Origin of the sequence: Luteimonas soli (genome assembly GCF_042648865.1) — a bacterium.
GTDB classification, from domain to species: domain Bacteria; phylum Pseudomonadota; class Gammaproteobacteria; order Xanthomonadales; family Xanthomonadaceae; genus Luteimonas; species Luteimonas soli.
Map to the genome: position 1 here is coordinate 1084138 of NZ_JBHRYA010000007.1, position 54198 is coordinate 1138335.

59 protein-coding genes (2 of these 59 cut by a window edge) are annotated in these 54198 nt (G+C 69.4%); 14 read left to right on the forward strand and 45 right to left on the reverse strand.

Features of this window, described 5'->3' with window-relative positions:
• The 10 genes from rapZ to ACFONC_RS12400 form a co-directional block, all read right to left on the reverse strand.
• Positions 1 to 190 carry the 5' portion of an RNase adapter RapZ gene (gene rapZ / locus ACFONC_RS12355; protein WP_386744462.1) on the reverse strand. Its footprint begins 698 nt before the window's first position, so 190 of the gene's 888 nt are visible here — the first part of the coding sequence; the start codon lies at positions 188 to 190; the stop codon falls past the left edge of the window.
• Positions 187 to 1146, reverse strand: coding sequence for an HPr(Ser) kinase/phosphatase (gene hprK, locus ACFONC_RS12360; protein WP_386744464.1), 960 nt, complete (start codon positions 1144 to 1146; stop codon positions 187 to 189). The genes rapZ and hprK overlap by 4 nt, the downstream gene beginning before the upstream one ends.
• Positions 1146 to 1619, reverse strand: coding sequence for a PTS sugar transporter subunit IIA (locus ACFONC_RS12365; protein WP_386744466.1), 474 nt, complete (start codon positions 1617 to 1619; stop codon positions 1146 to 1148). Before ACFONC_RS12365 ends, hprK begins: the two co-directional genes overlap by 1 nt.
• 22 nt (positions 1620 to 1641) lie before the next feature.
• Entirely contained in the window at positions 1642 to 1971 is a 330-nt protein-coding gene (gene hpf / locus ACFONC_RS12370; RefSeq protein WP_386744468.1) for a ribosome hibernation-promoting factor, HPF/YfiA family, read from the reverse strand.
• Between the two features lie 132 nt (positions 1972 to 2103).
• Positions 2104 to 3519, reverse strand: a complete 1416-nt coding sequence (locus ACFONC_RS12375) for an RNA polymerase factor sigma-54 (protein ID WP_386744470.1) — start codon at positions 3517 to 3519, stop codon at positions 2104 to 2106.
• Between the two features lie 47 nt (positions 3520 to 3566).
• The gene (gene lptB / locus ACFONC_RS12380; protein ID WP_386744472.1) at positions 3567 to 4286 is read right to left on the reverse strand and encodes an LPS export ABC transporter ATP-binding protein; all 720 of its coding nucleotides are present in this window, start codon (positions 4284 to 4286) and stop codon (positions 3567 to 3569) included.
• Positions 4286 to 4849: a lipopolysaccharide transport periplasmic protein LptA gene (lptA, locus tag ACFONC_RS12385; RefSeq protein WP_386744474.1), complete on the reverse strand. Its 564-nt coding sequence runs from the start codon at positions 4847 to 4849 to the stop codon at positions 4286 to 4288. The genes lptB and lptA overlap by 1 nt, the downstream gene beginning before the upstream one ends.
• Entirely contained in the window at positions 4830 to 5390 is a 561-nt protein-coding gene (gene lptC, locus ACFONC_RS12390) for an LPS export ABC transporter periplasmic protein LptC (protein WP_386744475.1), read from the reverse strand. Before lptC ends, lptA begins: the two co-directional genes overlap by 20 nt.
• Positions 5387 to 5929, reverse strand: coding sequence for a KdsC family phosphatase (locus tag ACFONC_RS12395; protein ID WP_386744477.1), 543 nt, complete (start codon positions 5927 to 5929; stop codon positions 5387 to 5389). The genes lptC and ACFONC_RS12395 overlap by 4 nt, the downstream gene beginning before the upstream one ends.
• A 101-nt stretch (positions 5930 to 6030) precedes the next feature.
• Entirely contained in the window at positions 6031 to 7029 is a 999-nt protein-coding gene (locus tag ACFONC_RS12400; RefSeq protein WP_386744478.1) for a KpsF/GutQ family sugar-phosphate isomerase, read from the reverse strand.
• Positions 7030 to 7152: 123 nt separating this feature from the next.
• Between ACFONC_RS12400 and ACFONC_RS12405 the strand changes: the two genes are divergently transcribed.
• Genes ACFONC_RS12405 through ACFONC_RS12415 form a run of 3 tightly spaced genes read left to right on the forward strand, consistent with a single transcriptional unit; the run spans position 7153 to position 8980 of the window.
• On the forward strand, positions 7153 to 7407 hold the full coding sequence (locus ACFONC_RS12405; RefSeq protein WP_386744480.1) for a BolA family protein: 255 nt from the start codon (positions 7153 to 7155) through the stop codon (positions 7405 to 7407).
• The gene (gene murA / locus ACFONC_RS12410; protein WP_386744482.1) at positions 7407 to 8663 is read left to right on the forward strand and encodes a UDP-N-acetylglucosamine 1-carboxyvinyltransferase; all 1257 of its coding nucleotides are present in this window, start codon (positions 7407 to 7409) and stop codon (positions 8661 to 8663) included. The genes ACFONC_RS12405 and murA overlap by 1 nt, the downstream gene beginning before the upstream one ends.
• Positions 8663 to 8980, forward strand: coding sequence for an EF-hand domain-containing protein (locus ACFONC_RS12415; protein WP_386744484.1), 318 nt, complete (start codon positions 8663 to 8665; stop codon positions 8978 to 8980). The genes murA and ACFONC_RS12415 overlap by 1 nt, the downstream gene beginning before the upstream one ends.
• Positions 8981 to 9177: 197 nt before the next feature.
• Here ACFONC_RS12415 and ACFONC_RS12420 read toward each other — a convergent pair whose 3' ends face one another.
• Genes ACFONC_RS12420 through purM form a run of 4 tightly spaced genes read right to left on the reverse strand, consistent with a single transcriptional unit; the run spans position 9178 to position 12415 of the window.
• Positions 9178 to 9849 carry a DUF3108 domain-containing protein gene (locus ACFONC_RS12420; protein WP_386744486.1) on the reverse strand — a complete coding sequence of 224 codons (672 nt, stop codon included), beginning with the start codon at positions 9847 to 9849 and terminating at the stop codon, positions 9178 to 9180.
• 14 nt (positions 9850 to 9863) lie between these two features.
• A complete protein-coding gene (locus ACFONC_RS12425; protein ID WP_386744488.1) occupies positions 9864 to 10652 on the reverse strand; it encodes a DUF3108 domain-containing protein in 789 nt (262 codons plus the stop codon).
• 10 nt (positions 10653 to 10662) lie between these two features.
• Entirely contained in the window at positions 10663 to 11304 is a 642-nt protein-coding gene (gene purN / locus ACFONC_RS12430) for a phosphoribosylglycinamide formyltransferase (protein ID WP_386744671.1), read from the reverse strand.
• A gap of 52 nt (positions 11305 to 11356) precedes the next feature.
• Positions 11357 to 12415: a phosphoribosylformylglycinamidine cyclo-ligase gene (gene purM, locus ACFONC_RS12435; RefSeq protein WP_386744490.1), complete on the reverse strand. Its 1059-nt coding sequence runs from the start codon at positions 12413 to 12415 to the stop codon at positions 11357 to 11359.
• Between the two features lie 158 nt (positions 12416 to 12573).
• Here purM and ACFONC_RS12440 point away from each other — a divergent pair, with 158 nt between their 5' ends.
• From ACFONC_RS12440 to hda, 3 genes are read left to right on the forward strand one after another with little or no spacing between them, the layout of a single operon-like run.
• The gene (locus tag ACFONC_RS12440; protein ID WP_386744492.1) at positions 12574 to 13689 is read left to right on the forward strand and encodes a DUF2066 domain-containing protein; all 1116 of its coding nucleotides are present in this window, start codon (positions 12574 to 12576) and stop codon (positions 13687 to 13689) included.
• A gap of 11 nt (positions 13690 to 13700) precedes the next feature.
• Positions 13701 to 14876, forward strand: coding sequence for an AI-2E family transporter (locus ACFONC_RS12445; RefSeq protein WP_386744494.1), 1176 nt, complete (start codon positions 13701 to 13703; stop codon positions 14874 to 14876).
• Positions 14873 to 15604, forward strand: a complete 732-nt coding sequence (gene hda, locus ACFONC_RS12450; protein WP_386744496.1) for a DnaA regulatory inactivator Hda — start codon at positions 14873 to 14875, stop codon at positions 15602 to 15604. The genes ACFONC_RS12445 and hda overlap by 4 nt, the downstream gene beginning before the upstream one ends.
• An 81-nt stretch (positions 15605 to 15685) precedes the next feature.
• On the opposite strand, the gene ACFONC_RS12455 is transcribed toward hda, so the two are convergent.
• From ACFONC_RS12455 to ACFONC_RS12490, 8 genes are all read right to left on the reverse strand, one after another.
• Positions 15686 to 16558: a sel1 repeat family protein gene (locus ACFONC_RS12455; RefSeq protein WP_386744497.1), complete on the reverse strand. Its 873-nt coding sequence runs from the start codon at positions 16556 to 16558 to the stop codon at positions 15686 to 15688.
• Positions 16548 to 17309, reverse strand: a complete 762-nt coding sequence (locus ACFONC_RS12460) for a hypothetical protein (protein WP_386744498.1) — start codon at positions 17307 to 17309, stop codon at positions 16548 to 16550. Before ACFONC_RS12460 ends, ACFONC_RS12455 begins: the two co-directional genes overlap by 11 nt.
• Before the next feature lie 67 nt (positions 17310 to 17376).
• Complete coding sequence (locus ACFONC_RS12465) at positions 17377 to 18207, reverse strand: hypothetical protein (RefSeq protein WP_386744499.1); 831 nt, start codon at positions 18205 to 18207, stop codon at positions 17377 to 17379.
• Between the two features lie 45 nt (positions 18208 to 18252).
• Positions 18253 to 19137 (reverse strand): PDZ domain-containing protein, encoded by an 885-nt coding sequence (locus tag ACFONC_RS12470; protein WP_386744501.1) that lies wholly within the window; start codon positions 19135 to 19137, stop codon positions 18253 to 18255.
• 15 nt (positions 19138 to 19152) lie between these two features.
• Positions 19153 to 19569 (reverse strand): hypothetical protein, encoded by a 417-nt coding sequence (locus ACFONC_RS12475; protein ID WP_386744503.1) that lies wholly within the window; start codon positions 19567 to 19569, stop codon positions 19153 to 19155.
• Entirely contained in the window at positions 19556 to 20113 is a 558-nt protein-coding gene (locus ACFONC_RS12480) for an RNA polymerase sigma factor (protein ID WP_386744504.1), read from the reverse strand. The genes ACFONC_RS12475 and ACFONC_RS12480 overlap by 14 nt, the downstream gene beginning before the upstream one ends.
• Before the next feature lie 67 nt (positions 20114 to 20180).
• Positions 20181 to 20891 (reverse strand): N-acetylmuramate alpha-1-phosphate uridylyltransferase MurU, encoded by a 711-nt coding sequence (gene murU / locus ACFONC_RS12485; protein ID WP_386744506.1) that lies wholly within the window; start codon positions 20889 to 20891, stop codon positions 20181 to 20183.
• Positions 20888 to 21898: an aminoglycoside phosphotransferase family protein gene (locus ACFONC_RS12490; protein ID WP_386744508.1), complete on the reverse strand. Its 1011-nt coding sequence runs from the start codon at positions 21896 to 21898 to the stop codon at positions 20888 to 20890. The genes murU and ACFONC_RS12490 overlap by 4 nt, the downstream gene beginning before the upstream one ends.
• A 73-nt stretch (positions 21899 to 21971) precedes the next feature.
• On the opposite strand from ACFONC_RS12490, the gene ACFONC_RS12495 reads away from it, so the two are divergent.
• A complete protein-coding gene (locus ACFONC_RS12495; RefSeq protein ID WP_386744509.1) occupies positions 21972 to 23405 on the forward strand; it encodes a mannose-1-phosphate guanylyltransferase/mannose-6-phosphate isomerase in 1434 nt (477 codons plus the stop codon).
• A gap of 288 nt (positions 23406 to 23693) precedes the next feature.
• Here the strand turns inward: ACFONC_RS12495 and ACFONC_RS12500 are convergent, their stop codons facing one another.
• Both ACFONC_RS12500 and ACFONC_RS12505 read right to left on the reverse strand, forming a co-directional pair.
• Positions 23694 to 23981, reverse strand: coding sequence for a GlsB/YeaQ/YmgE family stress response membrane protein (locus ACFONC_RS12500; protein WP_386744511.1), 288 nt, complete (start codon positions 23979 to 23981; stop codon positions 23694 to 23696).
• 71 nt (positions 23982 to 24052) lie between these two features.
• Positions 24053 to 25546 carry a M20 family metallopeptidase gene (locus ACFONC_RS12505; protein WP_386744513.1) on the reverse strand — a complete coding sequence of 498 codons (1494 nt, stop codon included), beginning with the start codon at positions 25544 to 25546 and terminating at the stop codon, positions 24053 to 24055.
• A gap of 212 nt (positions 25547 to 25758) precedes the next feature.
• Here ACFONC_RS12505 and ACFONC_RS12510 point away from each other — a divergent pair, with 212 nt between their 5' ends.
• Complete coding sequence (locus ACFONC_RS12510; protein WP_386744515.1) at positions 25759 to 26094, forward strand: ComEA family DNA-binding protein; 336 nt, start codon at positions 25759 to 25761, stop codon at positions 26092 to 26094.
• Positions 26095 to 26790: 696 nt separating this feature from the next.
• Positions 26791 to 27375, forward strand: coding sequence for a HutD/Ves family protein (locus ACFONC_RS12515; protein ID WP_386744517.1), 585 nt, complete (start codon positions 26791 to 26793; stop codon positions 27373 to 27375).
• 30 nt (positions 27376 to 27405) lie between these two features.
• Here the strand turns inward: ACFONC_RS12515 and ACFONC_RS12520 are convergent, their stop codons facing one another.
• The 15 genes from ACFONC_RS12520 to ACFONC_RS12590 all read right to left on the reverse strand — a co-directional run bounded on the left by ACFONC_RS12520 (position 27406) and on the right by ACFONC_RS12590 (position 43277).
• Complete coding sequence (locus tag ACFONC_RS12520; RefSeq protein WP_386744519.1) at positions 27406 to 29040, reverse strand: sulfite reductase subunit alpha; 1635 nt, start codon at positions 29038 to 29040, stop codon at positions 27406 to 27408.
• Positions 29037 to 29951, reverse strand: coding sequence for an FAD:protein FMN transferase (locus ACFONC_RS12525; RefSeq protein WP_386744672.1), 915 nt, complete (start codon positions 29949 to 29951; stop codon positions 29037 to 29039). Before ACFONC_RS12525 ends, ACFONC_RS12520 begins: the two co-directional genes overlap by 4 nt.
• 115 nt (positions 29952 to 30066) lie before the next feature.
• The gene (locus ACFONC_RS12530) at positions 30067 to 30882 is read right to left on the reverse strand and encodes a DUF4198 domain-containing protein (protein WP_386744520.1); all 816 of its coding nucleotides are present in this window, start codon (positions 30880 to 30882) and stop codon (positions 30067 to 30069) included.
• A 52-nt stretch (positions 30883 to 30934) separates the two neighbouring features.
• On the reverse strand, positions 30935 to 31450 hold the full coding sequence (locus ACFONC_RS12535; RefSeq protein WP_386744522.1) for a DUF2271 domain-containing protein: 516 nt from the start codon (positions 31448 to 31450) through the stop codon (positions 30935 to 30937).
• A gap of 30 nt (positions 31451 to 31480) precedes the next feature.
• Positions 31481 to 32125: a PepSY-associated TM helix domain-containing protein gene (locus ACFONC_RS12540; protein ID WP_386744524.1), complete on the reverse strand. Its 645-nt coding sequence runs from the start codon at positions 32123 to 32125 to the stop codon at positions 31481 to 31483.
• Between the two features lie 182 nt (positions 32126 to 32307).
• Positions 32308 to 32997, reverse strand: a complete 690-nt coding sequence (locus tag ACFONC_RS12545) for a Fe2+-dependent dioxygenase (protein WP_386744526.1) — start codon at positions 32995 to 32997, stop codon at positions 32308 to 32310.
• A gap of 64 nt (positions 32998 to 33061) precedes the next feature.
• Positions 33062 to 35395: a catecholate siderophore receptor Fiu gene (locus tag ACFONC_RS12550; protein WP_386744528.1), complete on the reverse strand. Its 2334-nt coding sequence runs from the start codon at positions 35393 to 35395 to the stop codon at positions 33062 to 33064.
• A gap of 358 nt (positions 35396 to 35753) precedes the next feature.
• On the reverse strand, positions 35754 to 36074 hold the full coding sequence (locus tag ACFONC_RS12555) for a non-heme iron oxygenase ferredoxin subunit (RefSeq protein WP_386744530.1): 321 nt from the start codon (positions 36072 to 36074) through the stop codon (positions 35754 to 35756).
• 114 nt (positions 36075 to 36188) lie between these two features.
• A complete protein-coding gene (locus ACFONC_RS12560) occupies positions 36189 to 36713 on the reverse strand; it encodes a GNAT family N-acetyltransferase (protein ID WP_386744532.1) in 525 nt (174 codons plus the stop codon).
• A 154-nt stretch (positions 36714 to 36867) separates the two neighbouring features.
• On the reverse strand, positions 36868 to 38127 hold the full coding sequence (locus ACFONC_RS12565; RefSeq protein WP_386744534.1) for a cysteine desulfurase: 1260 nt from the start codon (positions 38125 to 38127) through the stop codon (positions 36868 to 36870).
• Positions 38124 to 39377 (reverse strand): Fe-S cluster assembly protein SufD, encoded by a 1254-nt coding sequence (gene sufD / locus ACFONC_RS12570; protein WP_386744536.1) that lies wholly within the window; start codon positions 39375 to 39377, stop codon positions 38124 to 38126. Before sufD ends, ACFONC_RS12565 begins: the two co-directional genes overlap by 4 nt.
• Positions 39377 to 40141 (reverse strand): Fe-S cluster assembly ATPase SufC, encoded by a 765-nt coding sequence (gene sufC / locus ACFONC_RS12575; RefSeq protein ID WP_386744538.1) that lies wholly within the window; start codon positions 40139 to 40141, stop codon positions 39377 to 39379. The genes sufD and sufC overlap by 1 nt, the downstream gene beginning before the upstream one ends.
• A gap of 9 nt (positions 40142 to 40150) precedes the next feature.
• Entirely contained in the window at positions 40151 to 41359 is a 1209-nt protein-coding gene (locus ACFONC_RS12580; RefSeq protein WP_386744540.1) for a Kelch repeat-containing protein, read from the reverse strand.
• Entirely contained in the window at positions 41356 to 42798 is a 1443-nt protein-coding gene (gene sufB, locus ACFONC_RS12585) for a Fe-S cluster assembly protein SufB (RefSeq protein ID WP_386744542.1), read from the reverse strand. Before sufB ends, ACFONC_RS12580 begins: the two co-directional genes overlap by 4 nt.
• A gap of 11 nt (positions 42799 to 42809) precedes the next feature.
• On the reverse strand, positions 42810 to 43277 hold the full coding sequence (locus ACFONC_RS12590) for an SUF system Fe-S cluster assembly regulator (protein ID WP_386744544.1): 468 nt from the start codon (positions 43275 to 43277) through the stop codon (positions 42810 to 42812).
• Positions 43278 to 43490: 213 nt separating this feature from the next.
• Between ACFONC_RS12590 and ACFONC_RS12595 the strand changes: the two genes are divergently transcribed.
• The 3 genes from ACFONC_RS12595 (at position 43491) to ACFONC_RS12605 (ending at position 46704) form a co-directional block, all read left to right on the forward strand.
• The gene (locus ACFONC_RS12595) at positions 43491 to 43736 is read left to right on the forward strand and encodes a hypothetical protein (RefSeq protein WP_386744546.1); all 246 of its coding nucleotides are present in this window, start codon (positions 43491 to 43493) and stop codon (positions 43734 to 43736) included.
• A gap of 81 nt (positions 43737 to 43817) precedes the next feature.
• Positions 43818 to 44288, forward strand: a complete 471-nt coding sequence (locus ACFONC_RS12600; RefSeq protein ID WP_386744548.1) for an SET domain-containing protein — start codon at positions 43818 to 43820, stop codon at positions 44286 to 44288.
• Between the two features lie 187 nt (positions 44289 to 44475).
• Positions 44476 to 46704, forward strand: coding sequence for a DUF5916 domain-containing protein (locus ACFONC_RS12605; RefSeq protein WP_386744550.1), 2229 nt, complete (start codon positions 44476 to 44478; stop codon positions 46702 to 46704).
• Between the two features lie 111 nt (positions 46705 to 46815).
• Here the strand turns inward: ACFONC_RS12605 and ACFONC_RS12610 are convergent, their stop codons facing one another.
• The 6 genes from ACFONC_RS12610 to fusA form a co-directional block, all read right to left on the reverse strand.
• The gene (locus tag ACFONC_RS12610; RefSeq protein ID WP_386744552.1) at positions 46816 to 47517 is read right to left on the reverse strand and encodes a hypothetical protein; all 702 of its coding nucleotides are present in this window, start codon (positions 47515 to 47517) and stop codon (positions 46816 to 46818) included.
• A gap of 23 nt (positions 47518 to 47540) precedes the next feature.
• Entirely contained in the window at positions 47541 to 48104 is a 564-nt protein-coding gene (locus ACFONC_RS12615; protein ID WP_386744554.1) for a DUF1439 domain-containing protein, read from the reverse strand.
• 114 nt (positions 48105 to 48218) lie between these two features.
• A complete protein-coding gene (locus tag ACFONC_RS12620; RefSeq protein ID WP_386744556.1) occupies positions 48219 to 48650 on the reverse strand; it encodes a hypothetical protein in 432 nt (143 codons plus the stop codon).
• 114 nt (positions 48651 to 48764) lie between these two features.
• Positions 48765 to 49058, reverse strand: a complete 294-nt coding sequence (locus tag ACFONC_RS12625; RefSeq protein ID WP_386744558.1) for a helix-hairpin-helix domain-containing protein — start codon at positions 49056 to 49058, stop codon at positions 48765 to 48767.
• Between the two features lie 136 nt (positions 49059 to 49194).
• The gene (locus ACFONC_RS12630) at positions 49195 to 49581 is read right to left on the reverse strand and encodes an HU family DNA-binding protein (protein WP_386744560.1); all 387 of its coding nucleotides are present in this window, start codon (positions 49579 to 49581) and stop codon (positions 49195 to 49197) included.
• Positions 49582 to 49804: 223 nt separating this feature from the next.
• A complete protein-coding gene (fusA, locus tag ACFONC_RS12635) occupies positions 49805 to 51868 on the reverse strand; it encodes an elongation factor G (RefSeq protein WP_386744562.1) in 2064 nt (687 codons plus the stop codon).
• 289 nt (positions 51869 to 52157) lie between these two features.
• On the opposite strand from fusA, the gene ACFONC_RS12640 reads away from it, so the two are divergent.
• Positions 52158 to 52592, forward strand: a complete 435-nt coding sequence (locus tag ACFONC_RS12640) for an OsmC family protein (RefSeq protein WP_386744563.1) — start codon at positions 52158 to 52160, stop codon at positions 52590 to 52592.
• Positions 52593 to 52768: 176 nt separating this feature from the next.
• Positions 52769 to 54198 carry the 5' portion of an amidohydrolase gene (locus ACFONC_RS12645; protein ID WP_386744565.1) on the forward strand. It continues 262 nt past the right edge of the window, so 1430 of the gene's 1692 nt are visible here — the first part of the coding sequence; the start codon lies at positions 52769 to 52771; its stop codon lies beyond the right edge, outside the window.

A 54198-nucleotide genomic window follows, 5' to 3' on the forward strand; every position in this document is an offset into this window, starting at 1 on the left:
GCTTGCGCGGCGCGCTGTCGCCTTCGGTGACGCTGCGCACGAAGCTGCCCAGCAGTTCGGCCGGCAGGTTGTCGACGCAATAGAAGCCGAGGTCCTCGAAGGTCTTCAGCGCCACCGACTTGCCGCTGCCCGACAGCCCGCTGACGACCAGCAGGAGGGGCTTGCCGTCGTTTTCCGTCGCCTCGCTCATGGCGTCCCGCGCTCCAGGAAGTGGGAATGCCGGGCCATGAACGCCGCCGCCGGGTCGACGCCCTTCGCGCGCAGGATGTGCATGCGCGTGGCCGCCTCGGTCAGCACCGCCAGGTTGCGGCCCGGCATCACTTCCAGGGTGATCAGCGGTACGTCCAGGTCCAGTACGCGGCGCTGGCCGAGGTCGCCGGTCAGGCGCTCCATGCCGTCGCCGCTGGCCGGTTGCGGTTCCAGTTGCGGCCGCGTGAGGTGGACGACCAGGCGCAGGTACTTGTTCCGCTTCACCGCGGTGTCGCCGAACATCTCGCGGATGTTGAGCACGCCCAGGCCGCGCAGCTCCAGCAGGTCCTGCAGCAATTCAGGGCAGGTGCCGTCGAGTACGTCCGGCGCGATCTGGGTGAACTCCGGCGCGTCGTCGGCGACCAGGCGGTGGCCGCGCGAGAGCAGCTCGAGCGCCAGTTCGCTCTTGCCCGAGCCGGACTCCCCGGTGATCAACACGCCGATCGAATAGATCTCCATGAACACCCCGTGCAGGGTCACCCGCGGCGCCAGCTTGCGCGCCAGGTGGTACTGCAGGTGGTTGAGCAGTTCATGGCCGCGGCGCGGCGAACCCCACAGCGGCGTGCCCGATTCCTCGGCCGCTTCCACCAGGTCGTCGGGGCAGCGCTGGTCCTTGCTGATCACCATCGCCAGCGGCCGGTAGCGCATCAGCCGCTCGATGATTTCCCAGCGCTGGCGCGAGTCGAGCGAGTCCAGCCAGGACAGCTCCTCGGTGCCGAGGATCTGCACCTTGTTCGGATAGATGGTGTTGAGGTAGCCGGCCAGCGACGGCCGGCGGGCCACCGTGTCGACCGCCTCGAGCACCCGCGATTCGCCCTGCTGGCCGCCGATCCAGTGCAGCCCCAGGCGCTCGCGCATCTGTTCGAACAGGTCGGCGGCTGTGATGCTGGCGTTCATCACGGCCTGACCGTCATCGTCGGCAGCGGCTTGCCGAACAACCGGCTGCGCAGCGCATCGAGGTCGGGGGCATCGCGCAGCGCGTCGCGGAAACCGTCGCTGGAGAAGCGTTCGGCCAGTTCCGACAGGATCTCCAGGTACTGCTGCGACGAGTGCTCCGGCACGCTCATCGCGAACACCAGGTCGACCGGCGCATGGTCGCGGGCGCCGAAATCGATCGGGTGTTCGAGCCTCAGGAACGCGCCACGCGCGGTGGAAAAGGCGTTGCTGCGGGCGTGCGGGATGGCCACGCCATGGCCGATCGCGGTGCTGCCCAGCGATTCTCGCTCGCGCAGCGCGGCGCCGATGGCGGCGGTCATGGCCGGCGAGGCGTCCGTGAGCAGGCGCGCGGCGGCGTCGAGGACCCGGTCGCGGTCGCCCGGTTCGGTCAGCATCACGATGCGCTCGGCGGTGAGCAGGTCGGCAAGCGGCATGGGACCGGACCGGGCGGATGGGTCAGGTGAATTCGCCGCTGCGCGCGATGCTCTCGCCGCGGCGGTAGTTGTCCACCATCTTCTGCTTGTGCTTGAGCAGCAGCCGGTCGAGCTTGTCGGCCAGCAGGTCGATCGCTGCGTACATGTCGACGGCGCTGGCGTCGGCGTGGAGGATCTGGCCGGAGAGGTTGATCGTCGCCTCCGCGCGGTGGTTGGGCTTGTCGAGGCCGAGCTGGGTGCGGATCTCGAAGGGCTGATCGAAATGCCGCGACAGGCGCTCGAACTTGCTCTCGACATAGTCGCGCAGGGCCGCGGTCACCTTGATCTCATGGCCGTGGATATCGATACGCATTCGCCACCTCCTGGATTTTCCGGCGGATCGTGCCGGGTACCCCAGCATCGCCCGAACGATGCATTCAAGGGATAAAAACAGGTTAACCCAGCGTGCCGGCGGCGGGAAGGTTCAGGCTGCGCCCCGCGGCGCTCAGGCGACCCGGATGCGCTCGTGCGAGGAGGGGATGTTGAGCAGTTCGCGGTACTTGGCCACCGTGCGCCGCGCCACCGGGACGCCCGCGGTCTTCAGGGTCTCGGCCAGGCGCGCGTCCGACAGCGGCTTGCGCGGGTTTTCGGCCTCGATCAGGCGCTTGATCATTTCCTGGATGGCGATGCTCGACGCCTCGCCGCCGCCCTCGGTGCCGATGCCCGAGGCGAAGAAGGCGCGCAGCGGGATCGTCCCGCGCGGCGTGCGCACGTATTTGCGCGAGATCGCGCGGGAGATCGTCGATTCGTGCAGCCCGACCTCGGCCGCCACCTCGCGCAGGGTCAGCGGACGCAGGGCCTGGGGGCCGAACTCCAGGAACCCGGACTGCTGCCGGACCAGGCACTGCACCACCTTGAGCAGGGTTTCGCCGCGCTGGGCCAGGTTCTTGAGCAGCCAGCGCGCCTCCTGCAGGCGGCCGCGCAGGTAGCCGGCGTCGCTGGCGCCGGCGTGCCCGATCATCTGCTCGTAGCCGCGGTGGATGGTCAGCCGCGGCAGGCGCTCGTTGGCCAGCGCCACGCGCCACATGCCCTGCTGGCGCGTGATCACGCAGTCGGGCGTGACGTAGGTGTTGGCCGGCAGGTCGCCGATCTGCGCGCCGGGGCGCGGGTCGAGCGAGCGCAGCAGCGCCAGTGCCTGTTCGGCCTGCTCCAGGTCGCAGCCGAGCTCGGTGGCGACGCCTTCGATGCCGATCCTGGGCAGCCGGTCGATGTGGTCGACGGCGATGCGCCGCGCCAGCGTGCGCCCGGGGGTGTCGTCGGGCAGGTTGTCGAGCTGCAGCACCAGGCATTCGCCCAGGTCGCGCGCGCCCACGCCGACCGGGTCCAGGCGCTGGACCTGGTGCAGCACGGGCAGCACCTCGTCCGCGGTGCACTGGATCTCCGGCAGCAGCGATTGGGCGATCGCATCGAGCGGTTCGCGCAGGTAGCCGTCGTCGTCGATCGCGTCGATCAGCATCAGGCCGATGCGGCGGTCGCGCTCGGACATCTGGGTCAGGTGCAGCTGCCACGACAGGTGGTCCTGGAGGGAGTCGGTCTGCACCATGCGCTCGGCGGCATCGCCGTCGTCGTCGCCGCTCCAGCCGCGCGACTCCTGCCACGCCTCGCCGGCGGGGTTCCAGTCGTCTTCGCGGAATTCGGCGTCCTTCGCGTCGCCCTCGCCGGCGTCCTTCGCCTCGCCGCTGCCGTCGGTCACCTGCAGCGGCTCGGATTCGTCCCAGTCCAGCAGCGGGTTGCTCTCGACCGCGTCGTTGATCTCGGCCTCGAGCTCCAGCGCCGAAAGCTGCAGCAGGTGCAGCGCCTGGCGCAGCTGCGGCGTCAGGACGAGCTGTTGGCCCAGCGATGTCTGGAGGCGTGGTTTCATCTTCCCCTGCAGCGCTCCCCGCGCGACCGTGGCAAAACGGCGTACGGCTACAGGCGGAACGAATCCCCCAGGTAGACGCGACGCACGTCCGGATTGGCCAGCAGCGCGTCCGGAGCCCCCTGCGCGAGCACGCCGCCTTCACTGAGGATATACGCCCGGTCGCAAATGCCCAAGGTCTCGCGGACGTTGTGGTCGGTGATCAGCACGCCGATGCCGCGGTTCTTGAGGTGGCGGACGATGCGCTGGATCTCGCCGACCGAAATCGGGTCGACGCCGGCGAAGGGCTCGTCGAGCAGCATCAGGCGCGGATTGGCGGCCAGGGCGCGGGCGATCTCGACCCGGCGCCGCTCGCCGCCGGACAGGCTGGCGCCGATCTGCTCGGACACGTGGCCGACCTGCAGTTCGTCCATCAGGCTGGCCAGTTCGCTCTCGCGCGCGTTGCGGTCGAGGTCTTCGCGCAGCTCCAGCACCAGGCGGATGTTGTCGGCGACGCTGAGCTTGCGGAACACCGACGGCTCCTGCGGCAGGTAGCCGACGCCCAGGCGGGCGCGGGTGTACATCGGCTCGGCGGTGATGTCGCGGCCGTCGAGCACGATCTCGCCGGCGTCGGCCGGGACCAGGCCGACGATCATGTAGAAGCAGGTGGTCTTGCCGGCGCCGTTCGGGCCGAGCAGGCCGACGACCTCGCCGGCATCGAGCGTCAGGCCGAAGTCGCGCACGACCTCGCGCGAGCGGTAGCGCTTGCGCAGTCCCTTGGCGACCAGCATTACTCGTCGTCCTGCTTCGGCGGTTCGGCGTCGCCGGCCTTGTTGTCGGCGCCGGCCGGGGCCTTGTTCTTGGGCTCGAAGGTCATGTTGACGCGCCCGCCGCCGGCCGCGGCGCCACTCTGCACCTGGCCGGTCGCCATGTTGTAGACGATGCGCTCGCCGGAGATGCTGCCGCGCCCGGGCTGCTTGACCACGGCGTTGCCGCTGAATACCACGGTGTCCCGGTTCTGGTCGTAGTCGATCTGCGCCGCGGTGGCATTCATCCAGCCGCCGTCGTCCATCTGCTGTTTCATCTTCACCGGCGAACCGGTGAGCTTGATCACCTGCTGGCCGCCGCCGCGGCGGACATCGGCCTTCGCCGACTGGATGTCGAGCGTGCCCTGGGTGATGTGGACGTTGCCGGACAGGATGCACGGCTTGGACTCGTCGACCGAACAGTCGGAGCTGTTGGCAGTGACGTTCATGCGCTGGTTGCGATCCGAGGACTTGGCCCAGGCCCCGCCCGCGACCACGCAAGCCAGTGCGGCGAGGAGCGGCAGCGTGCTAGCGGCGCGTCGGTTCATAGCTCATGTTGACCTTGGAAAGGAGTTCGATGCGGTTGGTGGCCAGGTCGGCCCGCATCCCGGTGCCCTGCATTGTAGAGGCGGGGCTGGTGACGGTCACCAGAACGGGCGATCTGGCTTCGTCCTTGTCGGGGAATACGTTCAGTTGTTCGGTCTTCATCACGGTCGGGCGCGGGTCCGACGGCGGACTGGTGGCCTCCACGTCGCCGCGCAGGCGCACCTCGCTGTTGTCCGCGGCGACCCAGCCGGTCTTCGATCGCAGCTCCCAGCGCTCGCCTTCCGCATCGGGAATCAGGAACAGCGGCGTGGCGATCGACAGCGTCTTGTCGTCGGGGCTGCGGGTGAGCTCGGGCGCGCGCATGGTGAATGCTTCCTTGCCCTGCTTGTCGAGCGCGACCAGTTCGAAGTCGTGCAGCACGTAGTCCGGGCGCGCGGTGGCAGTGGTCGTGGCGGGCGGCTCGGCGCGCTGGCGCCAGGCCGACCAGCCGGTGACGATGGCCGCGGCGAGCAGGACGAGGGTCAGGACGCCGCGCCAGCTCATGGCGCGTCCACCGCGGCCAGCAGCGCGTCCACGTGACCCTGCGCCGACAGCAGCAGGTCGCACAGTTCACGCGCCGCGCCTTCACCGCCGCGCGCCGCGGTGCGCCAGTGCGCGCGTTCGAGCGTCCATGCGTGGGCGCTGGCCGGCGCGACCGCCAGGCCGACCGCGCGCATGATCCGGATGTCGGGCAGGTCATCGCCCATGAAGGACACCTGCTCCAGGCCGATGCCCAGTTCGGTCGCCAGGCCTTCGACGCAGGCGAGCTTGTCGCCGACGCCCACGCACGAACGCACGCCCAGGTCGCGCGCGCGGTGCGCGGCGGCGGCGCTGTTGCGCGCGGTGACGAAGGCGACCTCGATGCCGGACTTGCGCAGCAGTGCCAGGCCCTGTCCGTCGACCACGCTGAAGGCCTTGGCCTCGCGCCCGTCGGCGTCGAACCACAGCCGCCCGTCGGTCAGCGTGCCGTCGACGTCGAAGCACGCCAGGCGGATCTTCGCAGCGCGGTCGATGATGTCGGCGGGGATGTCCTGGTTCGGCATGCGGTTGGCTTCGTGTCCGTGTTCTGGTGTCGTGCGATGCGATGGCAGGGTTTGCCACGCGGTCCAAGCTGTTCGAATCCGGAGTCCCCGGCCTCCGGCCCTTAAACCACCCGCGCCCGCAACAGGTCGTGAATGTTCAGCGCGCCAACGACGCGGCGTTCGTCGTCGAGGACCGGCAGCATGGTGATCTTGCGGTCCTCCATGAGCCGCGCTGCCTCGCTCGCCAGCGCATCGGCTTCGATCGCGACCGGGGACCGCGTCATCACGTCGGCGATGCGCGCGCGATGCACGTCGATGGCCGGATCGGCCAGCGTGCGGCGCAGGTCGCCGTCGGTGTAGAGGCCGAGCAGGCGGCCGTCGCCGTCGACGATCGCGGTCATGCCCAGGCGCTTGCGGCTCATTTCCAGCAGCGCATCGGCCAGCGAGGCGTCGGCGGCAACGTGTGGCACTTCGTCGCCGGCGTGCATGACGTCGCGGATGTGCAGCAGCAGGCGCCGGCCCAGCGCACCGGCCGGATGCGAACGGGCGAAGTCGTCGGAGGTGAAGCCGCGCGCTTCCAGCAGCGCCACCGCCAGCGCGTCGCCCATCGCCATCGAGGCGGTGGTGCTGGAGGTCGGGGCCAGGTGCAGCGGGCAGGCTTCGGCCGGCACGCTCACGTCCAGGTGCACGTCGGCTTCGCGCGCCAGCGTCGATTGTTCGCGCCCGGTCATCGCCACCAGCGGGTTGCCCTGGCGCTTGAGTACCGGCAGCAGCATCAGGATCTCGTCGGATTCGCCGGAGTACGACAGCGCGAGCACCACGTCGGCGTCGGTGATCATGCCCAAGTCGCCGTGTCCGGCCTCGCCCGGATGCACGTAGAACGCCGGGGTGCCGGTGGAGGCGAAGGTGGCGGCGATCTTGCGCGCCACGTGCCCGGACTTGCCCATGCCGATGCAGACCACGCGGCCGCGGCAGGCGAGCAGCAGCCGGCAGGCGCGGGAGAAGTCGCCGTTGAGCCGGGCGCCGACCGCGTCCAGGCCGCGGGCCTCGGTGTCGAGGACGCGGCGGCCGCTGGCGGCCAGCGCTGCATCGTCGATGGAAGGTGTTGCGCTGTCGGCCATATCGAAGCCGGGGCCTTTCCGTTAGGCTAATCGGCTCATTTTATGCGCTTCGCGGCGCAAAAGCCCGTTTGGGCCAGCCGCGGCCGGCGACCTGCTCATGCAGGCTTCACGAGGATTTCCGCGTTGGACACCAATACCATCCAGCAACTGATCGAACAGGGCCTGCCCGGCGCGCGCGTCGCGGTGCGTGGCGACGACGGCGTGCACTTCGAGGCGCTGGTCGTCTCCGACGCCTTCCGGGGCAAGCTGCCGCTGGCCCGGCACAGGCTGGTCTACGCCACCCTCGGCGAGTTGATGGGCGGCGAGATCCATGCGCTGGCGCTGCGCACGTTGACTCCGGAAGAACATGCTCCCCAGCAAGGCGGGGCGGAAGGCTGATGCAGAAGATCATCGTCAGCGGCGGCATCGCGCTCGAAGGCGAGGTCGCCGTTTCGGGCGCCAAGAATGCCGTGCTGCCGATCCTGTGCGCGACCCTGCTGGCGGACGAGCCGGTCTCCATCGCCAACGTGCCTGACCTGCACGACGTCAAGACCACGCTGCGCCTGCTGGCCGAACTGGGCGCCGGGATCATCGTCGCGGACGGCGCCGACCTGCAGGTCGATCCGCGCACCGTGCGCAGCCACGTCGCGCCCTACGAACTGGTCAAGACCATGCGCGCCTCGGTGCTGGTGCTCGGCCCGCTGCTGGCCAGGTATGGCGCGGCGGAAGTCTCGCTGCCCGGCGGCTGCGCGATCGGCTCGCGCCCGGTCGACCTGCACATCAAGGCGCTCGAAGCGCTGGGCGCGCGGATCACCGTCGAGCACGGCTTCATCAAGGCCAGCGCGCCGCGCCTGCGCGGCGGCAAGGTGGCCTTCGACATCGTCAGCGTCGGCGCCACCGAAAACGTGCTGATGGCCGCGACCCTGGCCGAAGGCACCACGGTCATCGAGAACGCCGCGAAGGAACCTGAAATCGTCGACCTGGCCGATTGCCTGGTGGCGCTGGGCGCGGACATCGAAGGCGCTGGTACCGCGCGCATCGTCGTGCACGGCGTGGAGCGCCTGCACGGCGGCCGCCACCGCGTCGTCGCCGACCGCATCGAGACCGGCACCTTCCTCGTGGCCGCCGCGATGACCGGCGGCTGCGTCACCGCCACCCACGCGCGCCCCGGCACCCTCGACGCGGTGCTCGACAAGCTGGTCGAAGCCGGCGCCGACGTCGGCAGCCGCGGCGACAGCATCACCGTCGACATGCGCGGGCGCCGGCCGAAGGCGGTCGACATCGTCACCGCGCCGCATCCCGGCTTCCCCACCGACATGCAGGCGCAGTTCATGGCCATGAACTGCATCGCCGAAGGCGTCGGCGTGATCGACGAGACGATCTTCGAGAACCGCTTCATGCACGTGCAGGAACTGGTGCGCCTGGGCGCCGAGATCCACGTCGAAGGCAACCGCGCCACCGTGACCGGCGTGCCCACGCTCAGCGGCGCCCCGGTGATGGCGACCGACCTGCGTGCCTCGGCCTCGCTGATCCTCGCCGGCCTGGTCGCCGAGGGCGAGACCGTCATCGACCGCATCTACCACCTCGACCGCGGCTACGAGAACATCGAGCGCAAGCTGTCGGGGCTGGGCGCGAAGATCCGGCGCGTCGACTGATGCAACCCGCCGGCCGGCCACCGGGACTCCCGCTGCGGCGCAAGCTGCTGTTCGGCGCGCTCGCGCTGCTGGTCCTGTACTCGGGTTACGCGTGGTATGCCGGCCTGGCGTTCACGGCCGGGATCGAAACGCAGGACATGGACTGGAACGGCGACGGCCGCGTGTCAACGCAGGAAACGCTGCAGTCCTGGTACGCGGTCACCGTGCGCACCACGCAGGAGGGCGCACGCCGATGCCAGAGTTTCCACTGGCGCGGGCAGGAGGACGGGGAACCGATCCGCGTCGATTGCACGACGAGTTTCGAAAAAGCCGACTGAATCGACGACTGTAGGGTGGGTCTTGACCCGCCTGCGTCCGCGCGTGGAATGGCGGGTCAAGACCCGCCCTACGACGTTGAATCCGCTCCTGCTTCTGAATATCTGGACGCCACGGGCGCCCTTCGGGTTTGCGGTTTGGGCGGTTGGATCTTCAGGGGCTTGAGCAAGAGCTCCAACCGCCAACGCGCGCTGGCGTGCTACTGCACCGACTGGATCCGCAAATCGATCTCGTCCTTGCCATCCTTGCGCTGCAGGATGCGCGCAGGCACCGGGATCCCGTCGACGACCCAGGCGATGGTTTCCTTGTTGCCATCGCGGTTCGACACCTTGGTTGCCGTGTGTGTCTTGCCGCCGATGGTGATCTCGTCCTTGCCGGCGACCTTGTAGGTCATCGACTTGACCCGGCCGTCGTCGACCATGCGGTAGTCGAGCGGCTCGCCCGCCTGGACGTCGCGTGCGAGTTCGAGGTTGAGCAGCAGGGCGTCGACGTCGCCTGCCTGCAGCTTCACCGGGCCGGCGCGCTCGGGCTTGACGTCGCCGCTCCACGTGGCCACGCCCTTGTCCCAGTCGTAGGTCGCCTTCTTGTCGGTCTTCTTGATCAGCAGCAGCGACGAGTCCGTGCCCGAAAGTGGCCGCCACTCGCCGTCGTGGTCCTCGAAAACCGTGCTCTGGTCGAGCTTGATGGCGCCGCTGCCGATGCTCAGCGTGTACTTCCAGCGATCGTTGCCTTGCGATTCGAGCGTCATCTTGCCGGTGCCGTTCAGGCCCATGTAACTGGCCTGGTAGTTGGCGGTGAACGGTTCGACTGCGAGCGCGGGCGTGCTGGCGAACAGCAGCAGCGCGGCTGCGGACAGGAGGGGCTTGTTCATGCGGAAGGCCTTCATCATTGGGTTCCCCGGTATTCGATCAGTCGGAGGTCGATGCCATCACGGCCATCTTCGCGTTGCAGCATGCGCACCGGCGTGGGGACGCCGTTGACGACCCAGAAGATGGTCTCATCGTTGCCGCCGTTGACGCGTGAAACGCGCATCGCGCTGTAGCTCAGCCCGCCGACCTCGACCGTCTCGGTCTCGTCGGCCACCTGGTAGATGTGGTCGCGGACGCGGCCGCCGTCGACGAAGCGGTACTGCAGGCGCGCGCCGGGGCGTGCGTCGCGGATCACTGCCAGGTTGATCAGCAGGCCGCTCATGTCGCCGTCCTGCAGTGCGATGGGTTGGGTGCGTTCCTCCTTGATGCTGCCCTGCCACTGCGCGGTGTGCGTGTCCCAGTCGTAGACGCCGTTGACCTTCTTGCCCAGGAACAGGCCCTTGCGGACCGTGCTCTGGGTGAGCGGACGGAACTGCCCGCCGATGTCGTCGAACACGGTGCTCTGCTGGATGTTGAGCCCGAGGATGCCGGCAAAGCCGCGGTTGCCCTTGATGCCGAGGTCGACGCGCCACTGCGCCCCGCCGTTGTGCACGACCTTCATCGTCGCGTTGCCGGCAAGGTCGCCCTTGTTGTAGGCCTCGTAGGTGGCCACGAAGGGTTCCAGCTCGGGGCGCGGGGCTTGTTCCGGGGCGTCGTCCACGGCGGCGGGCTGCGCCGGCGCCGGCTGCGACGCGGGGGCGTCCTGGGCGTGGGCGGCCGGCCACGCGAGCGCGGCGAGCAGTGCGAGAAGGGGGAGCTTGTTCATCGGGGCGCCATCATGCAAAGCGTCGGTTGGCTGCCAGCTGAAGCGGCGGGCTCGCGACCCCGTCGACCTGAATGCCATCTTCAGCAAGCGCGATGCGGCCGGCGGCGAGCCAGCGCACGGTCTCCACCAGCAGCGGGTGCTCGCGTTCGAGCACCCGCGCGGCGAGGGTATCGGCGTCGTCGCCCGGAAGCACCGGCACGCGCGCCTGCGCGATCACCGGGCCGCCGTCGAGGTCGGCGGTGACGAAGTGCACGCTGGCGCCGTGTTCGGTTGCGGCAGCATCCAGCGCCTGCTGGTGGGTGTGCAGGCCCTTGAATTCCGGCAGCAGCGAGGGATGGATGTTGATGATCCTGCCGGGGCGGGCGTCGACCACCGCGGCGTCGATCAGGCGCATGTAGCCGGCGCAGACGATCAGGTCCGGTCGCGCTTCGTCCGCGGCCGCGAACAGGGCCGCGTCGAACTCCGCGCGGCTGGCGAACGCCTTCGGGGCAAGCGACCGCGCCGGGATGCCGGCATCGCGCGCGCGCTGCAGGGCGACGGCCTTCGAGCGGTCGGAGAACACGCCGACGATGTCGGCCTCTAGCGTGCCTTCGGCGATCGCGTCCATCAGCGCCTGCAGGTTGCTGCCGCGCCCGGAGGCAAGGACGGCAATGCGGTAGGGCGGCCGGGAATCGTGAGTCGGGAGTCGGGAGCCGGGCGAACGGTCAGCCGATGCGGACACGGTCACCACCGTCGGCCTTGACCACTTCACCGATGCGCCGGTGCGACAGCGCGAGCCGGTCGAGGTCGGACTCGACCGCGCCCACGGCCGCGGCCGGGACGACCAGCACGAAGCCGATGCCGCAGTTGAAGGTGCGCCACATCTCGGCATCCATCACCGCGCCCTCGCGCTGCAGCCAGTCGAACACGGGCGGCAGCACGATCGCGGAAGCTTCGATCTCCAGGCCCAGGCCGTCGGGGACGACGCGGATGATGTTCTCGGTCAGGCCGCCGCCGGTGACATGGGCCATGGCGTGGATCGAGGCGCCGTTGCCGCCGCGCAGCAGTTCCAGCACCGGCTTGACGTACAGCGCGGTGGGCGCCATCAGCGCGTCTTCGAGAAGCACGCCGCCGAGGTCCAGGTCGCCCGGTCGGCCAGCGCGATCGAAGATCCGGCGGATCAGCGAGTAGCCGTTCGAATGCGGGCCGCTGGAGGCGATGCCCAGCAGCACGTCGCCGGCTTCGACGCGGCCGCCGTCGCGCAGTTCGGATTTCTCCACCGCGCCGACGGTGAAGCCGGCCAGGTCGTACTCGCCGGCCGCGTACATGTCCGGCATCTCCGCAGTCTCGCCGCCGATCAGCGCGCAGCCGGCCAGCTCGCAGCCGCGCGCGATGCCGCCGACCACGGCGGCCGCGGTGTCGATGTCGAGCTTGCCCGTGGCGAAGTAGTCGAGGAAGAACAGCGGTTCGGCGCCCTGCACCAGCACGTCGTTGACGCACATGCCGACCAGGTCGATGCCGATCGTGTCGTGGCGGCCGAGCTGCTGGGCGAGCTTGAGCTTGGTGCCGACGCCGTCGGTGCCCGATACCAGCACCGGCTCGCGGTACTTGCCGGACAGGTCGAACAGCGCGCCGAACCCGCCCAGCCCGCCCATCACCTCGGGGCGGAAGCTGCGCTTGACCAGGGGCTTGATGCGTTCGACCAGTTCGTTGCCCGCGTCGATGTCGACGCCGGCCTCGCGATAGGTCATCGGAGCGGGTGCGGGAGGGGTCTGGCCGGTCACGACGACTCGCTGGGCGGGGAAAGCCGCGATTTTAGCAGTCGCGACGGCCTGGCAGCCTCGCAGGCGTTGGCCCGTTCAGGCCGGTACACCGCGACCGGGGGAATCCGCGGCGCGCCTTTGTGGCACCATTTCCGCTGGCGTGCAGGCAGGACCGAACGATGCAGCGAACAATCCGGAACCGGTGGGCATGGGCGACGGGCCTGTTGCTGGCGACGATGCTGGCGGCAACCGGCGCCCAGGCGCAGCGCGTCGAAGGCGACCGCGCCGTCGCGCGCGGCCTGTATGCGGCCGAGGTGCCGGTCAACAGCCAGAACGAGGCCGAGCGCAAGGCCGGTTTCTCGCGTGCGCTGGCCGAGGTGCTGGCGAAACTGTCCGGCGACCGCGGCGCGGCCGGCAAGCCGGGCGTCGGCCGCGAACTGCGCCGGGCCGCGGATTACGTCGACGGCTACGACTACCGCCAGGACGAAGGCGTGTCCGCCAGCGGTGCACCGAGCTACACCACCAAGCTGGTCGTGCGCTTCCGCGAGGACGACATCGACGCGCTCGCCTCGGCGCTGGGCCTGCCGGTGTGGCCGGCGCCACGGCCCAAGCCGGTGCTGTGGCTGGCGATCGACGACGGTTCCGGCCCGCGCCTGGTGGCGCTGGCGCAGAACAACGTCGCCCGCTCGGTGCTGCAGCGTGCAAAGCAGCGCGGCTACAGCCTGGGCCTGCCGTCGGGCAGCGCCGCCGAGCAGGCGGCCGTGGGCGCGATCTGGCGCGGCGACACTGCCGCCATCACGCGGCTGTCGTCGCGCTACAGCCCGCCGATGCAGCTGATCGGCAAGCTCTATCGCAACAAGGGCGGCTGGACCGCCGACTGGATCTTCGTCGACAACGGCCGCGTGCTGTCGAGGTGGAGCGACAGCGAGAGCGACGCGCGCCGGGCAATGGCCAGCGGCGCCGACGGCGCGGCCGACGCGCTGACCAAGCGCTACGCCAAGCGCAGCCCGGCCGGCCCGCCGGGCAAGTATCGCGTCACCTTTACCGGGATCAACGACGGCGCCGACTACGTGCGGCTGTCGGCGCTGCTGCAGGGCATGTCGGTGGTGCGCGGGATCACGCCGCTGAGCGCGACGCCGCAGGGGCTCGAGGTCGACCTCGAACTGCTCACCGGCCTGCCGGGCTTCCGCCGCATGGTCGACGAGGACGTGCTGCTGGAAGTGGGCGCGCCGGTCGAGGGCGACGAGACCGTGCCCGGTGAAGTGGTCGCGCCCGCCGTCTTCCAGCTGCTCTGAGCCCGCGGCCCATGGACGACACCGCCGTCAACGACATCGCCCGTTTCTTCAGGCGCCTGCAGTGGGCGCTGGTGGCGCTGGCAGTGCTCTGGCTGGTGTGGCTGATGGGGCCGGTGCTGACGCCGTTCGTCGTCGCCGCGCTGCTGGGCTGGCTCGGCGATCCGCTGGTCGACCGCCTGCAGCGCGCCGGCCGTTCGCGCAATACGGCGGTCGTGCTGGTATTCGCGCTGATGGCGCTGCTGCTGGCGCTGGCGCTGCTGATCCTCGTACCGACGTTGCAGCGGCAGATCGCCACCCTGGTGCACTCGCTGCCGAACTACCGCGACTGGTTCGTCGACACCGCGATCCCGTGGCTGGAGCAGCGCACCCGGCTGGATCTGTCGACCTGGCTCAACCCCGAGTACCTGATCGAGCAGCTGCGCGTGCACTGGGAGCGCGCAGGCGGGGTCGCCACCACGGCGCTGGGCTACCTGTCGCGCTCGGGCTTCGCGGTGTTCGCGATGGTCGCCAACGTCGTGCTGATCCCGGTGCTGACGTTCTTCTTCCTGCGCGACTGGGACGTGTTCGTCGAACGCGTCGCGTCGCTGGTGCCGCGCGACCACCTCGGCACCGCGTCGCGGCTCGCGAAGGAATCCAGCGACATGCTTGGCGGCTTCCTGCGCGGGCAGTTCACGGTGATGCTGATCCTGGGCGCGATGTATGGCTTCGGCCTGTGGGCGATCGGCATCGACCTGGGCCTGCTGATCGGCATCGTCGCCGGCCTGCTGACCTTCGTGCCCTACCTCGGGCCGGCCAGCGGCGTGATCTTCGGCGTGATTGCAGCGCTCGTGCAGCACGGCGACTGGAAGCACGTGGCCGGCGTGCTGGCGGTGTTCGGCATCGGCCAGGTGATCGAGAGCTACTGGCTCACGCCCAAGCTGGTCGGCGACCGTATCGGCCTGCATCCGGTCGCGGTGATCTTCGCGGTGCTGGCCGGCGGGCAGCTGTTCGGCTTCCTCGGCATGCTGCTGGCGCTGCCGGTGGCGGCGGTGGCCAACGTGCTGCTGCGCTACGCGCACGCGCGTTACACCCAGAGCCGGCTGTATGCCGGACAGTCCCCGGCGCCCGGCGTAGGCGCCGAACGTGTCAGCGGTGGCGGCATCATCGTCCCCGCCGACAGCGACGACGAAGGCGAAGGCAAGGCGTGAGCCGTCCGGGCGCCCCGGCGGCCGCGCAGCTGCCGCTGGCGCTGCGCTATCCGCCCGACCAGCGCCTGGACGGCTTCGTTGCCGCGCCGTCGGGGGCGCTGGCGCAGGTCGAGGCACTGGCGACCGGGCGTTCCGGCGACTGGTTGTACCTGTTCGGCGCGCCGGCCTCGGGCAAGACGCATCTTGCGCTTTCCGCCTGCGCGGCGGTCGAAGGCGACGGGCGCCGCAGCGCCTACCTGCCGCTCGCGGCCGCGGCGGGACGGCTGCGCGAGGCGCTCGATGCGCTGCACGACAACCCCTTCATCGCACTCGACGGACTGGACGCCATCGCCGGCGGCCGCGAGGACGAGCACGCGCTGTTCGATTTCCACAACCGCGCGCGCGATGCCGGCATCGCGGTGCTCTACACCGCTCGCGTCGCGCCCGATGCCTTGCCGCTGGCACTTCCTGACCTGCGCTCGAGGCTGTCGCAGTGCACGCGTATCGCGCTGTCGCCGCTGGACGACGATGGCCGCCGCGAAGTGCTGCGGCTGCGCGCGCGCCGTCGCGGGCTGGCGATCGACGAAGCCGCGATCGACTGGCTGCTGCGCCGGGTCGATCGCGACCTGTCGAGCCTGGCCAGGCTGCTTGACCAGCTCGATCGCGCTTCGCTGGCCGAGCAGCGGCGGATCACGGTGCCGTTCCTGCGCCAGGTGCTGGGTGGCGACGCGAACCAGGGCGCGCCGTAGCACGGCGCCGGTCGTCGCGCCGCTCCGCCGCGCCTGCGCAAGGACGTTCTTCGCGAAGCGAGGCAACTGCTCCGGAGTCGATCAGGGTTCCGCTGCGGGCTCAGGCTCCGGCGAGGTTTCGTCGACGTTCGGCGCGATGTTCTGGAGCTCGCCGACATCGACGTGGCCGCGCTTCGGCGAGCCCCATTCGGCGTCCTGGGCGGTGAAGTATTCGGCCGGATTCCAGAACCGCGGCGCGTAGTACTCCTCCGGCGAGATCGTGATCCCGGTGCCGGCCAGCGGCCCGGTCATCGGGATGATCTTCAGTCCGCCACCGACGAAGCCGGCATGGCTGCCCGTGGTCTCGCGCCTGGCCTGGCGCAGGACCTTCGCCAGCCGCGGCTTGGCGGCGTCGTCGCCGTACTCGGCCAGCAGCTGCTGGCCGCGCTCGATCGCGTTGCGGCGCTGGTCTGCGTCGAGCAGCTGCCAGTAGCGCTCACGCTTGATCACGAAATTGGGATACATGCGCTCGGCGGCCAGGTCCATCCAGGCGTAGCCGAGTTCGCGGTCCTGCGGAACGCCCATGCCCTTCCAGTACATCTCGGCGATCATCGCCTGCGAGGGCTTGTCGGCGTAGCGCGCGGCGCGCAGGAACTGGTCCATCGCGATATCGTACTCCTTGCGGTTGTAGGAGTACGAGGCTTCGCGCCGCCAGCGGATGTCGGGGTGCGCGGTCAGGAATCCCGAGGTCAGCATTTCCGGGGGGATGCCGGGTTCGCCGATGTAGTTGCCGGCGACGGCGCGGTCGGGCGGCGGCTGCGCCGTCAGTACGCGGGTCTGGGTTGCCTGCGCTGCCACGGCGAACGCAGGCATGCAAAGCAGGAAGGGCAGTATCGCCGCGGCCAGCGCGGAACGGCGCGTGGCCCCGCGGATGATTGCCAGGCTGGGATTGCCGGTGCCCGGATCATTGTCCATTCGATGCTCCGTCCGTGAGGTTGTCGGCTACGGTGGCTGCATCTTTCGTCGCGGGCTGCATGCTGCGCCAGTATCGTTCGTCATAGTAATCAGCGCCTGACAGCGAAGCGCCACGGGTATCGCCGTTGCCATCGGTCGCTGTGACTTCCAGCATCCCCGCATAGCCGAGCCTGCTGCCGGTGGCCTGGTGACGCGCCAGGCGAATGCTGCGCTGCAGTCGCGGCAGCGCTGCGGCGTCGCCGTACTCGGCGCGCAATTCGCGCGCGCAAGCCTTGGCGTCCGCGCGCTGGTCAGCATCGAGTTGTCGCCAGTAACTGTCACGCAGCCGGGTGTAGGTGCGGTCGCCGCGCTCGGCGGCGACGGCCATCCAGGCGAATGCCAGCAGGGGGTCGCGCGCCGCGCCGGAGCCGTCGTGGTGCATGTGCGCGAGGACCGACTGCGATTGCTTGTCGCCATGGCGTGCGGCACGCCGGAAGCTCAAGTAGGCCTGCTTGTTGCGACCTTCGGCCCGGGCGCGTTCACCGATGATCCGCCAGCGGACGTCCGGTCGCGCGGCGAGCAGGCCCTGGGTCTGGGTGGCGAGCACTTCGCTGGTCGTATCGCGCAGCACCATCCGGCCTTCCACCGGCTTTTCCGGCGTGCTGAACGTAGCAGTCGGTTTGCGCTCGGTCGGTTCCTGGGGCACGGCCTGCGCGGTCCATGGCAACGATGCAAGCACGGCCAGGACGATCGGGGCGATGGTGGTTTTCATGCATGCTCTCCCTGCGATGGTTTGACCAATGGTTTCCGGCCGTACGCAATGTTTCGCTTCTGCTGTGCTATCCGGCCGGGTCGGAGTGGTTGTCGCGGCGTCCGTGGTCGGGTTCCGGGGCGTCGTCGACCTGCTGGACGTCGCCGACGTCCACGTGGCCGGTCTTGTCGGGCGCGTGCCACATCTTGTCCTGCCATTCGAAGTATCGGTTCGTGCGCCAGTACTCGGGCTTGTAATACAGTTCGGCGGTAATTGTCTGCCCGGCAAGGGGACCGGTGAAGGGCCGGACAGTCAGGCCGGGACGGATGAAGCCAAGCCGGCTTCCCGTGACCTGGTGGTTCGCGATCCGAAGCTTCCGTTCCATCCGTGGCTTGGCGTCGTCGTCGCCATACTGGGCAAGCAGCGGCTGGCCGCGATCGATCGCGTTGCGACGCTGCTGCGCGTCCAGGCGCTCCCAGTAGCGCTCGCGCAGGATCACGAAGTTGGGGTACATCCGCTCGGCGGCCAGGTCCATCCAGGCGTAGCCGAGCTCGCGGTCGCGCGGCACGCCGATGCCCTTCCAGTACATCTCCGCGATCATCGCCTGCGAAGGCTTGTCCGCGTAACGTGCAGCGCGCAGGAACTGGTCCATCGCGATGTCGTACTCCTCGCGGTTGTAGGAGTACAGGGCCTCGCGCCGCCAGCGCATGTCGGGATGGGACGACAGGAAGCCTTCGGTCAGGATGCCCGGTTCGATGCCGGGCACGCTCATGTAGTTGCCGATCACCTCGCGCTCGATCGGCGGTTGCAGTGTCAGCACGCGCGGTGCGTGGCCATCGTCACGTGCCGAAGCCGGGCCTGGCAGCAGCAGCGACAAGGCAACGGCAAGGCCGGATGCGATCAGTGATGTTCGTGTCATTTCGTCACCCTCCCCTTGTTCGAGAATCCTTCCGCGCGGCCGGCGTCACCGGCAGGTGGAGGCGCGCTGCTCCCACACCACCGGCTCCCAGTACTCGTTGTCGCGGATGCTGGCGTAGTCCAGCCGATCCTTGCGCAGGCGCACGCCGATGCGGTACTCGGTGTCCGGCTTGATGTCGACTATCAGCGGCTTGAGGACGCGAGCCATCATGCGTTTCTGGGTCCGGATCCGATACCGGTTCTGCATCATGCTCAGCCGATATCCGGGGATCTGCTCGCCGATCGTCAAAACGTGCTGCCCGCTCGCCACGCGCACGCGGTTGATGCCCCCCAGCGGCGTGCTGCGCCCGTCGACCTGGGTGATCTGTGCGTTGAATAAACCCTTGCTGCGGGGCGGCAGCGAGGAATCGGACACGTATCCGCAGCCGGCCACCGTGCCCGCAGCCGCTTCACCGACGGTGAGCTGGTACGCGGGGACGGCGACGACATCCGCCTGGCCGTCGAGCTCGACGCGCGACTTGCCGCGCGCCGCGACCAGCCGCACGGCGCCGTTGCCGTCGCGCACCGCATCGCGCAGCACGCCGGCGGGCGCGGCGTCGCCGTCGAGGCGCCGGTCGTTGATCGCCACCAGCCTGTCGCCGGTCTTCAGTCCCATCCGCGCGGCCGCGCCGTCGGGCGTGATGGCGAGCACTTCGATCCCGCGCGGGTCGGGTTTGCGCACGTCCACCACCGCGCCCAGTTCGTAGCGCACCTGCGCGGGGCGGGCGATCGTGAGCGGCTGGTCGAAGCTGCCCAGCGCGCCGCGTTCGGCCAGGTTCAGCAGCGCGGCGTCCACTTCCGCTTCGACCCCGTCGTCGGTCTGGGCGGCGGCAGGCAGGATGCCGGAGAAGGCAAGGCAGGCGAGGAGCATGGGAATGCGGGAAATGGACATCGGGTGATCCTCGGGTCAGATGCGCAGGCCGCGGGGCTGCGGGTTCCTGGAAGTGCCGTCATTGCCGGCGAGCAGGCGCTGGCGCTGCGCCCAGAGCGGTTCGAGTTCGTCGTCGGGGGCGTTGCGGGCATAGCCGGCCTGCAGGGCACGGTCGATTGCACGCAGTTCGACTTCCACGGCGGCCGGGACCTGCGTGGCGGGGGCCGTAGCCACCATCGGCCGTGCAGTCCGTGGTGCATCGGGCGCGGGCGACCGCATCAGCGGCGACAGCGCGGCCACGACGGCTACCGCCAGCGTCGTCGCGGCGATGCTGATGCGCCGCCGCCGCATGCGGCCGCGCGCGCCGTTGACGCGCTGCCACAGGCCGGCGGGCAGTGGTGCGTCCGGCAGCTGCCGGAGGTGGTCTTGCAACAGGTCGTCAGGGGTCGTCATGGGAGTGTGGTTCGTCCAGTGGTTCATCCAGTTCGAGTCGCAGCCGCGACAGGCCGCGCGAGACGATCGACTTCGACCAGCTCTCGCTGCGACCGAAGCGCCGGCCCAGCTCCGGATGCGACCAGCCCTCCATCGCATGCAGCCATATCACGGTACGTTCCACGGGCGTCAACCGTCGCAGCAGGCCGATCGATTCGGCGTGGAGCGCGGGTTCCGGCCCGTTCGCGGGCTGCGCCTCGTCGTCGTCGAGGGCGACCAGGCGCTTGTCGCGGCGGAGCCGGTCGATCGCGGCGTTGGCCGCGACGCGCTTGAGCCAGGGCCGCAGCGGGGTGCCGGGACGCAGGCCGCCGAGGAACTGCAGCATCTTCAGGAAGCATTCCTGGGTGATGTCCTCGGCGGTCGCGTGGTTGCCGGTCAGGCGCAGTGCGAGCGAGTGGATCGCGCGCGCGTGGCGACGATAGATCTCGGCGAACGCCGCTTCCTGCCCTCTCCGCGCGCGGCGGACCAGCTGTGTCTCGTCGTCCCTGTCGTCGATATCGGGCATTGCATCAAGGTACGCACCGGAGCTGGAAACCGTCGCAGCCGGTGGCGGACGATCGTGCAATTGCCGATCAGGCCAGCGTCGCGTCGAGCATCGCCAGCCGCTGCGGCGTGCCGACGTCCGTCCAGCGGCCGCGATGGTGTTCGCCGCTGACGCGCGACCGATCCATCGCGGCGCGCAGCAGCGGTGCGAGCCTGAACCTCGGCGGCGTCGATCCTGCGCCGGGCGCGTCGCCGATCACGTCGCGCCAGTTTGCGAGCAGCGACGGGCGATAGACGCCGATGCCGGCGAACGTCAGGCGCGGCTCGCCTTCGGCGGCGACCTGGCCGTCGGCGTCGAGCAGGAAATCGCCGCAGGGGTGATGCGCCGGGTTGTCGACGAGCACCAGGTGTGCGTCGCCGACCGGTTCGCGCGGCAGGCGGGCGAAGTCGTGGTCGGTCCAGATGTCGCCGTTGACGGCGATGAACGGTTCGTCGCCGTCACCGTCGCGCAGCAGCTGCAGCGCACGATGCATGCCGCCGCCGGTTTCCAGCGGCACCGGGCCTTCGTCCGAATAGCGGATGCGCAGTCCCCAGCGCTCACCATCGCCGAGCACCTGCGGGAACTGCCCGGCCAGCCAGGACACGTTGACCACTACCTCGCGCACGCCGAGCGCGGCGAGCTTTTCCAGGTGCCAGGCGATCAGCGGCTTGCCGCCGGCGACCAGCAGCGGCTTGGGCGTGGTGTCGGTCAGCGGGCGCATGCGTTCGCCGAGGCCCGCGGCGAAGATCAGCGCCTTCATGATGCGGCCAGCGCCTGCATCGCGGGTTTCACGTGCCGTTCGAGCAGTTCGGCCAGCGGCTGCAGCTGCGGGTGCCGGGGCAGTACCTCGTCCAGGTAGCCGATGAAGCGCGGTGCGTCGGCCAGGTAGCGCGACTTGCCGTCGCGATGGTGCAGGCGGGCGAAGATGCCGAGGATCTTGAGGTGGCGCTGCACGCCCATCCAGTCGGCGTCGCGCAGGAAGACGTCGAGCGGCGGGACGGGCAATCCGGCATCCGATGCGCGCGCGTGGTAATCGCGCAGCCAGCCGTCGACGCGCGCCAGTGGCCAGTCGAGGAAGGCGTCCTTGAACAGGCTGACCGGATCGTAGGCGATCGGCCCGCGCACGCAGTCCTGGAAATCGAGCACGGCCGGACCCGGCGTCGTGGGCATCAGGTTGCGCGGCATGAAGTCGCGGTGTACTAGCACTCGCGGCTGCGCGAGCGCGTTGTCCATCAGCCGGCGCTGCGCGAGTTCGAGCCGGTCGAGGATGTCGCAGTCAAGCTGCAGGCCCAGGTGGCGGCGCAGGAACCACTGCTCGAACAGGCCGGCGTCACGCTGCAGCAGGGCTTCGTCGAATGCGCCCATGTCGTCCGGCGGCGCGATTGCCTGCAGGCTCAGCAGTTGCCCGATCGCGGCGTCGAAGTGCGCGTCGGCATTGTCCGCGTCGATGACCTGGGCCAGGGTCGGGCCGCCGAGGTCTTCGAGCAGCAGGAATCCCTGTTCGAGGTCGCGTGCCAGCACCTGCGGCACGCGCACGCCGCCGGCTTCGAGCAGGTCGCGTACGCGCAGCCACGGACGCAGGTCCTCGAGCCCGGGCGGCGCGTCCATGACGATGCACGAGGGCGCGGCGCACGTGGTGCGCCAGTAGCTGCGGAAACCGGCGTCGACGGACGCGCGCTGCAGGCCCATGCCCGGATGGCCGCTGGCGGCGCGCGCCCAGTCGAGTCTTTGCGTCTCGCGTGGCGGGGGTGCGGCGGGCAGGGGCATCCGGTCTCCTGGCAACGGAAGCATTCGGGGGCACAGGGTAAACTGCCCGCATCCGTTTTCGATGGAATCAATGATGTCCGGACAAGATCTTCGGCTCCTGCCCGTCCTGCTGTCGGGCGGCTCCGGCACCCGCCTGTGGCCACTGTCGCGCGAGGCCTATCCCAAGCAGTTCCTGCCGCTGGCCGGCGAACACACCATGCTGCAGGACACCTGGCAGCGGGTCGCTGGACTGGCCGCGGGCGCGGCGCCGATCGTGGTCGCCAACGAGGAGCACCGCTTCCTCGCCGCCGAACAGCTGCGCCAGGTGGGCGTGGAGCACGCGGCGATCCTGCTCGAGCCGGTCGGTCGCAACACGGCGCCGGCGATCGCGGCCGCCGCGCTGCAGGCCTCCGCCCAGGGCGAAGACCCGCTGCTGCTGGTGTTGCCATCGGACCATGTCGTGCGCGATGCATCGGCGTTTCGCGAAGCGGTGCGTGCCGCCGCGCCGGCGGCCGGGGAGGGCGCGCTGGTGACCTTCGGCATCGTGCCCGAGTCGGCGGAAACCGGCTTCGGCTACATCCAGTCCGAAGCCGTCCAATCGGGCGACACCGCCGGCGTGCGCCGCGTGCTGCGCTTCGTCGAGAAGCCCGATGCGGCCACCGCGCAGCAGTATCTCGACGCCGGCGGCTATTACTGGAACAGCGGCATGTTCATGTTCCGTGCCTCGCGCTACCTGGCCGAACTCGAACGCTTCCGCCCCGACATCCTCGCCGCCGTGCGCGCCGCCTTCGATGCCGCGCAGCGCGACGGCGACTTCATCCGCCTCGACAAGGCCGCGTTCGCCGCCAGCCCGTCGGATTCGATCGACTACGCGGTGATGGAGAAGACCGATCGCGCGATGGTGCTGCCGGTCGACATCGGCTGGAACGACGTCGGCTCGTGGTCGGCGCTGTGGGACGTCAGCGAGCAGGACGGCGACGGCAACGCCCGCCACGGCGACGTGATCGCGGTCGACAGCCACAACAGTTACGCCTACGCGCGGCGGCTGGTGGCGCTGGTGGGCGTGGACGACCTGGTGGTGGTCGAGACCGACGACGCGGTACTGGTCGCGCGCAAGGACCGGGTGCAGCAGGTCAAGGACGTCGTCGCCAGGCTCAAGGCCGAGCAGCGCAGCCACGCGGTGCTGCACCGCGAGGTGCACCGGCCCTGGGGCAGCTACGACTCGGTCGACCAGGACGACGGCTTCCAGGTCAAGCGGATCAAGGTCAAGCCCGGCGCGCGCCTGTCGCTGCAGTCGCACAAGCATCGCGCCGAGCACTGGATCGTGGTCCGCGGCACGGCGCGGGTGACGCGCGACAACGACGTGTTCGACCTGCACGCCAACCAGTCGACCTACATCCCGCTGGGCGCGAAGCACAGGCTGGAAAACCCCGGCACGCAGATGCTGGAGCTGATCGAAGTGCAGTCCGGCGACTACCTGGGCGAGGACGACATCGTCCGTTACGAGGACGTGTACGGGCGCTCGTAGGATTCAGGCGCGAGCTTCCAGCTCCCTCCCCTGCGAAGGCAGGGGGTGAGGAGGGCCGCTTGCGAACCACCGGTTCGCGGCCCGACGAACGCCATCGAGCTGTGCTCGATGGCCGGACGGGTTGGGGAGGGGTGCCTTCTGGATCAGCTCGAACCGTGGCCACCCCCTTCCAGCCTCCCCCTGCCTTCGCAGGGGGAGGGGCCAAGGCAAGGCTCGCGGCTGAACCTGCTCCCACGAAGGTGTAGCAAAAAGCCGGGCATTGCCCGGCTTTTTGTTTCCCACTGCGGCTCAGCGCGGCGGCAGCGTGGTGCGCTTGCGCCGGAACACGCTGACGACGAGCAGGATCACGATCGCACCGATCAGGGCACCGATGAAGCCGGCCGCTTCGCCGGCCTCGTAGAAGCCGGTCGCCTGCCCGACCCAGCCCGCCAGCAGCGCGCCGGCGATGCCCAGCAGCGTCGTCAGGATGATGCCCATGCTGTCCTTGCCGGGTTTGAGCAGGCGCGCCAGCACGCCGACGATGAATCCGATCAGGATGATGTAGAGCCAGTTGCTGCTGTCGAACAGACCTTCCATTCCATGCCCCTTTCTGGTGGAGGATGGAGCCGGAGCTTAACAGGCATGCCTCCGGCAGCCAGTGCCGATCGTCAGCAGCAGCCGTGGTCGCCGTGGCGATCGCCGCTGTCGGCGGCGACGGCGCTGCCGCTGGTTTCGCCGCGCAGGCTGGCCGCGTGGTGCTCGGCGATCACCCTCGCAACCGAAGCGGTGACCTTCTTGCCCATCGGGATGTGCAGGAACTCGTTGGGCCCGTGCGCGTTGGAGTGCGGGCCGAGCACGCCGGTGATCATGAACTGCGCGCCCGGGAACTTCTCGCCGAGCATGCCCATGAACGGGATCGAGCCGCCTTCGCCCATGTACATCGCCGGCCGGCCGTAGAACTCCTGGCTGGCCGCGTCGATGGCCTTTTCCAGCCACGGCGACATCGCCGGCGCGTTCCAGCCGGTCGACGCCTTCTCCAGTTCCAGGCTGACCTGCGCGCCATTGGGCGGGTCGCGCAGCAGCACGTCCTTGAGTACGTCGCCGGCGACCTTGCCGTCCAGCGTCGGGGGCAGGCGCAGCGAAAGCTTGACCGCGGTATGCGGACGCAGCACGTTGCCGGCCGACGCCAGCGACGGCATGCCGTCGATGCCCGTCAACGACAGCGCCGGGCGCCAGGTGCGGTTGAGCACGAGTTCGTCGAGGTCGTCGGACATCGGCGTCATTCCCGGCAGGAACGGGAACTTGTCGTAGACCTCGGTGCCGAGCACTTCGGCGCACTTCTTCGCCTGCGCCAGGCGGTCGGCCGGGACCTCGGCCTGAAGGCCTTCGGGCAGGATGCGGCCGGTGTCGGGGTCCTCGATGCGCGAGAGCAGCTGCCGCAGCAGGCGGAAGCTCGACGGGACCACGCCGGAGGCGTCGCCGGAATGCACGCCTTCCTCCAGTACCTTGACGGTGAGGTTGCCGCCGGCCAGGCCGCGCAGCGAGGTGGTGCACCACAGCTGGTCGTAGTTGCCGCAGCCCGAGTCCAGGCACACCACCAGCGACGGCTTGCCGATGCGGTCGGCGAGGTGGTCGACGTAGGCCGGCAGGTCGTAGCTGCCCGACTCCTCGCAGGCCTCGATCAGCACCACGCAGCGCGCGTGCGGCGCGCCCTGGTCTTGCAGCGCCTGGACAGCGGCCAGCGAGCCGAAGATCGCGTAGCCGTCGTCGGCGCCGCCACGGCCGTACAACCTGTCGCCCTTGAGCACCGGCTTCCACGGGCCGAGGTCGTCGTCCCAGCCGGTCATTTCCGGCTGTTTGTCGAGGTGGCCGTACAGCAGCACGCAGTCGTCGCCTGTTTCCGCGCCCGAGGCGGGGATGTCGATGAAGATCAGCGGCGTGCGGCCTTCCAGGCGCACCACTTCGAGCACCATGCCCGGGATCGACTGGGCGCGGGCCCAAGCCTCCATCAGCTTGACCGCGTCCTCCATGTAGCCGTTCTTCACCCAGTCGGCGTCGAACATCGGCGACTTGTTGGGAATGCGGATGTACTCGACGAGTTGGGGAACGATCTCGTCGTCCCACTTTCCGGCGACGAAGGTTTCGATCTTGCTGGCATCCATGGAAAGGCCTCGCTGGAGTCAATGTCCCGATTCTACGCTCCCGGCCGTGTAGGAATTTTCCTACTCCGCGGTGGGGGGATTTCCTGCATCGAGACGGGGGATGCGGCGATAGGCAGGGCCAGTGCCGTCGGGGAGACTGTCTCCACCGGCGGAACAGGCCGCCGGGGAATGGAATCAACCTCTGCGAATCCACCACTACAAGGAGTTCTGCTATGACATCCATCAAGACCATCCTGACCTCGCTGCTGCTGTCGCTCGTGCTGGCCGGCGGCGCGCTGGCCGGGGAGCGGATCAACATCAACACCGCCGACGTGGACACCATCGACCGCGCCCTGGTCAACGTCGGCCCGGCCAAGGCCGAGGCGATCGTTGCGTACCGGAAAAAGCACGGTGCGTTCAAGAGCGCCGAGCAGCTGGCAATGGTCAAGGGCATCGGCCTGAAGACGGTCGAGAAGAACCGCGATCGCGTCACGTTCGGTGGTGAGAGGAAGGCCAAGCCGGTGAGCAAGTCGGGGGCAGGGGCGAACATGGGCGCCGCGAGCCGCTGAGGGATTGGTCGTCACCGGCCCCGCCACGGAAGGCGGGGACCGGCGGTCGGGAGCCGGAGGCTCCGCTGGAACGGGCATGACGCCCTACAGGGACGTTTTGCCACCCGGGCCGTACTGGACAGTGCGGCGCGGGTGGCTTTTTTTTGTTCTTCACCCATCTGAGGGGGGGCGGGCGACCGAGCGGTTGCTCATGCGGGCTCCGGTGGGTCGCCGTGTCCTGTCGGCCGGGGGCCGCTTCTCCCTCGGCAGGACATCCTGTCCTGACGAGGGCGCGCGCCATCCATGGCGCGCTTGTCGCGGCCCCCGGCCGACAGGACACGGCTCACCTTGACGTGACCTTCGTCGCTTCGGTTGAAGCCGCGTAGGTCGGGGTTACGTCCCCGACGGCTCTTGATCTTCGGTTGCTGATGAAGAAGCCATGACAGTGAATCGCCGGCGCGACGTCCCGACCGGGGGATGCGGACGCAGGCCGTGGATGGCCTGCGGCGGCGAGCCAGGCATGGATGAGCACGGGCTGCTTGCGCGCGCCCGTGCGAATATGCCCGGCGCGCTGCGCCGGTCTGGGGAGCCGCGCAGCTGCGGTCCTACCGAGCCGGGGAGCATGTCCCGGTCGGGACGCCGCTGCTTCAGGAGCCCGCGCACAGCTTTTCGCGCCGCCGCCGCGGGCGTGGAGGCCGGTATGGCTACACTGGCGGCATGTCCCGCGTCATCGCCGCCAACGAGTACCGCCGCGAGCGATGGCGCAATGGCTTGGGCTGGACCCGCGAGATCCACGCGCACCGCCCCGATCCCGCCGGCGACTGGGCCTGGCGGCTTTCGATTGCCGAGATCGAGCGCGATGCGCCGTTCTCCGCGTTTCCCGGCGTCGATCGCGAACTGGTCCTGCTGCGCGGCAACGGCCTGCGCCTGCGCTTCGACGACGGCGAGTCGCACCTGCTCGAACCGCCGCACGACCGCCTGCGCTTTGCCGGCGAGCGGCCGCTGACAGGCGAACTGGTCGACGGGCCCACGCACGACTTCAACCTGATGTGGCGCCGCGACGCGGTCACGGCCGAACTGCTGCATCGGCCGCTGGTCGGGCCGATGGTGTTCTTCGCCGAACCGGGGACGACGTGGGCGCTGCACCTGCTGGCGGGGGAGGCGCGGTTCGACGTGGCATCCGGGCTGCCGTTGATGCAGGCCGGGGATACCGCGCTCCTGGTGGAGCCGGAGCGGACGCGCTGCCTGCTCGATGGTGGGGGTGAGCTGCTGGTGGTGCGGCTGGATGTGCTTGCGGGTTGAGCTGCTGCGCCTGGTTGCTGCGGACCAGCGTCAATACACGTCGCGGCAGTAGCGTCCGTCGAGCAGCAGCTGTTCGACCCGCGCGTCGCCCAGCATTTCGCGCAGGGCGGCGTCCACGCCGGGCGCCATGCCCTGCAGGCTGCCGCAGACGAAGATCGCGGCGCCGTCATCGATCCATGCGCGCAGGGTGTCGGCGGCGTCGCGCAGGGCGTGCTGCACGTAGCGGCGTTGCGCGCCGTCGCGGGAGAAGGCGAGGTCGAGGCGTTCGAGGAAGCCTTCCGACTGCCAGCGTTCGATGTCGGCGTGGTAGTGGAAGTCGCGGTCGCGGTTGCGTTCGCCGAACAGCAGCCAGTTGCGGCTCGCGCCTGCCTGCACGCGCGCGGACAGGTGGGCGCGCAGGCCGGCGATGCCGGTGCCGTTGCCGACCAGGACCAGCGGCCGCTCCGGCGCCGGCGGGTGGAAGTTGGGGTTGGCGCGGATGCGCAGGTCGACGGTGGCGCCGGGGGCGGCGTGCTCGCACAGCCAGCCGCTGCCCAGGCCGCTGCGGCCGTCGGGGCGGCGCATGTGGCGCACCAGAAGCTGCAGCTTGCCCTCGTGCGGCATCGAGGCGATCGAGTACTCGCGGTGTGGCAGCGGCTTGAGCGCATCGGCCAGCGTCCGTGCATCGAGGCCGGCGACTTCGGCCGGGTCGGGCAGGTGCGCGCGCGACAGCGCTTCGGCGAGCGGGCGGGGCTTGCCGCCGAAGTCGACGATGCTGTCCGCCGCGAGACCGAGCACGGCGAGCAGCGCATCGACGGCATCGTTGGAATTGCGCGGGCCGATCTCGGCGATGTCACCGGCCTGCCATGCCGGGCGCGCCTGCGCGGGCGGGGCGAGGGTGAGGTCGAACACCGGCCCGCCGGCGCTGCCCGGATTGAGCTCGGCGCGCTCGCGCAGCTGCCACGGCTCGTAGGCCACTGGCGACCAGTCCGGCAGTTCCGGCGCCTGCGCGAGCAGGCCGAGGTGGTGCTGCCAGTGGCGCAGCGCGCCGGCGTCGCCGTTGTCGACTTCGACCAGGTCGAACAGCGGCTTCGCGCCGGCGCGGCGCAGCCACTGGTCGAGGCGATGGCCGAAGCCGCAGAAGTGGTCGTACTCGCGGTCGCCCAGCGCGAGCACGGCGAATTCCAGCGTCGGCAGCGCGGCGGGCGCCGCCAGCACGTCGCGGACGAAGGCCAGCGCGGGGTCGGGCGGGTCGCCTTCACCGGTGGTGCTGACCACGAACAGCGCGCGCGAGGTGGTCGCCAGCGTCGCCGCGTCGAGGTCGGCCAGCTCGCATAGCCGAACGCCGATGCCGGCGCCGGCAAGCGTGGCGGCGGTGCGTTCGGCGAGCTGCCCGGCGAAGCCGGTCTGGCTGGCCCAGGCAACCAGCAGCTGCGGTCCGCCGTTGGTGGCCTCGCGATCGCGACGCGGTCGCGAGCGCCACAGCAGCCAGCCGCTGGCGCCGACGTAGAACGCCACAGCAATCGCCGCCCACGCCCAGTGCGCGGGCAGCGGCGATGCCGGCCACCAGGCGTCGTCGTGCAGCGGCAGGAAGGCCAGCGCGAGTGCGAGCAGGCCAAGCAGGACCAGCCCGTTGCCGACGGTTGCGGGCGGCATGCGTCGCGCGGCGGTCGTGCTCGCGATCATGGTGCGAGCCGGGCGGCGAAGGCCGGGGTCATCCGGGTGCCGCCGGCCCCGGCTTCCGCGGCGACGAAGCGCGCGGCCAGTCCGTGCGCCTGCGCGAACGTGAAACCGTCTTCGACGCCCATCACCGTCAGCGCGGTGGCCCAGGCATCGGCGTGCATCGCGTCGTCCGCGATCACGGTCACCGCCGCCGGCGCATGTTCGACCGGCGCCCCGCTGCGCGGGTCCAGCGTGTGCGCGTAGCTGCGCCCGTCGCGTTCGAAGCGATGCCAGCGCACGCCGGACGTGGCCACCGCGAAACCGTCGAGCGACAGTACGCAAGGATCGGCGTCATCGGCTTCCGGGGACGTCTCGACCAGCACCCGCCACGACGTGTCGTCGGGCTTGCGGCCATAGCCGGCCAGTTCGCCGCCGACGTCGACCAGCGCGCCGGTGATGCCGTGATCGCGCAGGCGCGCGACGACCGCGTCCACGCCGTAACCCTTGGCGATCGCCGAAAGATCCAGCGCCACGTCGCCAGGCTGCAGCACCGCGGGTGGGTCGTCGCGCAGCGCTACCCTGCGCCAGCCGATGCGCACGCGCGCGGCTTCGATTTCGGCGTTGTCGGGGACGCGATGCCCGCGCGAGCCGGCGCCGAATCCCCACAGGTCGACCAGCGGCCCGATCGTCGGATCGTAGGCGCCGCCGCTGGCCTCGGCGATGTCCAGCGCGCAGCGCAGCACGTCGAAGAACGGCTGCGGCAGCGCCTGCCAGATGCCGGCTTCGGCGCGGTTGTAGCGGCTGATGTCCGAGTCCGCTTCCCAGGTGCTCATCTGCGCGACGACCCGGTCGAGCGTGGCCTGCACGGCGTCGTGCAGCGGTTGCAGCGACATGCGCGTGCCGGCGACCAGGCACACGCGCCAGCGCGTGCCCATGGTTTCGCCGTACAGCGCATGGACGGCGCGGTCGCCGGTGGCGGGGACGTGGTTCAAGTGCGGGACGGCCGATCGCGCCGTCGGCGATGCGACGGCGCGGCAGGCCCGGTTGTCGTTACTGCGGCAGCACTTCCAGCGTGGCGACGTAGCCCAGCCGGCGCTGCGTGGCCTGCGGCATCGACACCTTGTCGTCGCGGGTCGAGGTTTCCAGCCAGTACATGCCGGCTTCCGGCCAGGTCACGTTGAACTGGCCGTTGGCGTCGGTGGTGGCGATGATCTCGTCCTGCGCGTTGCGATAGCGGGTGTCGCCGCGCACGATCTCCACGTCCAGTCCGGCCGCGGGCTTGCCGTCGACCTGGAGGCGGAACGTTGCCTCTTCGCCGGCGTACAGGTCGTTGGGATGGGTGACCGGCACCAGTTCCAGGCCGACGCCCTCGGGCTTGAGGACGGTGTCGGTGGGCGAGCCCTTGGTGACGAAGGTCTGCACGCGGCTGACCGATTCGCTGACCTCCAGGTCCTTCGCGTCCTTCGGTACTTCGGCGAAGGTTTCGGCCGTGCCGCGCCAGCGCTTCGACTCGCCGTCCTGCTGCCAGCGCGCGACGACGTAATGGTTGGTCACGCCGATGCGGTAGGTGCCTTCCTGCTCGAGCTGCACGTCGAACACGCTGCGGTACTTGCCGGTGGCGCCGTTGTGCGTCTCCACCTTGCTGCCGTCGGGCGCGATGACCGCGACGTTGTCCAGCCGCAGCGGCACGTGGTTGAAGTAGAACAGGTCGTTGGACACCGCCGCGTCGACGGTGATCCAGGGCGCGTCGCCGGCGACCACGGTCTGCGACGGCAGCAGCCAGGCCTTGTGCGCGAAGGCGGCGGTCGGGAGCGCGGTGGCGAGGGCGAGGGCGATGGTGATTGCGGGGACGAGGGAACGCTTCATGTGTTCTCCGGGACTTGGATGCGGGAATCTGGATGGATCGGGGCAGGGCGGTTCAGGGCGTGATCGTCAGCGCGACCGCGCCGAGTTCGGTCTTGCCCTGCGCCTTGCCGGACTGCGGCGCGGCGGCCGGCCAGGTGAAGGGGATCTTCAGCAGCTCGCGACCGCCGACCTCGCGCACTGCCTCGACCACCAGCGTGTATTCGCCGGGCGCGAGCTTCGCCAGCCGCGGGTCGGAGGTGTCGAAGTCCAGCGCGTGCTCGCCGGCCGGGCGCGTGGGCCCGGTGACGCCGTCCACGGGCAGGTCGAGGGTGCGGCCGGAGCGGCGCCACCACTGGCGCAGGTCGGGCAGCCATTTGGTCCCGTGGCCTTCCTTGGTGTCCTTGTCCTGGTACCAGACGGCGAGGTCGGCGACGGACTTGTTGCCGGCGCCCTCGATCCAGACCGCGACGTAGGGGCGGTGGTACTCGGCGACCCGCATCTGCGGGATCTGGACGTCGACCTCGAACTGCGCGGCATAGGCCGGCATGGCGAGCAGGCCGCTGAGGGCGATGGTGAGCTGGACGCGCATTGGAACCTCGTCAGTGCTTGGAATGGGGGATCAGTGGATGAACAGCAGTGCGAGCAGCACCGGCACCAGCAGCCCGAGGCCGACATACGGCCAGGTCATGCGGCGCTGGCGCGCGTGCATCTGCAGCAGGAACAGGCCGGTGACGGTGAACACCACGCAGGCGATCGCGAACACGTCGATGAACCAGCCCCACGCCGGCCCGGCGTTGCGGCCCTTGTGCAGGTCATTGAGATAGGAGATCCAGCCGCGGCCGGTGTGCTCGTACTCGACCGCGCCGTCCTCGCGCTGGATGGCCAGCCACGCATCGGCGCCGGGGCCGGGCATCGACAGGTAGACCTCGTCTTCCGTCCACTCGGCCGGGCGTGTGCCGATGGAGGTGCCGAGCTCGTCGTCGAGCCACTCGGTTACCGCGCCGGGCAGCGGCGCGTTGCCTTCCGCCGGTGCCCCTGCCAGCGCCCGCAGCAGCGGCGCGGGCAGCGTGGCCGTGCGGTTGCTCACCTGCGGATCGCCCTCGATCTTCGCCGCGTGGTTGAGCGTGATGCCGGTGACCGCGAACAGCAGCATGCCCACCAGGCACACTGCCGAGCTGATCCAGTGCCACTGGTGCAGCGTGCGCAGCCAGAAACCGCGGCGCTGCTGGCCGGTGCCGGGGTCGGTGGAAAGAGAGGATGACAAGGGATGGTTTCGAGGGTGGAATGACGCCAGTATAAAGCATGGATGAGAATCATTCTCACAAATGGCTGCGGTGATCGCCGTGCGTCCGCGTTCGCTGCCGGTCCTGGTCTTTCGGAGTCGTGCCGGCTCGGCGGATCTGGCGTAACGCCGCGCGCGCCGCCAGGGCGCGAATCACCCTTGCCTCAGGTCTCCGCCCACTGCCGCAGCAGGTTGTGGTACACGCCGGTCAGCTGCAGCAGCGCGGCGCGGTCGGCGCCGGCCTGGGTGAGGCTCTGGATCGAGGCGTCGAGTTCGAACAGGATCCGCCGCTGGCTGTCGTCGCGGATCAGGCTCTGCACCCAGAAGAAGGAGGCGAGCCGCGCGCCGCGCGTGACCGGTTCGACCCGGTGCAGGCTGCTCGACGGATAGATGACCAGGTCGCCGGCCGGCAGCTTGACCTCGTGCTCGCCGTAGGTGTCGTGGATCACCAGCTCGCCGCCGTCGTACTCGTCCGGTTCGCACAGGAACAGCGTGCACGACACGTCCGTGCGCAGCGTACCCGGCGGCTGCCCGGGCACCGCGACGTGCATCACCGAGCCGTCGACGTGCAGCCCGTAGGTGCCGCCGCCCTGGTAGCGGTTGAAGCGCGGCGGCAGCGTGCGCAGCGGCAGCACCGCCGAGTGGTAGAGCGGGCTGGCGGCCAGCGCCGCAAGCACCGCGGCACCGAGTTCGCGCGCCAGCGGCGAGCCGTCGGCCAGCTGCTGGTTGCGCTTGACCTGCGCGCCCTGCGCGCCGACGGTCGCCTTGCCGTCGATCCACTCGCCGCCGTCCAGCGCCTTGCGCAAATGCGCGATCTGCGCGGCGTCGAGGATGGCGGGAACGTGCAGGAGCATGGATGCCTCGGGATGCGAAGGCGCCTTCCTGCCGCGGAAGGCGCCGTGGTGGCCCGCGACCGCGTCAGAAGCGGAAGTTGGCCGTCAGCAGCACCGAGCGCGGCGCGCCGGGCGTGTAACGGTAGCCGCTCTTGTTGATCGCCGCCACGTAGTCCTTGTCGAACAGGTTCCAGGCGTTCAAGCGCAGGTCGAAGTCCTTGCTGAAGGCGTAGCTGGCGACCAGGTCCCACACGGTGTGCGACTTGACGAACTCCGGCGTGCCCGGCGCGCCGTCGCGGCCGCGCTTCATCTCGCCGCTGTAGCGCACGCCGCCGCCGATGGTCAGGCCGAAGGGGAACGCGTACGTCGTCCACACCGTGCCCGCCTTGTCCGGCGTGTAGGTCAGCACGGAACTGCCATCGTTGGTGACCGGCGGCGCGTCGATGACCTCGGTGTCCATGGTGGTGAGGCCCGCGGACACCATCCAATGCTCGCTGATCCGGCCCACCGCGCCCAGCTCGACGCCGCGCACGCGCTTTTCGCCGCTCTGGTAGTACTGCTGGTCGATCGGGTCCTGCACGATCTCGTTGGTCACCCGCGTGTCGTACAGCGCGGCGGTCAGCAGCAGGCTGTTGTCGAACAGCTGCCACTTGGTGCCGACCTCGGCGGTCTTCGCCTTCTGCGGGTCGAAGACAGGGTTGTTGGCGTTGCTGGCGCTGCTGCTCAGCTCCAGGCTGCTGCCGCCGGGCGGCTGCTGCGAGATCGCGTAGTTGGCGTAGACGCTGCCGTTCTCCGCCGGCTTGTACAGCGCGCCGAGCTTCCAGTTGAACAGCGTGTCGGATGCGTTGGCGTCCTCACCGGGCACGATGCTGCCCGGCGGCAGGCTGCCGCAGTCGGGGCCGCGGCGGCCACCGCAGGCCACCATGCTGCTGAAGTCGGTGTCGTAGTGGTCGAAGCGCACGCCGCCGTTGACCTGCCAGCGCTCGCCGAACTTGATCGTGTCGAAGGCATACGCGGCGATGGTGTCGGTCTTGCCGCGGCTGGACGCGCCGGTCCTGCCCCACTCGAGCCCGGTCACGTGCGGGTCCGGGGCATAGAGGTTCGCCGCCGGCCAGGCGGTGCCGTCCAGCGCGCCGACGCCGATGCTGTCGAGCTTCTCGCGGCTGAACTCCACGCCGGTGCTCAGGTCGTGCCGCACGTCGCCGGAGCCGAATTGCGTGGTGAGGTTGGTGTGGTTGGCGACGATCTCGCTGGTCTGGTCCTTGAAGGTCGGCAGGCTGCGCGCCAGCTCCCAGGTGGTCGGGTCGTCCAGGTCAGGCGTGGAGAAGCGCGCAGGATCCCGCGAGGCCATGAACGCGGTCAGCATGTACTCCTGCTTCGAGCGACCCCAGCGGGTGGTGTTCTGCAGGCGCGTGCGATCGGAGAAGTCGTGCTCGACGCGTGCGGTGAACATGTCGGCGGTGACGTCGTCGTGGTCCGACGTGGTGCCGTAGAAGTTCTCGCTGTCCACGCGCGGCGCGGCGCCGATCTGCGGGCGCGCCGGGTCCGGGCTGGTGTAGCCGGGCAGGCCGATCGTCGGCACGCCGCCGTCGGGCACGTTGTCCTGCTCGACGTGCAGCAGGTTGAAGTACACGCGGGTGGCCGTGTCCAGGCCGAACGCGAGCGACGGCGCGATGCCCCAGCGCTTGTTGGTGACTTCGTCGCGGCCGGGGACGCCGCTGTCCTGCGCCATCAGGTTGATGCGCAGCGCGGCGCCGTTGCCGAACGCGTTGTTGAAATCGGCCGTGGCGCGGCGCTGGTCGTCGGTGCCCAGCGACAGCGATGCGGCGTTGTAGTCGCGCTGGAAGGCCTGCTTGGTGGCCAGGTTGATCGCGCCGCTGGGCGCGGTGCGCCCATTGTCGGTGCCCGCAGGGCCCTTGGCGACTTCGATCTGCTCGATGTTGAACACGTCGCGCGAGATCGAGCCGAGATCGCGGATGCCGTCGACGAAGATGCTGCTGGAGGTGTCGAAGCCGCGCATGTAGACCGCATCGCCGGTGGTGGTGTTGCCGTTCTCGCCGACATAGAACGTGCCCACGCCGGGGCTGTTGCGCAGCGCCTCGGTGAGCGTGGTCGCGCCCTGCTCGTTGAACAGGTCGCTGCCGATGACCTGGATCGTCTGCGTGGTGTCGACCAGCGGCTGGGTGAACTTGGGCGAGGACGCCTGGTCGGCCGAGTAGCGCTTGATGCGCTCGCCGTGCACGTCGATCTTGTCGAGGGTCGTCGTCTGCGGCTCGGGGCTCGGGCCGGAGGCCACGTCAGCGGCCATGGCGCCGGCCGGCACGCCCAGCGCGAGGCTGGTCAGCAGGGTGGCGGCGGTGAGGGACTGCGGCGACTTCGTGCTCGGAACGGCGTGCTTGCGACTCTTGATGTGGGACATGGGTGTCTTCGTGGGAATGGGCGACGCGCGGCCGCATCCGCACATGCGGATGCAGAGGGCGTCCGGGACCTCGTGGCTGGCCTGGGAAGGCGGGCTGGGGGCGGCTCTGGCTCGACGCTGCCAGCGGCGGCGCGCGGCGTCCTTCAGCGGGGACGTGGCGCCGGGGCGGGTGGCGGAGTGCGCGTATTCAACCGCAAACGAGAATTATTCGCAATATCTTCTTTTGGCCAACGCCATTCGTAGGATGGGTAGAGCGCAGCGAAACCCATCATCTCAGCCGCTAATCCAGAGGAGGCATCTCGCGGGCGCGATGGGTTTCGCCTGCGGCTCTACCCATCCTACGGACGGGTGGGGGGGCTTACCTGTCGTCGCGCGTCCACACCGCGCCGTCCTCGACCTTCACCGGGAACTTGGCCACCGGCTCGTAGGCGGGCGCGCACAGGGCGCGCCCGTCGCGGACGTCGAACTTCGCGCCGTGCAGGGTGCATTCGATCGTCGCGTCGCCGCCGTCGAAGTCGCCGGCGGACAGCTCGAAATCCTCGTGGCTGCAGCGGTCCTCGAGCGCGTAGAAGTCGCCATCGACGTTGAACACGATGATCGGCGTGTCGCCGTCCCAGGCCACCGCGGTTTCACCGGGAAGCAGTTCGGAAGTTGCGCAGACGCGGATCCAGTCAGGCATGCGGGTCGCTCGTGAAGATTGCCGGGCCATTGTAGGAGCGGCGGAAGCCGCGAAACAGGTCGCCGCTGGAATCCTCCATGGACGCCTGGACGGCGATCGCGGCTTCCGCCGCTCCTACAGCGCCTTCTCGAGGACTTCGAAGCGCAGGTCGTCGCGTTTGGCGATGCCGAAGCGTTCGTCGCCGTGCGGGAACGGCTTGTGGATGCCGGTGCGGCGGTAGCCGCGGCGCTCGTAGAAGGCGATCAGTTCGTCGCGGATGTCGATCACGGTCATGCGCATGTCCGCCAGCCGCCAGTCGTCGCGCACGATGCGCTCGCACTCGGCCAGCAGCGCCTTGCCGATGCCGCCGCCTTGCAGCCAGGGCACGACGGCGAACATGCCGAAGTAGCCGTGGCCGTCCTCGTCGGCGACGTGGGCGCAGGCGAGCAGCACGCCGTCGCGTTCGGCCAGCACCACGCGGCTGCGCGGGCGCTCGATGTCGGCGCGCAGCACGTCGGGGTCGATGCGGTTGCCGTCGAGGAAGTCGGCCTCGGTGGTCCAGCCGGCACGGCTGGCGTCGCCGCGGTAGGCGGAGGTGACCAGGGGGACGAGGACGTCGACGTCGGCGGCGGTGGCGTTGCGGAAGGTGAGGGTGGTCATGGCGGAAGTGATTCTTCCATAGCCCTTGGAACTGTCTGTAGGAGCGGCGGAAGCCGCGAGCTTTTTGGGGGCCGAGACGAGAGCCGAAGCAAATCCCCCATACCCCCTTTTCCAAAGGGGGCAAGCGCGGAGAACCCTCCCCCGATTCCCGGCCTCAGCCCAGCAGCCCGCGCACCTTGCGCAGGGCGGCGACGAAGGCCTCGATCTCCTCGTGCGTGTTGTAGAACGCCAGCGACGCGCGGCAGGTGGCGCCGATGCCGAACCACTGCAGCAGCGGATGCGCGCAATGCTGGCCGGAGCGGATCGCCACGCCCTCGATGTCGAGCAGGGTGGCCAGGTCGTGGGCGTGCGCGCCCTCGACCAGGAACGACACCACCGCGGCCTTGCCGGGCGCGGTGCCGTAGACGCGCAGGCCTTCGACCTTCGCCAGTTCCTCGTCCAGGTGCGCCAGCAGTTCCTGCTCGCGCGTCTCCACGTTGTCCATGCCCAGCGCTTCGAGGTAGTCGACCGCCGCGCCCAGCCCGGCGAAGCCGGCGATGTTCGGCGTGCCGGCCTCGAACTTGCGCGGCGCGTCGTTGAACACCGTGCCGTCGAAGCGCACTTCGCGGATCATCTCGCCGCCGCCGATGAACGGCGGCATCGCTTCGAGGTGTTCGCGCCGCGCCCACAGCGCGCCGGTGCCGGTGGGGCCGCACATCTTGTGCCCGGTGAAGGCGTAGAAGTCGCAGCCGATCGCGGCCACGTCGACTGGCCGGTGCGGCAGCGCCTGCGAGCCGTCGACGACGGTCACGATGCCGCGCTTGCGCGCCTCGTGGCAGATCTCGCGCACCGGGTTGACCGTGCCCAGCACGTTGCTGACGTGGGCGATGGCGAGCAGCTTCACGCCCGCGGTCATCTTCACGCGCAGCATGTCGAGGTCAAGCGAGCCGTCGGGCAGCAGTTCGACCACTTCGATCCGCGCACCGGTGCGCTGCGCCACCAGCTGCCAGGGCACGATGTTGGCGTGGTGTTCCATGCGCGTGAGCAGGATCGCGTCGCCGGCCTTCAGCCGCGGCAGGGCCCACGAGTAGGCGACCAGGTTGATCGCGAACGTCGTACCGCTGCACAACACCAGCTCGTCGGGACGCACGTTGATGAAGCGCGCCAGCTTGCGGCGCGCGTCCTCGTACAGTTCGGTCGCTTCGCCGCCCAGCGTGTGCACGGCGCGGCTGACATTGGCGTTGTGCCGGCGGTAGAAGCCGTCGACCGCCTCGATCACCGCCGCCGGTTTCTGCCCGGTGTTGGCCGAGTCGAAGTACACCAGCGGCTTGCCGTTGACCTCGCGCCGCAGCAGCGGGAAGTCGCTGCGCACGCGCGCCCAGTCGACGGCCGCGTCGGCGCGGCCTTGCCCTGGTGCGGCGCCCGGCTGGCTCACTTTCCGTCCTCGAGCGCCGCCAGCGCCGCGTCCAGTCGCGCCTCCAGCGCCGAGCGCAGTGCGTCGGACGCGATCACGCCGAGTGGCTCCCGCATGAAGGCGACGGTGAGCAGGCGACGAGCGTCGTCGGCGGGCAGCCCGCGCGAGCGCAGGTAGAACATCGCGCCCGGGTCCAGCTGGCCCACGGTCGCGCCGTGCGCGGCCTTGACCTCGTCGGCGTGGATCACCAGCACCGGCTGGGTGTCGATCTCCGCGCCCTCGGACAGCAGCAGGTTCTTGTTCGACAGGTTGGCGTCGCTGCCGTCCGCGCCCTCATGGATGGTGATGCCGCCGTGGAACACGGCGCGCCCGCGGCCGGCGCCGATGCCGCGCCAGGTCAGTTCGCAGGCGGTGTCGCGGGCGACGTGTTCGATGCCCAGGCGGGTGTCGAGGTGGCGCTTGCCGGCGACCAGCAGCACGCCGTTGGCGACCACGCGCGCGCGGTCGCCCTCCAGGCGCACGTTGAGTTCGTGGCGCGACAGGGCGGCGCCCAGCTCCAGGTCCAGGCGCCGGTATTCGGCGTCCTCGGCGAGTACGGCGTCGGTGCGCAGGAAACTGGTCGCGCCATCGGCGGCGTCGTGGATGCGCGCGTGGCGCAGGCGCGCGCGCGGTTCCAGGCGCAGCGACAGCGTGGCGGTGTCCAGGTGGCGGTGTGCATCGGTGGCGAGGTGGTGTTCGGCGAGGACCAGCGAGGCGCCTTCGCCCACGTGGATGGCGTGGCGCAGGTGCCAGGCGCGGTCCGTGTCGGAAGGCGTGCCGATGAAGACCAGGTGCAGCGGTGTTCCGATGTCCGCGCCGGCTTCGACCCGCAGCACCACGCCGGTGCGCGCGAGTGCGGAGTTGAGGTTGGCGAACACGTCGTCGCCCGGGCGCGTATCCGCGGTGGCTGCGCGCGGCGTGCCGTCGATCTCGCCAGGGACCAGTGAAACGCCATCGGGAAGCGCGCCGGTGTCGGAATGCGCGGCGTCGTGGACGCCGTTGACGAACACCAGCCGCGGCGCCGGGATGTCCGCGATCAATGCGGGGTCGAATGCCGCAACAGCCGCTTCGACGGGCGCGAAGGCGCGCCGCTCCAGCGCCCGCAGCGGCGTGTACTTCCACGCTTCGCTGCGCGGGCCGGGCAGGCCGTCGCGCAAGATCGCGTCCAGTACCGCCTTGCGCGCGCTGTCGCCGTCGAAGCCTGCAGTCAGCGAATCGAGCAGGGCTGCCATCAGGCCACCGCCTCCGGCGTGACGCGGTCCTTGATCCACGCGTAGCCGTGTTCCTCCAGTTGCAGCGCCAGTTCCGGCCCGCCGCTTTCGACGATGCGGCCGTCGGCCAGCACGTGCACCACGTCCGGCTTGATGTAGTCGAGCAGGCGCTGGTAATGGGTGATGACGATGAATGCGCGTTCGGGCGAGCGCAGCGCGTTGACGCCCTCGGCGACGGTCTTCAGCGCGTCGATGTCCAGGCCCGAGTCGGTCTCGTCGAGGATCGCAAGCTTCGGCTCGAGCACGGCGAGCTGGAAGATCTCGTTGCGCTTCTTCTCGCCGCCCGAGAAGCCCTCGTTGACACCGCGGTGCAGCAGCTTGTCGTCCAGGTTGAGCACGGCGAGCTTCTCGCGCACGACCTTGAGGAACTGCATCGAGTCCAGCTCTGGCTCGCCACGGGTCTTGCGCTGCGCGTTGAGCGCGCTACGCAGGAAGTAGGTGTTGTTCACCCCGGGGATTTCCACCGGGTACTGGAACGCCAGGAATACGCCGGCAGCGGCGCGCTCCTCCGGCTCCAGCGCCAGCAGGTCGCGGCTGGCGTACTGCACATTGCCCTCGGTGATCTCGTAGCCCTCGCGGCCGGCGAGGATGTTGCCCAGCGTCGACTTGCCGGCGCCGTTGGGGCCCATGATGGCGTGCACTTCGCCGGGCTTCACTTCAAGCGAAAGGCCCTTGAGGATTTCGCGGCCGGCGATGGACGCATGAAGGTTGTCGATGTTGAGCATGTCGGGAATTCAGTTCGTTGTCGTGGGGAGTGCGCTGCCGGCAGGCGTGGATCGGGAGACCAGCCAGGCCTTGCGGCTGACGCGGATATCGGGGTCGTAACCGCCTGCGACGAGGATCCGGCCATCGTCGAGTGCCGTGGCGGTCGCGAATGCGAGCTGTTGGCCGATGCGTTCGTCGAGCGTGGCGAACGCATCGCCATCGGCCGAAAGCACTTCGGCATTCGCGCCGCCACCTGCGACCAGCACGCTGCCGTCGTCGAGTACTGCCAGGGAGTCGAGGAACTTGTAGCGCCCAGTCGCCATGCGCGGACCCGCCGATGTGCCGTCCTCGCCCCACCATTCACTGTCGGCGAAATGGCCATCGGATTCTGGAATCGACGCGCCCCCAAGCAGCAACACGCGATCGTCCATTGCGACTGCGGCATGCTTGTGGCGCGCGCGCGCCAGCGTTCCGGCTGGCGTGAAGGCGCTGGTTGCGGGGTCGAAAACCTCCAGCGTTGCGAGAACTTCACTGCTGGAGCGCGAGCCGCCGGCAACAAGTACACGCCCGTCCGGTAGCAATGTTGCGGTATGCGACATCCGCGGCTGCGACATCGACCCGACGGCGCGCGAGCGTCCACTCGCGGGATCGTAGCGTTCGGCAGTGGCGAGCCTGCGCATTCCGTCGCCATAGCCGCCGGCAATCAGGATCGTGCCATCGGCGAGTAGCGTCGCGCTGCAACCGTCACGCGGCTCGAGCATCCGTCCCGCCGCCTCGAAGCGCCCTGTTTCCGGCACGTAACGCTCGACCAGGTCAGTGACGCCGCTACGCGTCCAACCGCCCAGCAGCAGGACCGAGCCGTCGGCGAGGATGATGGCGCGATGGCCGACCCGTGGCTCCACCAAGTTGCCTGCAGGCGAAAATCCCGCGTCTCTCGGGTCGAACACGATCGCGTCGCCGGCGATGCCTTCCTCGCAGCCGTCCGCGCTGCAGCCGCCGGCGATCAGGACACGTCCATCGCGCAGGCGCGTTGCGGAATGCGCCGCGCGCGGCGACGGCATCGGGTCGATGGCAACGAGCGCGAGTGAGGCCGTGCCGGATTCGCCGCGCGCAGCGGGCGACACGCTGACACCAGCTTCCGCGACGCGGGGTGATTCCGCCGTGCCGGCGCTGCAAGCCGCGGCGGCAACCAGGCACAGGCCAGCAAGCCAGAGGCAATGCGGCGTACGCGGAGTCATCCGACCGACCCTTCCAGCGAGACTTCCAGCAGCTTCTTCGCCTCCACCGCGAACTCCATCGGCAGCTCGCGGAAGACCTGCTTGCAGAAGCCGTCGACGATCAGGCTCACCGCGTCTTCCTGCGAGATGCCGCGCGAGCGGCAATAGAACATCTGGTCGTCCGAGATCTTGGACGTCGTGGCCTCGTGCTCGACGGTGGCGGAGGGATTCTTCACCTCGATGTAGGGGAAGGTGTGTGCGCCGCACTTCTTGCCGATCAGCAGCGAATCGCACTGGGTGTAGTTGCGGGCGCCGTCGGCGCCGGGCGCCACCTTGACCAGGCCGCGGTAGGTGTTCTGGCCGCGGCCGGCGCTGATGCCCTTGCTGATGATCTTGCTCTTGGTGCGCTTGCCGACGTGGATCATCTTGGTGCCGGTGTCGGCCTGCTGGCGGTGGTGGGTCAGCGCGACGGAGTGGAACTCGCCGGTCGAGTCGTCGCCCAGCAGCACGCAGCTCGGGTACTTCCAGGTGATCGCCGAACCGGTTTCGACCTGGGTCCAGGTGACCTTGCTGCGGTCGCCGCGGCATTCGGCGCGCTTGGTGACGAAGTTGTAGATGCCGCCGCGGCCTTCCTCGTCGCCGGGATACCAGTTCTGCACGGTCGAATACTTGATTTCGGCGTCTTCGAGCGCGACCAGTTCCACCACCGCCGCGTGCAGCTGGTTCTCGTCGCGCATCGGCGCGGTGCAGCCTTCCAGGTAGGACACGTGGCCGCGGTCCTCGCAGATGATCAGGGTGCGCTCGAACTGGCCGGTGTGGCCGGCGTTGATGCGGAAGTAGGTGGACAGTTCCATCGGGCACTTCACGCCCGCGGGGATGAACACGAACGAGCCGTCGGAGAACACCGCCGAGTTCAGCGCGGCGAAGTAGTTGTCGCCCGGCGGCACCACGCTGCCGATGTACTGCTTCACCAGCTCCGGATGGTCCTTGATGGCCTCCGACATGGAGCAGAAGATGATGCCCTTGTCGGCCAGCTCCTTGCGGAACGTGGTGCCGACCGAGACCGAGTCGAACACCGCGTCCACCGCCACGCCGGCGAGCTTGGCGCGTTCATGCAATGGAACGCCGAGCTTGTCGTAGGTGTCGAGCAGTTCCTGCGGCACTTCGTCGAGCGACTTGTACTTCGGCCCCTTGGGCGCGGAGTAGTAGCTGATGGCCTGGAAGTCGATCGGCGCGATCTTCAGCTTTGCCCAGTGCGGCACCGGCATGGTCAGCCAGTGGCGGTAGGCGGCCACGCGCCACTCGGCCATCCACTCGGGCTCTTCCTTCTTCGCCGACAGCGCGCGCACCACGTCTTCCGACAGGCCGGGCGCGAAGCTGTCCGATTCGATGTCGGTGACGAACCCGGCGTCGTAGCGGCGGCCGAGCTGTTCGATGATTTCTGCGTTTTCTACTGACATGGGGTCTTGCCTCAGCTGGCGGTCAGGCGCGCGGGGATCGCGCGGCCACTCGACGGCTTGCCGGAAGTTGAAGTGAATTGCGGCGACAGCATCTGCGCCAGCGACACGCCGCGCAGCGCGTCGGCGACGACGTCGTTGATCCGGCGCCAGTTGGCGCGCACGTTGCACGAATCCTCGATCCCGCAGCTGCCGGCGTGGACGCTGCATTCGGTCATGCCCAGCGGACCTTCCATCGCCTCGACGACTTCGAACAGCGAGATGTCCTGCGCAGGCCGCGCCAGCCGGTAGCCACCGTTGGCACCGCGGAAGGCCTCGACCAGGCCCGCCTGGGCCAGCGGCTTGAGCAGCTTGGCGACGGTGGGGGCCTCCAGGCCGGCGCGCTCGGCCAGGCCGGCGGCGCTGGCGACGGCGTCGGGCTCGCTCGCCAGTACGGTCAGTACGACGGTCGCGTAGTCGGTGAGCTTGGTGACTCGGAGCATGGGGGTGGCTCGAAGCGGTCGGGTCGCTTCTGGCTGTCTGTCAATCAGGACCAAAATTGTACTCTTTGCCCGGCCGCGGGTACAAGCCTGCACCGCGGGCGCGGCCGGGTGACGGCTGTCACCCGCGATGGCTGACGGTCGCGCATGGCGCGGGGCGGGGGCGGTGCGGAAGATGGATGGCGTTCCCCACCTGGAACACACAGGAGCCCCGCCATGCACACCACACAGTCCCGCAGCCCCCTCGAAACCACCTTGCAGGGCGTCGCCGGCCAGCTGGTCGAACGCGCCACCGCATTGCCCGGCAATGCGGGCCGCGGACAGCTGCTGCGCTGGCTGCTGGCGATCGGCGCCATCTTCGTCGCATGGCGCATGTGGCGCGGTTTGAAGAGTCTCTTCTGGGTCGCGTTCGGCCTGGGCATGGCGTTGTACTGGACCGGGTTCTGGCACGTCGTCTTCTAGGGCGCGGTGCAGGGGTAGCCGCGCGTCGCCGGCGGGATGGGCCATAATCCGGTGCTTCCCGCCGTCGTCCGGAACCACGCAATGCCCAAGAAGAAGATCGCCGCCCGCCTGTCGCCCATCCACGGCAACGGCGTGTTCGCCACCGAGACCATCGAGAAAGGCGAGCGCATCGTCCGCTACAAGGGCAAGCTGCGCAGCCACGACGAAGTGGACGAGGAGTACGGCGACCTGGACGAGGACGGCCATACGTTCCTGTTCACCCTCAACGATGACTACGTGGTCGATGCCAACGTCGACGGCAACATCGCGCGCTGGATCAACCACAGCTGCAAGCCCAACTGCGAGGCGGTGATCGAGGAGAACCCCAAGGGCAAGGCCCACAAGGACAAGGTGTTCATCGAAGCGATCCGCACGATCAAGCCGGGCGAGGAGCTGACCTACAACTACGGCATCACCCTCGACGAGCCGCACACGGCGAAGCTGAAGAAGCTCTGGGGCTGCAAGTGCGGCGCGAAGAACTGCACCGGGACGATGCTGCAGCCCAAGCGCTGAGCCATTCCCGGGCCTGCGAAGGTCGTCACATTCATCGACCTGGAAGCCCGCCATGGCGGGCTTTCGCGTTGCAGATGCAGCGAACGCCGAAAAGGTTTGCATGACTTGTGCCAGTCGGTGGGGCCGTGCTGCGCCGGTAACGTGCACGCACCCCGGGGAACCGGCCCCGCACGAGACGGAATTCCGAATGCGCCTTGCCCGCCTGGCCTTCGCGCTGCTGCCGATGCTGTCCCTGCCCGCGTTCGCGGTCGAGATCGACGGCCGCATTGACCCGGCCGAGTGGCGGGGCGCGCACCACGTCACCGACTTCCGCAAGGTGCAGCCGCTGTCCGGCGCGCCCGCCTCGCTGCCGACCGAGGCCTGGATCCTGGCCACGCCCGAGGGCCTGGCGGTCGCGTTCCGCAACACCCAGCCGGCGTCCGTGCCGCGCACCAACCAGCGCGTGCAGCGCGACTTCGAGGAGCAGGTGGACCGGGTCAACCTGATGGTCGACTTCGACGGCGACGGCCGCACTGGCTACAACTTCACCATCAGTTCCACCGACGGCGTGTTCGACGCCGTGGTCACCAACGAAACCCAGTTCAACAAGGACTGGGACGGCAACTGGAAGCATGCGACCGGCAACGACGCCGACGGCTGGTCGGCCGAGATGCTGATCCCCTGGTACATCGCGCCGATGCGCAAGGGCAGCGACGGCCAGCGCACGCTGAAGGTCTACGTCGACCGCGTCATCGGCTCCACCGGCGAACGCGTGGCGTGGCCGGCGGCGAGTTTCATGCAGTCGCGCTTCCTGTCGGATTTCAAGCCGCTCCAGGTGCCGGTGTACAGCCAGTCGCTGCTGGCGGTCACGCCCTACGTCTCCGGCCTGTACGACAACGTCGGCGGCAGCAGCGATTTCGACGGCGGGGCAGACATCTTCTGGAAGCCCAACGGCCAGTTCCAGCTCACCGCCACGCTCAACCCGGACTTCGGCCAGGTCGAGAGCGACGACCTGGTGGTCAACTTCGGCGCCACCGAGACCTTCGTCAGCGACAAGCGGCCGTTCTTCACCGAGAACCAGGGCCTCTTCGAATACACCACGCCGTCCGACTACAGCCAGCTGCTGTACACGCGCCGCGTGGGTGGCCCGGCCGACGACGGCGAGGGCTCCGGCGACATCACCGCCGCAGTGAAGCTCAACGGCAGCCTTGGCGCGACGAAGTACGGGGTGTTCGCCGCCGACGAGTCCGGCGAGGCGGGGCGCACGTTCGGCGCGCTGCGGCTGGTGCGCGACTTCAGCACCCAGAACCTGGGCCTGATGCTGACGCGCGTGGACCGGCCGTACCTGGATCGCGAAGCCACCGTGGTCGGCGTCGACCACAACTGGCGGCCGAGCCCGCGCTGGAACATCCGCACCCGCCTGTTCGGCAGCCAGATCCGCCAGCCGGGGCAGGATTCGGACGACCTCGGCGCCACCATCTGGGCCGACTACGAGATGGGCGGCGGCTGGCGCCAGCAGTGGATCGCGATGCACTTCGGCGACGAGCTGCAGATCAACGACCTCGGCTACCTGTCGCAGAACGACCTCAACTACGGCCACTGGGAAGTCTCGCGCCGCTTCACCGGGTTGCCGGAGGAGTCGCGCTACGCGTCGAAGGACTGGCGCTGGCGCATCAGCCGGATCACCAACGACCACGGCCAGCTGCTGCACGACCAGTTCCGGATGAGCCGCCGCAGCCAGCTGCGCAACGGCAGCAACGAGTATGCGCAGATCAACGTCAACAGTCCGGGCGTTGACGACCTGCTCACCCGGGGCAATGGCGCGGTGAAGCTGCCGTCGAACTTCAACGCCGCCTTCGAGTACGACAGGCCGCGCAAGGGCGACTGGGCCTACGGATTCGAGGTTGATGCGGTCAGCGGTGGACTGGCGGGCAATGACCGCGTGGGTTACGCGATCGAGTTCGAGCCGACCTATTTCATCAGCGACGCCCTCAGTCTCAACGCCGGCTTCTACGCCGACCGCACGCCGGACTGGCTGGTGTGGCAGCACGACAATCTGATCGGCAGCTTCGAAGGCCGCGAATGGCACTTCAACGCCGGCCTGGACTGGAACATCGGCAGCCGCCAGGAGCTGCGGGTGAAGCTGCAGACGCTGGCGATCGACGCGCGCGCGCAGCAGGCCTGGCGCGTGGACGCCTCGGGCAACGCGGTGGCCAGCGACGAGCCGATCGAGGACTTCAGCGTGCGCAACCTGGGTTTCCAGATCCGCTACCGCTACGAACTGGCGCCGCTGTCCTACCTGTACGTGGTCTACGGCCGCGGTGGTTACCGCGAGGATGGTTTTTCTGAAGACCCGTTCGATGGCCTGCGCGACAGCTTCGACCTGCGCGACGACGAGCAGCTGCTGGTCAAGCTGAGTTACAGGTTTGAGATCTAGGGGCTGGGGACTAGGGGCTAGGGGCTAGGGGCTAGGGGCTAGGGGCTAGGGGCTAGGGGCGTCATCAATTTGCTGCTCTTAGTGTCCAGCCCCCAGCCCCCAGCCCCCACCTTACGGCTTCACCTCCCGCAGGTCCGCCGACGCGATGCGCCACGCGCGCTGTTCGGCGGTGGCGCCGTCGACGACGGTGCGGTGCAGGGTGTAGGTGCCGGCATAGCGGCGGACGCTGCCGTCCGTGGCGGTGGCGGTGATGCCGACCGGGACCTGGATGTAGCGCTGGCCCGCGCCGGCGTCCTCGCGGGTCGGGTCGCCGAGGGTGGCGACCACCTGCGCGGTATCGGCGAAGCCGTCGGCGAACTGCTGCGGCGTCTGCTTGCTGGCGCGGCCGCCGTCCGACCACAGCGCGTAGGCGCGCGCGTAGCTGCCGGCGTCGATCGCGGCGTAGTAGTCGCCGATCACCGCGACTGCGTCCTGCGGGGTAGGTTCCGCAGGCAGGCCGGCCTGCAACGGGTCGGGCGACGGCGCGGAGCCGGGCAGCAGGCCGGTCTCGGGGTTGAGCAGGTCAACCTGGTCGGCCGGTTCGGCCACCACCGGCGGTGGCGGCTCGCCCGTCAGCGGTACCTCGCCCGGTCCCGGTTGCGAAGACATGCCGGTGATCGAGCCGCCGGGCTGGTCGGGCTTCGGCAGTGCTGTGTCCTCCGCCTGCGTTCCGGGTTGCTGCGTAGCCGTGGCAGACCTGTCGCCGCAGCCGGGCAGCGTGATCGCGCAGGACAATGCGCAGGCCAGGGCGAGGAGTTTCGGTGTGATGGACATGGCGTGCCTCGGCGTTTCGTGTCTCAGCGATCCAGGTGGACGACCACGGTGCCGCGCTCGATGCCGACGTTGCCGATCCGCTTGCCCGCGGGCAGCTTGGCGAGCAGGTCGGGATCGAGGCGATAGACCGGCTCGCTTCGGGCGTACTCGGCGAGCAGGCTGTTGACCACCCCGCGTGCGCCGCCCTTGAGCAGGGCGCCGGAACCGGGCAGGTCGAACTGTTGCAGGTCGGGATCGACCAGGTGCAGGCCCTGCGTCGAAGGGTCGTAGCGCAGGCCACTGGCGAGCGCCAGGTGGCCGGTGGGCGCGCCCTCGCTGCCGAGCGCGCCCATGCCGATGTCGAACTCGAGCCGCAGGCGCGTGTCGCCCGGCGGGATCGACAGCCGCGGGTTGGTGAGGGTCACCGCCACCAGTCCGCCGAGCTTGTCGAAGGTGCGCGGGAACCGGTTGTCCAGCGAGCGCTGCAGCTGCGAAGGCGAGAACGCGACCTGGTCGTTGAGCCAGGCCGACATCGCGCCGATCGTCGAGCACGCGGCGAGCAGCAGGACGGCAGCGGAAACGGACAGGCTGCGTGCGACGTTGCGCATGGTGATTCCGTGGCGGGAAGCGATGGCGCGCACCTTACGCGAACGAGGTGAATGCGGCATTAGGACAGGGCGCGCACGGGATGGCGGCAGGCAGGTGGCGAACGGGACGATGCCTCAGGGCAGTTCGGCAAGCACCTTGCGCCGCGGCTGCAGCCAGGCGACGAGCAGGCCGAGCAGCACGGTGGCGATCGTGCCCAGCACCAGCTGCTTGGCGACCAGCGCCGCCGGCAGCGGCTGCACCGCGTAGTAGACCAGGTAACCCGGGATCGTCGAGAACAGCGCCATCGCCACGCCGAAGCGCAGCCCCTGCATCGCGGATGAGCGTCCGTCGGAAAACCCCTGCGCATAGATCCAGGTCATCGCGAAGCCGACCAGTACGTGCGCCAGCACCATCCAGTGCGCGTAGTGGCGGCTGTCGTCGTCACTGCGGTACATCGCGCCGAGCGCGGCGTAGCCAGGCGCGAGCAGCAGCCCGTGCACGATGAATCCAAGCAGCAGCGCGGCGACCGACATGACCAGTCCGCAGACCCAGAAGCGCTTGTCCATGGCGTGCTCCCCTTTCAGGTTGTGCATCGCGCGCCGCGCGCCGATGTCGCGGCGATGCTACTCCGCACCGTTCACTGCGTCGATGGAGGCGATGGCGGGATGCAGGCCGTCCGATCAGCGCCGGGCAGTCGTCAGGTGGCGCTTGCGCTCAGCCGTGTAGTGCCACCAGGGGCGCGGCGGCGCGCCTTCCATGAAGCGCACCGCGCTGATGAAGGTATCGATGACGCAAGGGTCGTGGCGCACGCCGGTCACGCTGCACAGGCGCTCGTACAGTGCGTAGGGATCCTTGCCGGCCAGTTGTCCCGGTTGCTCGATGCCGAGGTTGCGGAAGTCGGCGACCATCGCCGGGCCGATGTTGGGGATGTCGGCCAGCCGTTGTGCTTCGCCGGCATTCTTTGCCTTCGCCATGTCGGTTCCTCTGCAGCGCGAGCCGCACGCCGTTACAACGCCCATGAAAAAGGCCGGAGCATTTCCCGAGGGAAACGCATCCGGCCCGTCCGTCGGCGGAGCGGCGTGCCGCTCCACCATCACGCGCTTGCCTGGATCAGGCGGCGGCGTCCTTGAGCTTCTTCAGCGGGCGCACCTTGACCTTGACCGAGGCGGGCTTGGCGGCGAACCACTGCTCTTCCTTGGTGAAGGGGTTGATGCCCTTGCGGCGCGGCTTGGCCGGCACGTTCACGGCGGTGATCTTCAGCAGGCCGGGCAGCGTGAACGAGCCGACGCCCTTCTTGCTGACCGAGCCCTGCACTGCGCCTTCGAGCGAGGCCATCACGGCGCGCACGTCCTTGGCGGCAACGCCGGTGGCGTTGGCGATGTGGGCGACCAGGCCCGACTTGCTGAGGGCTTCCTTGATCGGCTTCGGCGCGGCCGGCTTTGCAGCGGCCTTCTTCGGTGCAACCTTCTTGGCTGCCTTTTTCGCTTTCTTCGCCATGTGTGTGTGGTTCCGTATTCGTTGGTTGATTGATGGGCCGAACCCGTCGGCAAGCGCAATGTAGGCCAAGAAACCGCTTGCGCCAAGTACTTTTCGATGAAAATGCTCCTGTTTCGCCCTGCATCCGCTCGGTTGCCTCGGCCCGGCGGGAGCATGTCGGCGGCGGGGCATCCCCCGTCAGAAAATTTCCCGGCACCGGGATCCGTGGAAAGGGTGGGGGCGGTCAGTCCTCGTCGTGCCGCGGCTTGTACGCCTCCACCAGCTTCTGCTGCACCTGCGCGGGCACCGGTTCGTAGTGGCTGAAATCCAGCGAATAGCGCCCGCGCCCTGCGGTAACCGACTTGAGCTCCGCCGCGTAGCCTTCCAGCTCCGACAGCGGCACCTGCGCCTTGACCACGATCTCGCCGCCGCGCACCGAGTCGGTGCCGCTGATGCGTGCGCGCTTGCTGGCCAGGCCGCCGCTGATGTCGCCCATGTGCTGCTCGGGCGCATTCACGTCCAGGTCGACGATTGGTTCGAGCACCTGCGGGCGGGCCTTGGCGATTGCGTCCAGGAACGCCCGCTTGCCCGCGGCGACGAAGGCCACCTCCTTGCTGTCGACCGGGTGGTGCTTGCCCTCGTAGACGATCACCCGCACGTCCTGCATCGGGTAGCCGGCGATCGCGCCGCCGTCGAGCACCTGGCGCACGCCTTTCTCCACCGCCGGCAGGAACTGGCCGGGGATGGTGCCGCCCTTGACCTGGTCGACGAACTCGAAGCCACCGCCGCGCGGCAGCGGCTCGATGCGCAGGAACACCTCGCCGAACTGGCCGGCGCCGCCGGTCTGCTTCTTGTGCCGATGGTGGCCCTCGGCCTTCGCGGCCACGGTTTCGCGATAGGCGATGCGCGGCGGTCGCGTGGTGACCTCGACCCCGTGGCGCTCCTTCAGCCGGTCGAGGTTCACGCGCAGGTGCAGGTCGGACAGGCCGCGGACCACGGTCTCGTTGGTGTCCGGAAGGTGCTCGACCTGGAAACAGGGATCCTCCTCGGCCAGCTTGTGCAGCGCGGTAGCGAGCTTCTGTTCCTGTCCCTTGCTGCCGGCCTCGATGGCCAGGCCGAACATCGGCCGGGGGAAGTCCAGCGGCGCCAGGTGGATGTGGTCCTCCGCATGCGAGTCGTGCAGCACGGCGTCGAAGTGCAGGTCGTCCACCTTCGCCACCGCGGCGATGTCGCCGGGGATTGCCTGCGTGACCTCGACGTGGTCCTTGCCCTGGATCCTGAACAGGTGCGCGACCTTGAACGGCTTCTTGCCGTCGTCGACGAACAGCTGCGAGTCCTTCTTCACCGTGCCCTGGTAGACGCGGAACACGCCGAGCTTGCCGACGAACGGGTCGTTGACGATGCGGAATACGTCGGCGATCACGTGCGCATCGGGATCGGGACGCGCCTCGATCGGGGTCGCGTCGGCGCCTGCGCCTTTCGCGAACGGCGGCGGGTTGGCCTCGCCGGGATGCGGGAACAGGCGTTCGGCGATGTCGAGCAGTTCGGCCACGCCGACGCCGCTGCGCGCGGACACGAAGCACACCGGGACCAGGTGGCCTTCGCGCAGGCACTGCTCGAACGCGTCGTGCAGCTCGTCGCCGGACAGGCCGTCTTCGCCCAGGTCGAGGTAGTGGTCCATTACCGTTTCGTTGACCTCGACCACCTGGTCGATGACCTTCTGGTGCCAATCGGCAACCGGCCCGAGGTCGCTTTCGCCCGATGCCTGGCCGAAGCAGTCGACCACCGCCTTGCCGCCGTCGGCCGGCAGGTTGAGCGGCAGGACGGTGGGGCCGAATTCGTCGCGCAGTTCCTCGAGCACGCGCGCGCAGTCGGCTGCGTCGTGGTCGATCTTGTTGATCACGACGACCCGGCACAGGCCGCGCTGCTGCGCCCGGGCCATCATCCGGCGGGTGCCGTACTCGACGCCCTTGTCGGCGTCGACCACGATCGCCACTGTCTCCACGGCGGCCAGCGCGGACAGCGTGGGGCCGCGGAAATCGGGGTAGCCGGGGGTATCGATCAGGTTGACGTGGACGCTGCGCACGGAGGCCGGCGCGTGGTCGAGGCTTGCGATGGCGGCGTCGATGGAGTGGCCGCGCTGCTTTTCCATCGGATCGAAATCGGAAACCGTGTTGCCGCGCTCCACGGTGCCTGCCGCCTGGATGGCGCCGCCGGCATGCAGCAGGGCTTCGAACAGGGTTGTCTTGCCGGCGCCTGGATGGCCCGCCAGGGCCACGTTGCGGATGTCCGGAGTCGAGTACGGCATGAGCCAGTTCCTCCCGTCGTGCTGGGAGAGCCGGCATCGGGGCCGGGCTCCCGGGACGGATCCGTTCGTCGAACCGCTGCGGCGGCTGCGGCGGATCCGCATGCGACGTCATGGCTGTCCGCTGGGGAAGCGCGTCGACCGAGCGGCGTGCTCGGCGGGCGGTCATGGCGGGACGGGGACGATAGCGCGGCGGTGAACGCAGCGTCCCGTTGCAGCGCAGCAAAGCGAACGCGCGCATAACGCAGCCGTGGCTAAGCTGCGCCTCCCGCCCCACGTACGGAGACATCCCATGGCCACGACCCGCCACGCCACCGCCCACTGGTCAGGCGACCTCAAGACCGGAGGCGGCACGATCAGCACGCCGCAGAGCGGGTTGATGACCGAGACGGCCTACGGCTTCAACACCCGCTTCGGCGACAAGAAGGGCACCAACCCCGAGGAACTGATCGCCGCCGCGCACGCGGCCTGCTTCACCATGGCGCTGTCGAACGCGCTGGCCCAGGCCGGCCATGCGCCCGACGCGGTGGACACGCGCGCAGAGGTCGACCTGTCGATGGACGGCGGCCCCACCATCAGCGCGATCCGCCTGCAGACGAAGGCGAAGGTGCCCGGCATCGACGACGCGAAGTTCCGCGCGATTGCCGACGATGCCAAGCAGAATTGCCCGGTGTCGAAGGCGCTGAGCGCGGTGCCGATCACGCTGGAGGCGGAACTGCTCGGCTGATCGGGATGGCTCGATCCCCGTAGGAGCGGCGGAAGCCGCGAATTCCCGATTCCGTCCGCGAAGTTGAATGCCCGCGGCTTCCGCCGCTCCTGCAACAGTCGTGCGGAATGCCCGCGCCCGTTGCCGCGCCCGACACCCGGCGGCATAGTGACGCGATTCCTCATGGAGTCGCCCACATGCGCCGCATCACCTGGATCGCCACGCTGTGCTGCCTCGCCGCCGCGTCCGCGCAGGCTGCCGACGTGCACCTGCTGACCGCCGCGCGCATCCACACGTCAAATCCCGAACAGCCGCGCGTCGAGGCGATGGCCTGGGACGAATCCGGGCGCCTGCTCGCCGTGGGCGAAGCGAAGGTGCTGCTGGCGCAATACCCGGACGCTGAACGCATCGACGCAGGCGACGCCACCGTGATCCCCGGCCTGATCGACGCGCACGGGCACGTCATGGGCCTGGGCTACGCGCTGATGCAGGCAGACCTGGTCGGCGCGCGCGACAAGGCAGAGGTCCTTGCGCGCCTCAAGGCGTTCGCGGAAAAGGAGCGACTGCCCGACGGCGCCTGGCTGATCGGCAACGGCTGGGACCAGAACGACTGGCCGGAAAAGGTGTTCCCCACGGCTGCCGACCTCGATGCGGCGTTCCCCGATCGCCCGGTGTGGCTGGAGCGCGTGGACGGGCACGCCGGCTGGGCCAACAGCGCGGCGCTCAAGCTCGTCGAGCAGGCCAATCCGGATCGCCCGCTGGCTGGCGACTGGCAGCCCGACGGCGGCCGCATCCTGCGCGCAGGCGGCAAGGCGACCGGCGTGTTCGTCGACGAGGCCATGGGCCTGGTGCGCGCGCAGATGCCCGCGCCCGATGACGCGTACCGCGCGCAGGCGCTGGAGCGCGCGCTCGTTGCCGCGGCGCGCGACGGCCTGACCGGCGTACACGACATGGGCGTGTCGCGCGAAGAACTGGCGCTGTACAAGCGCTTCGCCGACGCCGGCAAGCTGACCTTGCGCATCGACGCCTATGCCAACGGCGACAGCGGCGCGCTCGCGGACCTGTGCGCGCACGGCACCTACGAACACCCCGGCGGCCGCGTGCAGATGCGCGGCGTCAAGCTGTACATCGACGGCGCGCTCGGCAGCCGCGGCGCCGCGCTGCTGGCCGACTACAGCGACGAGCCCGGCAACCGCGGCCTGCTGGTCACCGATCCGGCCACCTACGAAGGCATCGTGCGCAAGGCCAAGGGCTGCGGCGTGCAGGTGGCGACGCACGCCATCGGCGACCGCGGCAACCGCATCGTGATCGACACCTACGAGCGCGTGCTCGGCGACGACGCGAAGAGCGACCATCGCTGGCGCGTCGAGCACGCGCAGATCGTCTCGCCCGAGGACATCCCGCGCTTTGCGCCATTGGGCGTGATCGCCTCGATGCAGCCCACCCATGCCACGTCCGACATGCCGTGGGCCGAGGAGCGCCTGGGCAAGGAGCGCCTGTTCGGCGCCTATGCCTGGCAGCGCTTCCTGCACAGCGGTGCACGGTTGGCGCTGGGCTCGGACTTCCCGGTCGAATCGCCCGATCCGCGCCTGGGCCTGTACGCCGCGGTGACGCGCCAGGACCGCGA

Bases quoted from the DNA above. Each gene is read 5' to 3' on its own strand.
- hprK (WP_386744464.1), bottom strand. From the start codon at position 1,146: ATGAACGCCAGCATCACAGCCGCCGACCTGTTCGAACAGATGCGCGAG.
- ACFONC_RS12365 (WP_386744466.1), bottom strand. From the start codon at position 1,619: ATGCCGCTTGCCGACCTGCTCACCGCCGAGCGCATCGTGATGCTGACC.
- hpf (WP_386744468.1), bottom strand. From the start codon at position 1,971: ATGCGTATCGATATCCACGGCCATGAGATCAAGGTGACCGCGGCCCTG.
- ACFONC_RS12375 (WP_386744470.1), bottom strand. From the start codon at position 3,519: ATGAAACCACGCCTCCAGACATCGCTGGGCCAACAGCTCGTCCTGACG.
- lptB (WP_386744472.1), bottom strand. From the start codon at position 4,286: ATGCTGGTCGCCAAGGGACTGCGCAAGCGCTACCGCTCGCGCGAGGTC.
- lptA (WP_386744474.1), bottom strand. From the start codon at position 4,849: ATGAACCGACGCGCCGCTAGCACGCTGCCGCTCCTCGCCGCACTGGCT.
- lptC (WP_386744475.1), bottom strand. From the start codon at position 5,390: ATGAGCTGGCGCGGCGTCCTGACCCTCGTCCTGCTCGCCGCGGCCATC.
- ACFONC_RS12395 (WP_386744477.1), bottom strand. From the start codon at position 5,929: ATGCCGAACCAGGACATCCCCGCCGACATCATCGACCGCGCTGCGAAG.
- ACFONC_RS12400 (WP_386744478.1), bottom strand. From the start codon at position 7,029: ATGGCCGACAGCGCAACACCTTCCATCGACGATGCAGCGCTGGCCGCC.
- murA (WP_386744482.1), top strand. From the start codon at position 7,407: ATGCAGAAGATCATCGTCAGCGGCGGCATCGCGCTCGAAGGCGAGGTC.
- ACFONC_RS12415 (WP_386744484.1), top strand. From the start codon at position 8,663: ATGCAACCCGCCGGCCGGCCACCGGGACTCCCGCTGCGGCGCAAGCTG.
- ACFONC_RS12420 (WP_386744486.1), bottom strand. From the start codon at position 9,849: ATGAACAAGCCCCTCCTGTCCGCAGCCGCGCTGCTGCTGTTCGCCAGC.
- ACFONC_RS12425 (WP_386744488.1), bottom strand. From the start codon at position 10,652: ATGAACAAGCTCCCCCTTCTCGCACTGCTCGCCGCGCTCGCGTGGCCG.
- ACFONC_RS12440 (WP_386744492.1), top strand. From the start codon at position 12,574: ATGCAGCGAACAATCCGGAACCGGTGGGCATGGGCGACGGGCCTGTTG.
- ACFONC_RS12445 (WP_386744494.1), top strand. From the start codon at position 13,701: ATGGACGACACCGCCGTCAACGACATCGCCCGTTTCTTCAGGCGCCTG.
- ACFONC_RS12455 (WP_386744497.1), bottom strand. From the start codon at position 16,558: ATGGACAATGATCCGGGCACCGGCAATCCCAGCCTGGCAATCATCCGC.
- ACFONC_RS12460 (WP_386744498.1), bottom strand. From the start codon at position 17,309: ATGAAAACCACCATCGCCCCGATCGTCCTGGCCGTGCTTGCATCGTTG.
- ACFONC_RS12465 (WP_386744499.1), bottom strand. From the start codon at position 18,207: ATGACACGAACATCACTGATCGCATCCGGCCTTGCCGTTGCCTTGTCG.
- ACFONC_RS12470 (WP_386744501.1), bottom strand. From the start codon at position 19,137: ATGTCCATTTCCCGCATTCCCATGCTCCTCGCCTGCCTTGCCTTCTCC.
- ACFONC_RS12475 (WP_386744503.1), bottom strand. From the start codon at position 19,569: ATGACGACCCCTGACGACCTGTTGCAAGACCACCTCCGGCAGCTGCCG.
- ACFONC_RS12480 (WP_386744504.1), bottom strand. From the start codon at position 20,113: ATGCCCGATATCGACGACAGGGACGACGAGACACAGCTGGTCCGCCGC.
- murU (WP_386744506.1), bottom strand. From the start codon at position 20,891: ATGAAGGCGCTGATCTTCGCCGCGGGCCTCGGCGAACGCATGCGCCCG.
- ACFONC_RS12490 (WP_386744508.1), bottom strand. From the start codon at position 21,898: ATGCCCCTGCCCGCCGCACCCCCGCCACGCGAGACGCAAAGACTCGAC.
- ACFONC_RS12495 (WP_386744509.1), top strand. From the start codon at position 21,972: ATGTCCGGACAAGATCTTCGGCTCCTGCCCGTCCTGCTGTCGGGCGGC.
- ACFONC_RS12500 (WP_386744511.1), bottom strand. From the start codon at position 23,981: ATGGAAGGTCTGTTCGACAGCAGCAACTGGCTCTACATCATCCTGATC.
- ACFONC_RS12505 (WP_386744513.1), bottom strand. From the start codon at position 25,546: ATGGATGCCAGCAAGATCGAAACCTTCGTCGCCGGAAAGTGGGACGAC.
- ACFONC_RS12510 (WP_386744515.1), top strand. From the start codon at position 25,759: ATGACATCCATCAAGACCATCCTGACCTCGCTGCTGCTGTCGCTCGTG.
- ACFONC_RS12515 (WP_386744517.1), top strand. From the start codon at position 26,791: ATGTCCCGCGTCATCGCCGCCAACGAGTACCGCCGCGAGCGATGGCGC.
- ACFONC_RS12520 (WP_386744519.1), bottom strand. From the start codon at position 29,040: ATGATCGCGAGCACGACCGCCGCGCGACGCATGCCGCCCGCAACCGTC.
- ACFONC_RS12525 (WP_386744672.1), bottom strand. From the start codon at position 29,951: ATGGGCACGCGCTGGCGCGTGTGCCTGGTCGCCGGCACGCGCATGTCG.
- ACFONC_RS12530 (WP_386744520.1), bottom strand. From the start codon at position 30,882: ATGAAGCGTTCCCTCGTCCCCGCAATCACCATCGCCCTCGCCCTCGCC.
- ACFONC_RS12535 (WP_386744522.1), bottom strand. From the start codon at position 31,450: ATGCGCGTCCAGCTCACCATCGCCCTCAGCGGCCTGCTCGCCATGCCG.
- ACFONC_RS12545 (WP_386744526.1), bottom strand. From the start codon at position 32,997: ATGCTCCTGCACGTTCCCGCCATCCTCGACGCCGCGCAGATCGCGCAT.
- ACFONC_RS12550 (WP_386744528.1), bottom strand. From the start codon at position 35,395: ATGTCCCACATCAAGAGTCGCAAGCACGCCGTTCCGAGCACGAAGTCG.
- ACFONC_RS12555 (WP_386744530.1), bottom strand. From the start codon at position 36,074: ATGCCTGACTGGATCCGCGTCTGCGCAACTTCCGAACTGCTTCCCGGT.
- ACFONC_RS12560 (WP_386744532.1), bottom strand. From the start codon at position 36,713: ATGACCACCCTCACCTTCCGCAACGCCACCGCCGCCGACGTCGACGTC.
- sufD (WP_386744536.1), bottom strand. From the start codon at position 39,377: ATGGCAGCCCTGCTCGATTCGCTGACTGCAGGCTTCGACGGCGACAGC.
- sufC (WP_386744538.1), bottom strand. From the start codon at position 40,141: ATGCTCAACATCGACAACCTTCATGCGTCCATCGCCGGCCGCGAAATC.
- ACFONC_RS12580 (WP_386744540.1), bottom strand. From the start codon at position 41,359: ATGACTCCGCGTACGCCGCATTGCCTCTGGCTTGCTGGCCTGTGCCTG.
- sufB (WP_386744542.1), bottom strand. From the start codon at position 42,798: ATGTCAGTAGAAAACGCAGAAATCATCGAACAGCTCGGCCGCCGCTAC.
- ACFONC_RS12590 (WP_386744544.1), bottom strand. From the start codon at position 43,277: ATGCTCCGAGTCACCAAGCTCACCGACTACGCGACCGTCGTACTGACC.
- ACFONC_RS12595 (WP_386744546.1), top strand. From the start codon at position 43,491: ATGCACACCACACAGTCCCGCAGCCCCCTCGAAACCACCTTGCAGGGC.
- ACFONC_RS12600 (WP_386744548.1), top strand. From the start codon at position 43,818: ATGCCCAAGAAGAAGATCGCCGCCCGCCTGTCGCCCATCCACGGCAAC.
- ACFONC_RS12605 (WP_386744550.1), top strand. From the start codon at position 44,476: ATGCGCCTTGCCCGCCTGGCCTTCGCGCTGCTGCCGATGCTGTCCCTG.
- ACFONC_RS12610 (WP_386744552.1), bottom strand. From the start codon at position 47,517: ATGTCCATCACACCGAAACTCCTCGCCCTGGCCTGCGCATTGTCCTGC.
- ACFONC_RS12615 (WP_386744554.1), bottom strand. From the start codon at position 48,104: ATGCGCAACGTCGCACGCAGCCTGTCCGTTTCCGCTGCCGTCCTGCTG.
- ACFONC_RS12620 (WP_386744556.1), bottom strand. From the start codon at position 48,650: ATGGACAAGCGCTTCTGGGTCTGCGGACTGGTCATGTCGGTCGCCGCG.
- ACFONC_RS12625 (WP_386744558.1), bottom strand. From the start codon at position 49,058: ATGGCGAAGGCAAAGAATGCCGGCGAAGCACAACGGCTGGCCGACATC.
- ACFONC_RS12630 (WP_386744560.1), bottom strand. From the start codon at position 49,581: ATGGCGAAGAAAGCGAAAAAGGCAGCCAAGAAGGTTGCACCGAAGAAG.
- fusA (WP_386744562.1), bottom strand. From the start codon at position 51,868: ATGCCGTACTCGACTCCGGACATCCGCAACGTGGCCCTGGCGGGCCAT.
- ACFONC_RS12640 (WP_386744563.1), top strand. From the start codon at position 52,158: ATGGCCACGACCCGCCACGCCACCGCCCACTGGTCAGGCGACCTCAAG.